Source organism: Plesiomonas sp., from assembly GCF_051652165.1.
In the GTDB taxonomy this organism is placed as follows: Bacteria; Pseudomonadota; Gammaproteobacteria; order Enterobacterales; family CAMTGL01; genus Plesiomonas.
In genome coordinates this window covers 346,028-403,698 of the sequence record NZ_JBOFTR010000004.1, presented here as the reverse complement: position 1 = coordinate 403,698, position 57,671 = coordinate 346,028, and the positions used below count along the sequence as shown (strand labels likewise).

General features: G+C 41.8%; 51 protein-coding genes, 1 pseudogene and 2 riboswitches (2 of these 54 running past the window's edge). Of the genes and pseudogenes, 33 read left to right on the top strand and 19 right to left on the bottom strand.

Annotated elements, in window-relative coordinates:
* Positions 1-982, top strand: partial view of a ribosomal protein uL16 3-hydroxylase gene (locus tag ACRC53_RS04260; RefSeq protein WP_438642314.1) — the 3' portion only. It extends 197 nt beyond the left edge of the window; 982 of the gene's 1,179 nt are visible here — the last part of the coding sequence; the start codon falls outside the window, past its left edge; it ends in the stop codon at positions 980-982.
* Positions 983-1,244: 262 nt separating this feature from the next.
* Here ACRC53_RS04260 and ppiC read toward each other — a convergent pair whose 3' ends face one another.
* A complete protein-coding gene (gene ppiC / locus ACRC53_RS04255; protein ID WP_438642313.1) occupies positions 1,245-1,526 on the bottom strand; it encodes a peptidylprolyl isomerase PpiC in 282 nt (93 codons plus the stop codon).
* A 343-nt stretch (positions 1,527-1,869) separates the two neighbouring features.
* Here ppiC and pfkB point away from each other — a divergent pair, with 343 nt between their 5' ends.
* Positions 1,870-2,805, top strand: a complete 936-nt coding sequence (gene pfkB / locus ACRC53_RS04250; protein ID WP_438642312.1) for a 1-phosphofructokinase — start codon at positions 1,870-1,872, stop codon at positions 2,803-2,805.
* 115 nt (positions 2,806-2,920) lie between these two features.
* On the opposite strand, the gene ACRC53_RS04245 is transcribed toward pfkB, so the two are convergent.
* Entirely contained in the window at positions 2,921-4,933 is a 2,013-nt protein-coding gene (locus ACRC53_RS04245) for a DUF2813 domain-containing protein (protein WP_438642311.1), read from the bottom strand.
* A 220-nt stretch (positions 4,934-5,153) separates the two neighbouring features.
* Here ACRC53_RS04245 and ACRC53_RS04240 point away from each other — a divergent pair, with 220 nt between their 5' ends.
* The 3 genes from ACRC53_RS04240 (at position 5,154) to hcr (ending at position 9,043) form a co-directional block, all read left to right on the top strand.
* Positions 5,154-6,053, top strand: coding sequence for a lysine exporter LysO family protein (locus ACRC53_RS04240; protein ID WP_438642492.1), 900 nt, complete (start codon positions 5,154-5,156; stop codon positions 6,051-6,053).
* A gap of 119 nt (positions 6,054-6,172) precedes the next feature.
* A complete protein-coding gene (gene hcp / locus ACRC53_RS04235) occupies positions 6,173-7,828 on the top strand; it encodes a hydroxylamine reductase (RefSeq protein WP_438642310.1) in 1,656 nt (551 codons plus the stop codon).
* 138 nt (positions 7,829-7,966) lie between these two features.
* Positions 7,967-9,043, top strand: a complete 1,077-nt coding sequence (gene hcr / locus ACRC53_RS04230; protein WP_438642309.1) for an NADH oxidoreductase — start codon at positions 7,967-7,969, stop codon at positions 9,041-9,043.
* Positions 9,044-9,156: 113 nt separating this feature from the next.
* Here hcr and kch read toward each other — a convergent pair whose 3' ends face one another.
* Entirely contained in the window at positions 9,157-10,512 is a 1,356-nt protein-coding gene (gene kch / locus ACRC53_RS04225) for a voltage-gated potassium channel protein (RefSeq protein ID WP_438642308.1), read from the bottom strand.
* 572 nt (positions 10,513-11,084) lie between these two features.
* Here kch and ACRC53_RS04220 point away from each other — a divergent pair.
* The 5 genes and pseudogenes from ACRC53_RS04220 to ACRC53_RS04200 all read left to right on the top strand — a co-directional run.
* The gene (locus tag ACRC53_RS04220) at positions 11,085-11,429 is read left to right on the top strand and encodes an antibiotic biosynthesis monooxygenase family protein (RefSeq protein WP_438642307.1); all 345 of its coding nucleotides are present in this window, start codon (positions 11,085-11,087) and stop codon (positions 11,427-11,429) included.
* Positions 11,430-12,186: 757 nt separating this feature from the next.
* On the top strand, positions 12,187-12,387 hold the full coding sequence (locus ACRC53_RS04215; protein ID WP_438642306.1) for a hypothetical protein: 201 nt from the start codon (positions 12,187-12,189) through the stop codon (positions 12,385-12,387).
* 194 nt (positions 12,388-12,581) lie between these two features.
* Positions 12,582-13,085 (top strand): YbhB/YbcL family Raf kinase inhibitor-like protein, encoded by a 504-nt coding sequence (locus tag ACRC53_RS04210; protein WP_438642305.1) that lies wholly within the window; start codon positions 12,582-12,584, stop codon positions 13,083-13,085.
* A gap of 49 nt (positions 13,086-13,134) precedes the next feature.
* Positions 13,135-13,416, top strand: a complete 282-nt coding sequence (locus ACRC53_RS04205; protein ID WP_438642304.1) for a hypothetical protein — start codon at positions 13,135-13,137, stop codon at positions 13,414-13,416.
* A gap of 204 nt (positions 13,417-13,620) precedes the next feature.
* Positions 13,621-14,223, top strand: a pseudogene (locus tag ACRC53_RS04200) (YfdX family protein); the annotation flags it as partial.
* Positions 14,224-14,489: 266 nt separating this feature from the next.
* Here the strand turns inward: ACRC53_RS04200 and nadA are convergent.
* Complete coding sequence (nadA, locus tag ACRC53_RS04195; protein ID WP_438642303.1) at positions 14,490-15,530, bottom strand: quinolinate synthase NadA; 1,041 nt, start codon at positions 15,528-15,530, stop codon at positions 14,490-14,492.
* Between the two features lie 212 nt (positions 15,531-15,742).
* On the bottom strand, positions 15,743-16,966 hold the full coding sequence (locus ACRC53_RS04190; RefSeq protein ID WP_438642302.1) for a pentapeptide repeat-containing protein: 1,224 nt from the start codon (positions 16,964-16,966) through the stop codon (positions 15,743-15,745).
* A gap of 830 nt (positions 16,967-17,796) precedes the next feature.
* On the opposite strand from ACRC53_RS04190, the gene sbcB reads away from it, so the two are divergent.
* Together sbcB and rarD are read left to right on the top strand one after the other, a co-directional pair.
* The gene (sbcB, locus tag ACRC53_RS04185; RefSeq protein ID WP_438642301.1) at positions 17,797-19,221 is read left to right on the top strand and encodes an exodeoxyribonuclease I; all 1,425 of its coding nucleotides are present in this window, start codon (positions 17,797-17,799) and stop codon (positions 19,219-19,221) included.
* A 102-nt stretch (positions 19,222-19,323) separates the two neighbouring features.
* Positions 19,324-20,256, top strand: coding sequence for an EamA family transporter RarD (rarD, locus tag ACRC53_RS04180; RefSeq protein WP_438642300.1), 933 nt, complete (start codon positions 19,324-19,326; stop codon positions 20,254-20,256).
* 273 nt (positions 20,257-20,529) lie between these two features.
* Here the strand turns inward: rarD and phoA are convergent, their stop codons facing one another.
* Together phoA and ACRC53_RS04170 are read right to left on the bottom strand one after the other, a co-directional pair.
* Complete coding sequence (gene phoA / locus ACRC53_RS04175) at positions 20,530-21,984, bottom strand: alkaline phosphatase (protein WP_438642299.1); 1,455 nt, start codon at positions 21,982-21,984, stop codon at positions 20,530-20,532.
* A 324-nt stretch (positions 21,985-22,308) separates the two neighbouring features.
* Positions 22,309-23,673: an alanine/glycine:cation symporter family protein gene (locus ACRC53_RS04170; protein ID WP_438642298.1), complete on the bottom strand. Its 1,365-nt coding sequence runs from the start codon at positions 23,671-23,673 to the stop codon at positions 22,309-22,311.
* Between the two features lie 126 nt (positions 23,674-23,799).
* A riboswitch (glycine riboswitch) is annotated at positions 23,800-23,895 on the bottom strand.
* Between the two features lie 446 nt (positions 23,896-24,341).
* On the opposite strand from ACRC53_RS04170, the gene ACRC53_RS04165 reads away from it, so the two are divergent.
* The 13 genes from ACRC53_RS04165 to ACRC53_RS04105 all read left to right on the top strand — a co-directional run bounded on the left by ACRC53_RS04165 (position 24,342) and on the right by ACRC53_RS04105 (position 36,137).
* The gene (locus ACRC53_RS04165; protein WP_438642297.1) at positions 24,342-24,761 is read left to right on the top strand and encodes a CidA/LrgA family protein; all 420 of its coding nucleotides are present in this window, start codon (positions 24,342-24,344) and stop codon (positions 24,759-24,761) included.
* On the top strand, positions 24,758-25,444 hold the full coding sequence (locus tag ACRC53_RS04160) for a CidB/LrgB family autolysis modulator (RefSeq protein ID WP_438642296.1): 687 nt from the start codon (positions 24,758-24,760) through the stop codon (positions 25,442-25,444). The genes ACRC53_RS04165 and ACRC53_RS04160 overlap by 4 nt, the downstream gene beginning before the upstream one ends.
* Positions 25,445-25,957: 513 nt before the next feature.
* On the top strand, positions 25,958-26,854 hold the full coding sequence (gene cdd, locus ACRC53_RS04155; protein ID WP_438642295.1) for a cytidine deaminase: 897 nt from the start codon (positions 25,958-25,960) through the stop codon (positions 26,852-26,854).
* Between the two features lie 231 nt (positions 26,855-27,085).
* The gene (locus tag ACRC53_RS04150; protein WP_438642294.1) at positions 27,086-27,964 is read left to right on the top strand and encodes a DMT family transporter; all 879 of its coding nucleotides are present in this window, start codon (positions 27,086-27,088) and stop codon (positions 27,962-27,964) included.
* Between the two features lie 324 nt (positions 27,965-28,288).
* Entirely contained in the window at positions 28,289-28,930 is a 642-nt protein-coding gene (gene csgD / locus ACRC53_RS04145) for a biofilm master transcriptional regulator CsgD (protein ID WP_438642293.1), read from the top strand.
* A gap of 5 nt (positions 28,931-28,935) precedes the next feature.
* On the top strand, positions 28,936-29,367 hold the full coding sequence (locus ACRC53_RS04140) for a curli production assembly/transport protein CsgE (RefSeq protein WP_438642292.1): 432 nt from the start codon (positions 28,936-28,938) through the stop codon (positions 29,365-29,367).
* A 10-nt stretch (positions 29,368-29,377) separates the two neighbouring features.
* Entirely contained in the window at positions 29,378-29,779 is a 402-nt protein-coding gene (locus tag ACRC53_RS04135; RefSeq protein ID WP_438642291.1) for a curli assembly protein CsgF, read from the top strand.
* An 18-nt stretch (positions 29,780-29,797) separates the two neighbouring features.
* On the top strand, positions 29,798-30,634 hold the full coding sequence (locus ACRC53_RS04130) for a CsgG/HfaB family protein (RefSeq protein WP_438642290.1): 837 nt from the start codon (positions 29,798-29,800) through the stop codon (positions 30,632-30,634).
* 424 nt (positions 30,635-31,058) lie between these two features.
* On the top strand, positions 31,059-31,550 hold the full coding sequence (locus ACRC53_RS04125; protein ID WP_438642289.1) for a hypothetical protein: 492 nt from the start codon (positions 31,059-31,061) through the stop codon (positions 31,548-31,550).
* Positions 31,551-31,597: 47 nt separating this feature from the next.
* On the top strand, positions 31,598-32,524 hold the full coding sequence (locus ACRC53_RS04120; RefSeq protein WP_438642288.1) for a hypothetical protein: 927 nt from the start codon (positions 31,598-31,600) through the stop codon (positions 32,522-32,524).
* Between the two features lie 157 nt (positions 32,525-32,681).
* Positions 32,682-33,008, top strand: a complete 327-nt coding sequence (gene csgH / locus ACRC53_RS04115; protein ID WP_438642287.1) for a curli-like amyloid fiber formation chaperone CsgH — start codon at positions 32,682-32,684, stop codon at positions 33,006-33,008.
* Between the two features lie 165 nt (positions 33,009-33,173).
* A complete protein-coding gene (locus ACRC53_RS04110) occupies positions 33,174-34,877 on the top strand; it encodes an NAD-dependent malic enzyme (RefSeq protein ID WP_438642286.1) in 1,704 nt (567 codons plus the stop codon).
* Positions 34,878-35,264: 387 nt separating this feature from the next.
* Complete coding sequence (locus tag ACRC53_RS04105; protein WP_438642285.1) at positions 35,265-36,137, top strand: SanA/YdcF family protein; 873 nt, start codon at positions 35,265-35,267, stop codon at positions 36,135-36,137.
* A gap of 34 nt (positions 36,138-36,171) precedes the next feature.
* On the opposite strand, the gene yeiB is transcribed toward ACRC53_RS04105, so the two are convergent.
* Together yeiB and folE are read right to left on the bottom strand one after the other, a co-directional pair.
* A complete protein-coding gene (yeiB, locus tag ACRC53_RS04100) occupies positions 36,172-37,332 on the bottom strand; it encodes a DUF418 domain-containing protein YeiB (RefSeq protein ID WP_438642284.1) in 1,161 nt (386 codons plus the stop codon).
* A gap of 168 nt (positions 37,333-37,500) precedes the next feature.
* The gene (folE, locus tag ACRC53_RS04095; RefSeq protein ID WP_438642283.1) at positions 37,501-38,157 is read right to left on the bottom strand and encodes a GTP cyclohydrolase I FolE; all 657 of its coding nucleotides are present in this window, start codon (positions 38,155-38,157) and stop codon (positions 37,501-37,503) included.
* Positions 38,158-38,669: 512 nt separating this feature from the next.
* Between folE and moeA the strand changes: the two genes are divergently transcribed.
* Both moeA and moeB read left to right on the top strand, forming a co-directional pair.
* Complete coding sequence (moeA, locus tag ACRC53_RS04090) at positions 38,670-39,923, top strand: molybdopterin molybdotransferase MoeA (protein WP_438642282.1); 1,254 nt, start codon at positions 38,670-38,672, stop codon at positions 39,921-39,923.
* Between the two features lie 2 nt (positions 39,924-39,925).
* Positions 39,926-40,693: a molybdopterin-synthase adenylyltransferase MoeB gene (gene moeB / locus ACRC53_RS04085; protein ID WP_438642281.1), complete on the top strand. Its 768-nt coding sequence runs from the start codon at positions 39,926-39,928 to the stop codon at positions 40,691-40,693.
* A 603-nt stretch (positions 40,694-41,296) separates the two neighbouring features.
* Here moeB and ACRC53_RS04080 read toward each other — a convergent pair.
* From ACRC53_RS04080 to moaA, 9 genes are all read right to left on the bottom strand, one after another.
* The gene (locus ACRC53_RS04080) at positions 41,297-41,956 is read right to left on the bottom strand and encodes an ion channel (protein ID WP_438642280.1); all 660 of its coding nucleotides are present in this window, start codon (positions 41,954-41,956) and stop codon (positions 41,297-41,299) included.
* A 156-nt stretch (positions 41,957-42,112) separates the two neighbouring features.
* A complete protein-coding gene (gene modC / locus ACRC53_RS04075; protein WP_438642279.1) occupies positions 42,113-43,297 on the bottom strand; it encodes a molybdenum ABC transporter ATP-binding protein in 1,185 nt (394 codons plus the stop codon).
* A gap of 12 nt (positions 43,298-43,309) precedes the next feature.
* Complete coding sequence (gene modB, locus ACRC53_RS04070) at positions 43,310-43,987, bottom strand: molybdate ABC transporter permease subunit (RefSeq protein ID WP_438642278.1); 678 nt, start codon at positions 43,985-43,987, stop codon at positions 43,310-43,312.
* A 90-nt stretch (positions 43,988-44,077) separates the two neighbouring features.
* On the bottom strand, positions 44,078-44,872 hold the full coding sequence (modA, locus tag ACRC53_RS04065) for a molybdate ABC transporter substrate-binding protein (protein WP_438642277.1): 795 nt from the start codon (positions 44,870-44,872) through the stop codon (positions 44,078-44,080).
* Positions 44,848-45,333, bottom strand: coding sequence for a molybdopterin synthase catalytic subunit MoaE (gene moaE / locus ACRC53_RS04060; protein ID WP_438629031.1), 486 nt, complete (start codon positions 45,331-45,333; stop codon positions 44,848-44,850). Before moaE ends, modA begins: the two co-directional genes overlap by 25 nt.
* Before the next feature lie 2 nt (positions 45,334-45,335).
* The gene (gene moaD / locus ACRC53_RS04055; protein WP_438629025.1) at positions 45,336-45,581 is read right to left on the bottom strand and encodes a molybdopterin synthase sulfur carrier subunit; all 246 of its coding nucleotides are present in this window, start codon (positions 45,579-45,581) and stop codon (positions 45,336-45,338) included.
* Positions 45,578-46,057: a cyclic pyranopterin monophosphate synthase MoaC gene (gene moaC / locus ACRC53_RS04050; RefSeq protein WP_438642276.1), complete on the bottom strand. Its 480-nt coding sequence runs from the start codon at positions 46,055-46,057 to the stop codon at positions 45,578-45,580. The genes moaD and moaC overlap by 4 nt, the downstream gene beginning before the upstream one ends.
* A gap of 13 nt (positions 46,058-46,070) precedes the next feature.
* Positions 46,071-46,583, bottom strand: a complete 513-nt coding sequence (moaB, locus tag ACRC53_RS04045; protein ID WP_438642275.1) for a molybdenum cofactor biosynthesis protein B — start codon at positions 46,581-46,583, stop codon at positions 46,071-46,073.
* A gap of 42 nt (positions 46,584-46,625) precedes the next feature.
* Positions 46,626-47,606: a GTP 3',8-cyclase MoaA gene (gene moaA, locus ACRC53_RS04040; protein ID WP_438642274.1), complete on the bottom strand. Its 981-nt coding sequence runs from the start codon at positions 47,604-47,606 to the stop codon at positions 46,626-46,628.
* Positions 47,598-47,748: riboswitch (molybdenum cofactor riboswitch) on the bottom strand. It overlaps the preceding gene by 9 nt.
* Positions 47,749-48,076: 328 nt before the next feature.
* On the opposite strand from moaA, the gene ACRC53_RS04035 reads away from it, so the two are divergent.
* Together ACRC53_RS04035 and yvcK are read left to right on the top strand one after the other, a co-directional pair.
* Complete coding sequence (locus ACRC53_RS04035) at positions 48,077-48,283, top strand: hypothetical protein (RefSeq protein WP_438624031.1); 207 nt, start codon at positions 48,077-48,079, stop codon at positions 48,281-48,283.
* 118 nt (positions 48,284-48,401) lie between these two features.
* Positions 48,402-49,301 carry a uridine diphosphate-N-acetylglucosamine-binding protein YvcK gene (yvcK, locus tag ACRC53_RS04030; RefSeq protein ID WP_438642491.1) on the top strand — a complete coding sequence of 300 codons (900 nt, stop codon included), beginning with the start codon at positions 48,402-48,404 and terminating at the stop codon, positions 49,299-49,301.
* Positions 49,302-49,343: 42 nt separating this feature from the next.
* Here the strand turns inward: yvcK and uvrB are convergent, their stop codons facing one another.
* Positions 49,344-51,362 carry an excinuclease ABC subunit UvrB gene (gene uvrB, locus ACRC53_RS04025; RefSeq protein WP_438642273.1) on the bottom strand — a complete coding sequence of 673 codons (2,019 nt, stop codon included), beginning with the start codon at positions 51,360-51,362 and terminating at the stop codon, positions 49,344-49,346.
* 1,417 nt (positions 51,363-52,779) lie between these two features.
* Here uvrB and ACRC53_RS04020 point away from each other — a divergent pair.
* The 4 genes from ACRC53_RS04020 to rsxC form a co-directional block, all read left to right on the top strand.
* On the top strand, positions 52,780-54,339 hold the full coding sequence (locus ACRC53_RS04020; protein ID WP_438642272.1) for an EAL domain-containing protein: 1,560 nt from the start codon (positions 52,780-52,782) through the stop codon (positions 54,337-54,339).
* Between the two features lie 176 nt (positions 54,340-54,515).
* Complete coding sequence (gene rsxA / locus ACRC53_RS04015) at positions 54,516-55,094, top strand: electron transport complex subunit RsxA (RefSeq protein WP_438642271.1); 579 nt, start codon at positions 54,516-54,518, stop codon at positions 55,092-55,094.
* A gap of 2 nt (positions 55,095-55,096) precedes the next feature.
* Entirely contained in the window at positions 55,097-55,657 is a 561-nt protein-coding gene (gene rsxB, locus ACRC53_RS04010) for an electron transport complex subunit RsxB (protein ID WP_438642270.1), read from the top strand.
* Between the two features lie 3 nt (positions 55,658-55,660).
* On the top strand, positions 55,661-57,671 hold the 5' portion of the coding sequence (rsxC, locus tag ACRC53_RS04005; protein ID WP_438642269.1) for an electron transport complex subunit RsxC. 506 nt of this gene lie beyond the right edge of the window; only the first 2,011 of its 2,517 coding nucleotides appear in the window; the start codon lies at positions 55,661-55,663; the stop codon falls past the right edge of the window.

Genomic DNA, 57,671 nt, shown 5'->3' with positions numbered 1-57,671 from the left:
CCCATTCGAGAGCTATGATCACCTTGGGGAAACGCACTGGTCACTGTTGGTACAGTCGGTTAACCATTGGCATCCGCTGGCTGCAAAACTGATCACTCCGTTTCGGGTGCTACCAAACTGGCGTCTTGATGACTTAATGGTCTCCTTCTCTACCCCGCACGGTGGCGTTGGCCCGCATATTGATCAGTATGGCGTGTTTATCATTCAAGGTTCAGGCTTGCGCCGCTGGCGTGTTGGCGATAAATTGCCATTGCAAGAGCACTGCCCACACCCAAGTCTACTGCATGTTGAACAGTTTAAACCCATTATTGATGAAGAACTAAACCCAGGCGATATTTTATACATTCCACCAGGTTTCCCACACGATGGTGAATCGATTGAAACCTCCATGAGTTTTTCAGTTGGATACCGAGCCCCCGATCAGCGCGATCTAATCAGCAGCTTTGCAGACCATGTATTGGCACACGATCTGGGTAACCACCGTTATGATGATCCTGATCTGGCGCTAACCAGCACGCCGGGTGAAATTACCGTTGCCGAAACGGATAAAATCCACCGTATGATGCTCGATTTACTCAGTGATAAAACCCACTTCAACAACTGGTTTGGTAGCTTTATTAGCCAGTCTCGCCACGAGCTTGATTTAGTTGAAGCTGAACCGGAATTTACGCCCGAAGATCTGTATGAAATGTTGCACAGTGGTCTAACGCTGCAACGCTTGGGCGGCCTACGTGCATTTTATCTGGGTGAGCGTTGTTTTATTAATGGTGAAGAGTTACTGCTCCCTAACGGCAGTGAAGAGCTTCGTTTGCTCTTGTGCGACCTTGAAGCATTCAGTGCTGAAGAGCTCGGTGAGCTTCTCAATAATACTGCCGTAATGACGCTACTCACTGAGCTAGTCAATACCGGTTATTGGTATTTTGAGGATATTTCTGGAGAAGAGTTTGATGACAGCGATTTTGATGATAATAACGCAAAATAATGTCTGATAATGAGATTACTATACTGATAACCTAGCAATATAATACTCACATAGAGGGCATAGTTGATTGACTATGCCCTCTATGTCTTTTGGTCTTTTGGTCTTTTGCTTGATACTGACTAATTGCAGTGATATTTGTTTATTATTTTCCATGTTTATCATTATTAATTGCATGAATATCCATTTGACAAAGGCCTATTGGAATACTCATGAATATAAATAAAGATCTATACATAAAAAGGAGTATACAAACGTCAATATATTAATTTCGATATAATACTTTTATCAGATGAAACCCAAATTGGGTTTTTACCGGCCCCATTACTTCAAGCAAGGGCGCAGAGAAAACCACCTGATCAAACGCTCGCACCATTTGCCCTTTACTAAACTCCCCTAAATCACCACCCTGTTTTCCTGAAGGGCACGTTGAAAACTGGCGCGCCAGCTTGCCAAAATCAGCACCAGCAGCCAATTTCTGTTTAAGTACAATACACTCTTTTTCAGTTTTTACTAAAATATGTACTGCTGCGGCTTTATTTGCCATATCTATCTTACCTACTCTGTTTTCTTAATCTAGAAATGATAATCACTTTGGTATGTGAATACCTGTTTTAATACATCTAAAAGTACACTTTTCTCATGAAAATTATTCCAATAATACATAACAAATCTGCTATGATCCGCTCACTTTATTATTTTAGTTATCTTCTGTGTTGAAATACGCTGCATCTTGAGAATAATCAGCTAGTGCTGATTCGCTTCAGCTTGTACAATCATCACATATAAACGATTAACGGCATTATATTGAGCTGAGTGATTGATTGTTGATGATCCACAGCAGTCTTCTCGTCGTTGTTACTGATTTTTATTTTTAGGAGTCATCGCTGATGCAGCGTGTGATTGCAGTAACCTTGAATCCAGCGATTGATTTAACCGGTAACATTGATGAACTACATCCGGGTGAACTCAATCTGGTCAATGATTTTAGCCGCCATTGCGCGGGTAAAGGGATTAACGTTGCCAGCATTTTAGCTGATTTAGGGGCTGATGTTACCGTAAGCGGTTTTATGGGTGATAACAATCAAATGGGTTTTGAAAATCTATTTGAGCAAAAAGGCCTCAAAGATCAATTCTTACGTGTTAATGGCCGCACACGGGTGAATATTAAACTTGCAGAGGCACATGCCCGCATGACTGAAATTAATTTCCCCGGATTTCACGTTGATACAGCCCTGCAACAACGCTTATTTGATCAGCTGCGCCATCAAGCCACGCCAGAGACACTGTTTATTCTCAGTGGCAGTTTGCCGCGCGGTGTTGAGCCTTGGTTTTATGCTGAGTTAATCCGCGCGTTACGGGCAAAAGGGGCGACTGTCTATTTTGACTCTAGCTCTACTGCGCTGGCCGAAGGCATTAAAGCGGGGCCACACTTAATTAAACCCAATTTGCACGAGTTATCGCACTGGTGTGGAGAGGAGATCACCACGCTCGAACAGGCTCTGCCTTATGCATACCGTTTACTTGAGCTTGGAGTTGAAACTGTTGTCGTTTCAGCCAGTTCACAAGGGGCAATTGCGGTACAACAACATAATGGGTTCCGTAGCATTCCCCCTGAAATTAATGTGGTTTCTGAAGTAGGTGCAGGTGATACCTTAGTGGCAGGGTTAGCATGGTCGGCCATTAAAGGCTGGGATATGGCCGAAGGGTTACGTTTTGCTACTGCACTGGCCAGTTGGACAGTGGCTGATCACGGTGTACATGTGCCCTCAATGGAAGCTCTTGATTATATGCTCAATAGCACACATGTCATGCCATTATCTTAATATTTTCCAGCCGTTTTGACCGTATTTCTGGCAACATTTCCTGCACGATTACACGGTCAAATATAGCCGGATATTGAGTGCCCCATCGGGCACTCAATAATGCAAATAACCCTATCTACCCTGCCCGCCCACGAGCTAGCCACACCACCTTTGAAAACATTTGACGCAGTAACTTCGGTATAGATTCGGTTCCCATCCGTTCGGCCTCTTCGACTATTGCCAATGCCATATCCGGTTTGGATGTGCGATGAATAGCTTTATCAATTACCCGCCGCGGCGAGAGTGGGATATTTTCAGGCAACCGTGCCACTTGATAATAGACATGCGCAAAACCGGCATGGAACAGATACAACTCCATATCAGCAACCGGTAAAAATGTCAGATTTTCACGCTCTGAACTGGTCAGGCTTTCATTTTTACTCTTTTTATCGCTATTGAACTCATGGTTATTTGCCGGATAAGAGGTAAACGGATTACGTGATGACGATGTTCGCAAAAAACCGCGTACAGTCGCGGCATATTTCTTACCGGCATCATCACCGTCGGTCAGTACATGCCACTCAATGCCCATGGCATTGGCAAACTTGATCAGCGGTTTAAGGCCGCACTGTGCAAACTCAATAATTTTGATACCTTCCGATTGCAGATGATAACCGGCTAGCCGCGCCAGCTCTGTCAGCAACCAGACTTCCGTCTCGCCTTCAACCAGTAACCAGCAACGCGCAAAAAGTGATGATGCTCGGTTTAAACGGATGTGAAACGCAATCCGACGACTGTCTTCACGGCTAAGCATTGAGGGCAAAATACGGTAGGCAGAGACTCGACTCGAATGGCGGACCAAACGGCAGACGCGGTCTACCGGCACGTACGACAACAATTCACCTGAGTTGGTGGTTGTCAGCCGCTGTAGCGGTAATTCCGAGAGCAGCCCCCATGCCACCGAGAGCATAATCGGGTGCAGACGGGTTTCTGGGTCTTCTACAATCAAGAGCGGTTTGGCGTTTGGATCGAGTGATTCAATGCCTTTAGCATGCAAAATGCTCGCAAACATCCCCAAAAGTAACAGGCGGATGGTGCGGTTCTCAGGGCGCTGTGCCAATCCCCGTAAAATATCAAGTGATTGCCATGAGTTGTGCAGCGTCAAGTCAGGGCTTCTTCGACGCCTTGCCACTGTGGGTGATGTACTGTGTTCGGTAAAGTAGTGCTCAAGAAGCTGGCGGGCAGCATCCAACCCTTCACGGATCTCTTTATTGGTAATACGCTGTGGGTTATCTTGCAGGTTGTGGGTCAGTTTATCTGACAGCGTTTTATAAATATGCTGTGAGAGTTCACCCGAGATATCAAAGGGGTGTGCGGCGTGCTCTGCATCCCCCATAAAGTGGTTTGCTTGCTGACCTGTTTGATGATCAGTGTGATACGCTGAGATGGCAGCATTTTCATTTTTATTTGCGTTTTCCCCCTCAGGCGGCACGGTTTTAGACTCAATAAAATCAGTGTGTATCTGCCGCGATCGCCGCTGTAAAAGATAGCGGCGCGCCCTATCGTAGCGCGACAGAGGTCGAGTTCTCTGCCTGTCAGTATGCTTCTGCATATTGGGTGACGTAGGCTCAGACTTGGCTTTTTGGTTACGTACCAACCGCGCATCACGCAAGCGCAATACCGGATGCAACCGGATCAGCTGGTGGATTAACGGTTCAATATTGTCAAGGTGTAACGGCTTGCCCTGCTCATCAATAAAGTTACGCCATGTGGATACCGAGCCATCATCACACCACTCACCCTCTAGCCGAAAATGCAGCCGCTGTAATTTATCATTACGCGGGCTCACCCATGCCGCTTGAAAAGGTGCATAGTGCGCTTGCTGCCAGTGTCCTGATGTCAACTCGCGAAAGGTGAAAACAATATGCAGGTGCCGCTCTTTTGCCTGCTCTTCACCGGGAGGATGATAAAAATCACTCGCTTTAAAACGATACAAGGTATCTGCTGGGGCGAGCAGCAAACTTAACGCATCCAGCAGGCTTGATTTTCCCCAGGCATTTTCACCGATTAAAACGGTGTTCTCATCCAGCAAAAGTGACAGTCGGTTAATACCACGAAATCCAACAATTTCAATGCGTTCGAGAAACATTTCTCATCCTCGTGAAGGCGTTATCTTGTAAGAGAGTTACCCCCGCAGCGGTATGTGGTCAAGTGATTTACATCGGCGGTTGGTTTTACTTCACAATGTTAACAATCTCTTTTTTTATTTTATGGATACGTTATCTCAGACACATTTCTTTACAGCCTTCTGGCTTTGCGCTAGCGTGTGAATATCCCCCCTGTCGCTCTGCTGGTTTTAAGGAAAAATGATGTACTCCGGCCTGTTAATTGTGATTGTTCCTCTGCTTATTGGTTATCTGTTTCCGCTTCGCCAACCGGCACTAACGCCATGGATAGGTAAATTATGTGGCTGGATGGTCTATGTTATTTTAGGGTTAATGGGTATCACCCTCTCTTATTTAGATAACCTTTCTGCAAATTTGCAACACATCGTGCTGAATGCACTGGTCTTTTTCGGCTGTATTAATCTGCTAAACCTTATTGCTTTATATGTGGTGGATAAATGCTGGCCGTGGCAGGTTACGTTACATCAACAGGTATTGCCTTCACGCCTGAAAATGGCTGCCGACTCACTGCAATTGCTGGGCGTTGTATTTGTTGGGTTTGCTGTAGGTTGGGTAACACAACCTTGGTCAGCACATGCAGGTAAAGCCAGTGAATACGCGCTGATTTTTTTACTGTGGTTAATTGGTATTCAGTTGCGTAATAGCAATATGCCGTTGCGACAAATTTTGCTCAACCGCCGTGGAATGCTGATTGCCGTGGTTGTACTGATCAGTTCCCTGCTTGGCGGGCTGATTGCAGCATTACTGTTGGGGCTGCCTCTCAATAAAGGGTTGGCCATTGCGTCAGGGTTCGGCTGGTATTCACTTTCTGGCATTATGCTAACCGATGCACTTGGGCCAATACTGGGCAGTGCAGCATTTTTCAATGACTTACTCCGTGAGCTGATCGCCATTATGATTATTCCGCTGCTGGTACGCCGCTACAGTATGTCAGCAGTAGGTATTGGTGGTGCAACGGCAATGGATTTTACTCTGCCGGTGATCCAAAAGTCAGGCAGTGTACAGCTTGTACCCGCAGCCATTGTCAGTGGCTTTATTCTTAGCCTCAGCGCACCGGTCTTTATGGCGCTGTTTGCACTCTGATTATTGATCTGCATCAAGACAGAATGAAATCGCATTAAGTTGCATTTGAAATGCTTGTTTATGAGTTCTATGATGACTCTATAACAAGCATATAAAATATAACTTAATGCGAGGCTTCAATGTATTGTGTTCAATGTGAGCAAACTATTCGTACTTCTGTCGGTAACGGCTGTTCTTACGCGCAAGGTATGTGTGGCAAAACCTCAGAAACCTCTGACTTGCAAGATTTGCTGGTTGCAGTGCTTGAAGGGTTGTCGGCATGGGCAGTAACGGCGCGTAGCTATGGCATTATTGACGCTGATGTCGATGCGTTTGTGCCAAAAGCGTTTTTTGCAACACTGACCAATGTTAACTTTGATTCAGCCCGCATTGTTGAGTATACCCAACAGGCTATTACGCTGCGTGAAGCACTGGCCACACAGTGTAGACTACACAATGCCGAGGCTCATGTTGCCCTTCCGGTTGCTCATATCCAACTGTCTGATTTGGCCATTCCTGCATTAACCCTGCAAGCGGCTGAATATGCGCTGAACAAAGATAAAGCTGAAGTGGGTGATGATATTCATGGCCTGCGTATGCTTTGTCTGTATGGCTTGAAAGGTGCAGCTGCGTATTTAGAGCATGCCCGCGTTTTAGAGCAGCAACGTGCTGATGTGTATGCAACATTCCACGGTTTTATGGCATGGCTGGGTACTAACCCAAGTGATATGCAAACCCTGCTCGACAATGCAATGGCTATCGGCCTGATGAACTTTGATGTTATGGCGATGCTTGATACGGGTGAAACCGGTTTATACGGCAACCCTGTGCCAACAAGTGTCAATATACGAGCTGTCAAGGGTAAAGCGATTTTAATTTCCGGACATGATCTTAAAGACCTCAAAGCACTGTTAGAGCAAACCGAAGGTACGGGTATTAATATCTATACTAACGGGGAGATGCTGCCTGCTCACGGTTATCCTGAACTAAAAAAATACCCGCATCTGGTCGGTAACTACGGCAGTGCATGGCAAAACCAGCAAGAGGAATTTGCACGCTTCCCAGGGCCTGTCGTGATGACATCTAACTGCATCATTGACCCGAATGTTGGCAATTATGCTGACCGGATCTGGACACGCAGCATTGTTGGCTGGCCAAATGTTAAACATCTTGAAGGTGAAGATTTCTCTGCAGTGATTGCCCAAGCGCAGGAGATGGCTGGCTTCCCGCATACTGAAATCGATGAGATGATCACGGTAGGTTTTGGCCGTGAAACTCTGCTCGGTGCAGCGGATACAGTGATTGATATGGTAGCAAACAAACAACTGCGCCACGTATTTTTAGTGGGTGGGTGTGATGGCAGCCGTGGTGAGCGCCACTATTTCACCGATTTTGCCCGTGAGATCCCTGAAGATTGCTTAATCATGACGCTGGCCTGTGGTAAATATCGTTTTAATAAATTTGATTTTGGTACAATTGGTGCATTACCACGCTTGCTTGATGTTGGTCAGTGTAATGATGCTTATTCAGCCATTATGTTGGCAGTTAATTTAGCGGAAAAGCTCAATTGTGGCATTAATGATTTACCGTTAACGCTGGTGCTTTCTTGGTTTGAACAAAAAGCCATTGTTATTTTATTAACATTGCTGGCTCTTGGCGTAAAAGATATTTATACCGGCCCTACTGCACCTGCATTTTTAACTGATAATGTGCTCGCAATATTAAATGAAAAGTTTGGTATGCGATCTATTACTACTGTAGCTGAAGATATGAAGTCTATTCTATCTCCTGCATAACTTCTCACCATCTGTAATAAATATAGGCACATGTTTTTGCATGTGCTTATTCATTTCATATTATTGCTATTATTTATTCAGTCTAATTATTCAGATTCATTATTCAGATTCATTATTCAGCTTACAGTGAGTATCACTATGATGACTTCCGCCACGCTTTGCCACAATGCAATGTATGTTCATGCTTTACATCAAGAAACGGCGGATGTTTTTACGCTGATATTACGCCCAGCCAAGCCTTATTCTTATTTGGCTGGCCAGTATGCCTTTGTGAATATCGGTAATAATCAGCCAGAAAACAAGCCGGGCAATCTCCCCGTTGTACGTGCATATACAATATCTTCATCACCCAATGTGAGTGAATATATCAGTATTACTGTACGGCAAATTCCCAATGGCGTTGGTTCTCAGTGGTTAACAACTCAGGTTAAGGTTGGCGATACATTGTGGTTAAGTGATGCTCAAGGGGATTTTACTTGTGCTACACATGCTGATAATAAACAATATCTGATGCTTGCTGCCGGTTGTGGGATAACCCCCATTATGTCTATGACACGCTGGTTAATGCATCAGCGTAAAAATACGCATGTCACTGTTATTTATAATGCACACAGTGTTGACGATGTTATCTTCGCCCAAGAGTGGCAACAACTTGCAGCATCGCACCCGAAAACATTATCGTTACATATTATGGCGAAACAACCTCACCACCCTGCACCACTTAATGGCCGATTATCATTTGATATGTTAAAGCAACTTGTGCCTGATGCAGAAAAATATACGGTGATGAGTTGCGGACCAGAATCTTATATGGCGTTATCCAAAACAGTGACAGAACAATTGGGCGTCAAACAAGGTGAGTTTTATCAAGAGTCATTTTTCAATGCTAAAGACAATAATCTTACAACAGAAAAAAGTGCGGTAATAGAAAATACTGCAACGGGCTCTGTTAATACAATGGCGAAGTTACATATTCGCGGGCTACAACGCGATATCCATGTTCCAGTAGGTACAACATTACTGGCAGCACTAGAGCAACATGATGTCCCCGTTTTTGCCGCCTGCCGTGCCGGTGTATGTGGCTCATGCAAAGTGCAGGTTATCAGTGGTGATACCGAATCATCTAGCCAGATGACGCTAAGTGCAGACGAGATTGCTTCTGGTTATGTGTTAGCATGTAGCTGTACTATTAATAGTGATTTAGAATTAGCTTAATTATTATCGAAACTGATTTTTAATAGAAATAAAATAGCGTAACTAACATATAAGTCATATGCTAGTTACGCTTTATGGATAAACACTTTTATACCAATAGAGTCAATATTAATTTATTTATCCGAGTTTTCAGTGCTCTTATTATCACTCTCTTCGACAAAAGGCTCACTGTTTTTATTTTGATCATCACTGACTGTACTCGCTGATGCTTCACCCTCTGCATTGCCATTATTCTCTTGTAATAAATCAGATTTTACTGTGTTATTTTCGCTAATGATGCCGTGTGCAGAATTTAATAACATTGAGATTAGCAAACTGCTGTCTACTTGCTCACCATTTAAAATTCTTGCTAATATTTCACTGCCAAATAATTGTGGTGATAAAATAACATCAGGTTGAACTTTTTTCACTTTATTAATGTTTTTACTATCACATACAGCAAGTACTGTTTTAACATCTTTATTTAAATCTTTTGCAGATAAAATTACAAACGCATTATCAGCATCATTGTCGCTCAAGGCTAAAATCGCCTTACAGTCATCTAACCCCGCTTTTTTCAATACTGCACTGTCATTACTATCACCTGAAACGATATCAAACTTGCCTTCTAAACGTTGCTCAAATTGAGCAAGCTCATCTTCTGGATGACTTGTAATAATAGTGACATCAAGCCCTCTCTGGTGAAGTTGCTGAATGGTATTAATGGCTAATATAGAGTGGCCACAAACAATAAAGTGATCTTTTCTTTTCATTTTCTTATGATTCCCTTTAATTAAATTATTAATACCACCACTGATCAATGGACCAAATATTGTCGTCATTGATGTTGCAAACACGGTAATCCCAGAAATAATCACTGAGATTGTAAATAATCGAGCAGATTCAGAAACAGGAACGATATCGCCATAACCTACAGTTGTCATCGTTTCAATAGAAAAGTAAAACGATGTCATTAAGTTATGTATTTTTGGGTTAAATCCTTCACCGAAATATAATGCACCATACGTTGAGTAAAAAAGTAAAGATGCAAAACTTATTAAGGCAAAAATCCCCCCTGCTGTTGAACTGCTACTTTCGAAATCTTTTTTTAGTAAAATAAGAATGAGCATTGAAATTGCACAAAAACAGATGCTAAATTTCAAATAAGGATAAAAGTGTATGGTATAAACAAGTGTAATAAGTAACAGAACAATACTCATTGCCCATGCTAAACGAGCTCTGAATAATAAGCCAAAAAAGTTTAATACCAGAAAGATACCTAGCATAAACCACGGGGCATTAGCAAGCAATGAAAAGTCTATGCCTGAAACACTATTGATTTTAAAAATATCAAATAAACTGATTGGCAATTTATAGATGGTTTTAAAAATTAATAGCCCGTTTAGCAAAACAGCGATAGCAGCAATACCATGTCTGGCACGTAACCATATCTTAACTGTTTTTTGTTTAAAACCTGAAAAATAACTCAAGTGATCACCTTTTAGCGTTCAATGTATCAGAGCCTCTTCTTAATAGAGGATAATAACGTCAAAAACAAGAATATTCCATTTTTTCATATACAGATTAGAATGAAAATCAACCAAAAGTTAAGGCACTCAAAACATTACATTTCATTTAACTCTTTATAACTCAACAGATCTAACATATAAACACTCACTTAAAACATGACATGCTTTCACCTGCAATAAGTAGCACGCTATTTAAATATATTTAAAGTAACATTGCTATGTGTCGTGTTTTCTCTTTTATTGTTCATATTCATAATAGCACTTATCAATGCCACTCTTTCTTCCTTTATTCAATAGATATAAGCTCAGATTTTTTATCTGGTCTGTATTAAAATGATATGCAATACAGTTATTTGATTACTTGGTCATTTTAACATTAAGCTAATTGATTACCTCGTTACGCTCAATTACGCCACTTACGGGAAATTAACAATACTGACGGAGTTATACACAATAATACAATTTATTACACACAAAGCCTTTTTATTTCTATATTATATATTCAAATTATATAAGTGTTGAGTGCTACTATCATGCAAGATATTTATTCAGCTACCTTTATCTTCCAAAAAAAAGAGTATGATGATGAGTTTTATACTCTTGATAATATGATTGCTGAAATTGCAAAAAAAACAGCCGGCTACTTAGGTGACGAAAGTTATGTTCACCCTGAGTCAGGCCAACTGATTAATATCTATTACTGGGAAGGTAAAGAAGGGTTGGATGCGTTAATTCATAATGATACGCATAAAGAAGCAAAACAAAAACATGCTAAATGGCTAAGTGGTTATCAGGTTGTTATAGCAAAAATTGAAGCCGCCTATAATGATGGGAAAATTGAGCACCCATTAAAAGATAAGCTGATAAAAAAAGCATAAAATAAATAAATTAGTGTATAAAAAGCGTTATTGATAAAATAACGCTTTAGCTTTAATAAAAGCATAATAAAATAAAAACCCTCGCTATTTTATACTCTCTTCTATCAAATCTAAACAGTACTGTGATAATTCTTATATTATAGGTGAGAATATATTAGAGTATACTATTTTTCTGTATTTTTACTTTAGTCATGTATTATTAGCCGCATCAACAATAACACTCTATTTTCTTAAGTGCTCTGCTAAAAAAACATATACATTGATCATTGCCACACACCTACCTATTGCTATATGATTCAAAGTGAAACAACATACATACATTGAATCACATAATACAGTAACAAACTGTTCATTATAGGTTAAGGCCACTATGTTATATAAAAATAAAGGTACAGTAACACTTTCAACAATTGCACTTATTTGGGTATTATTTCTTGGTGCAGCACTATCAACCAATTTAACCTCAAACAATCATCGCCCAATCTGGGTGACATTTGCCTTTCTTGGTAATGTAATCGCCACATCGCTCCTAGCATCGTGGTCAAGAGAAGATTAATTACACATTTTCTCACTAAACTCTACTATCTCTTGCTGATAATAGCGTTTAGTTATTCAATTTGTTTGCACTCACCTCTTTAAATCTTCAATTTTTATTTTTCCTCTTTTCAATACACCATATTCATGGCATAACACACTCTATTATTAAATAAGATAATGCTTATGCATTTTAATAATCTTAACACATAGAGATAACGACATGAATAATCATAAAAAAAATAGCATAGAAATCAATACAAAAGTGGGTAGCTCTATGATAGCCCTACTTTGGATCCTCTTTATTGGTTCTGCACTCACTCACAATTTAACGATTAGCTCGCGCCCAGAGTGGCTATCATGGTTTTATCTTGGCAATGTTGTGGTGACTGCTGTATTGGCACTTTTTATGCGAAAAGACTAAATTTATCACTATGCAACTATGCAATAGGTATAGACACATCGTAAAAAGTAGTTACTTTTATAGTGATTTACACACAACATCTTTATCGATCTGTTTAATATCTTGAGTTAGCCTACACCTAGCCAATACCTTTATTTTAGTTATATTTTTATTGATAAATTAGCATAATAAGAAGAGCACACAGAGGTAATACTATGTCTAACTTGCAGAGTCATTTTACACTCTCTAGTTCTGAATTAAATGATGGTGATTTTCTTTTAAAACGCCATGCATTTAATGGTTTTGGTCATCAAGGTCAAAACTTATCACCTGCATTGCAGTGGAAAAATGCACCTGCCGGTACAAAAAGTTTTGCATTAACTATTCATGATAGTGATGCACCAACAGGAAGTGGTTGGTGGCATTGGGTTGTATTTAATATTCCTGCAAATACGCACGCATTGCCTGCTGGAGTTACACCTGAAGGCCTTGGTTTACCCACTGGCGCAGTACAAAGCTTAACTGACTTTGGTTTTTCTAGTTTTGGTGGCCCTTGCCCACCAGAAGGCCATGGCATTCACCATTATACATTTACACTTTATGCATTAAGTGTTGAATCATTAGACTTAACAGCAAATACAATGCCTGCTATGGTAGGTTTTATGCTTAATGCAAATATGTTAGCTAAAACAAGCTTTACTGCATTATATCAGTATTAAATAGCCATGACTGCATACTTTAAAGTATGACTTTGTTGTAGGACTTAGCATGCACTCAACCAATGTGGTTAAAACCACTTGTAACTCTGTTCAAAAACTTGAACGTATTAAATACATAAAATATGTAAAGCAAATTAAACAGATGCTATCTACCCCTGATATAACAGAACAGGAAAAAGCGTCACTTATTCAAGAAGCCTGTACTAAGTTAAAATGTTGGCAGAAATTTGACTTAAGTATGCTATTTTCTGATAACCCTGAACTTATGAAAATTGTAGAAAAGATTCGTCAATGTCAATCTTCCTTACAATCAAATAAAAGTAATATATAGTTAAGATATTCTTTCATATTAAAAGCAATTACATTGTTAATTGCTTTTAATATAAAAACTGTAGCATAAAAGTAGAAACAACAAAACATTTAGTAACAAACTATCCTATTTTTTAGTATCTAAAAAAAAACAATTTAGTATTATCTGATATTAGTTATATCAATATGATTTACGTGATTATCAATTGTTATGTAGGGAATTAAAATGAAGAAAATTTTATCTGCGGTTGCATTGTCTGTTGCTATTTTCTCTACTGGCGCAATGGCTGCTGAACAACCTGCTGTGCCTGCTGTTTCTCAGCAACAACAAAAAGATGCATTGCAAGTTGCCCAACAAGGTTTCTCTGCAATGATGAACGTACAGCGTGCGCGTGCAGCACTGTTTAATGGTCAGCCAACAGACGCCCAAAAGTTAGTGTTAAAAGCAAAAACTGAACTTGCGACCGATAGCATTGATTGGACTAAATTTATTAAAGTTGGTAAAACTGCACCATTAGCAGGTGATAATTATGTCATTATTAATGCATCAATGTCTGTCTCAGAAGATTTCTCGCCAACGCCAACTAAACAAAAAGCAATTAGCACTGCAAATGAAAAAATTAAAGCGGGTGATCGTAAAGGCGCTCTTGATACATTGCGTTTAGCAGGTATTGGTATTGTTGAAAATCAAGCATTAATGCCACTAAAACAGACTCAGCAACATGTCAATAAAGCAATTACACTAATAAAAGAAAATAAATACTATGAAGCTAACTTAGCATTAAAAGCAGCTGAAGATGGTATTATTATTGATTCAGAAAGCCTGATTGGTACACCTACACCAGCTACACCAGCTACACCAGCTACACCAGCTACACCAGCTACACCAGCTACACCAGCTACACCAGCTACACCAGCTACACCAGCTACACCAGCTACACCAGCTACACCAGCTACACCAGCGCATTCTACTCCTGAATCCGCTAATACAAGCACTACCGCAACAACAAAATAATTGAAATTTGATATTTTCGTTGTTCTCTCATGGTCTATTGACAATATTATAGACCATGAGATATTTAATGACTTTTAACACTATTTTAATGATGCAGCAAATTCAAGCATACGGTTTAACGGTAGTAATGCTTTTTGTCGAATAATCTCATCAACATAAATTTCATGTGGCACAGGATCATCTGCCAACGCCGAATAAATAGCCTGTAACCCATTCATTGCCATCCACGGACAATGTGCACAACTTTTACAAGTAGCCCCCTCACCTGCGGTTGGTGCGGCAAATATTTGCTTATTAGGGCAAGCTTGCTGCATTTTATAAAAAATCCCTCTATCCGTCGCCACAATTAATGTTGATTGTGGCAATGTTTGAGCTGCTTTAATCAATTGGCTGGTTGACCCTACTGCATCTGCCAATGCAATAACTGATGCCGGTGATTCAGGATGAACCAAAACTGCCGCATTAGGATACAATGCCTTCATCTGCTTTAAAGCTTGTGCTTTAAACTCATCATGAACAATACACTCACCTTGCCAGCACAATACATCAGCACCTGTTTGTTTTTGCACATAATGGCCAAGATGACGATCAGGTGCCCAAATAATTTTTTCACCTAAAGAATCAAGATGATCAATGAGTTCTACTGCAATACTTGATGTGACTACCCAATCAGCTCGTGCTTTAACTGCCGCAGATGTGTTTGCATACACCACAACGGTTCGATCTGGATGAGCATCACAAAATGCGATAAATTCAGCTTCAGGGCATCTTAAATCTAATGAGCACTCTGCTTCAAGTGTTGGCATTAGCACGTGTTTTTCAGGGCTTAAAATTTTTGCAGATTCGCCCATAAAGCGCACGCCTGCAACAATTAGTGTTGATGCTGAATGTGCGCGGCCAAATTTTGCCATCTCTAAAGAGTCAGCTACACACCCACCGGTTTCTTCGGCAAGAGCCTGAATTTCAGGATCAGTGTAATAATGAGCCACTAGAACAGCATTTTTTTCTTTTAATAAATGGTGTATTTGCTTACGGTAAAACCGTTTTTGTTGATCCGTTAGCGGTTCAGGTTTTGCGGGAAAGGGGTAAGCCGATAGATTAGTATCGAAAATCTGACTCATGGTGCAACGCCTCTACACTCTAAGAGATACCTGTAGAGGCATTTTGCTATATTTGGTTACATATGTACATCTCTTACCCTTTGTTTATACGTATAAACAAAACTAAGCGAATAATAATTATTCGCTTAGTTATAAAGAGTTTATATTAAATAATATATCTCTTTTACCATAAATTTACTCACTGTAAATAATAAGAGATATTCTGTTGTCACTTATTTCTTTTCAGGAAAATTTATTGTACGATTAAGAGCATTTAACACAGGATTATGATTATATTCTTGTTTCTTTTTTTCCTCCCGCTCCTTTTCGACTTGTTCAGATACTTTCCTTAGATTTTTTCCCATTTTAACAAGATCTTCTTCTGTAGGTGCAAACCGAATCGGTACATTATTTAATACTTGTAGTTCAGGCATTTTTGGCGGCTTAGGAGGCTTTTTTAGCTCTTCAGGAGGCCTTTTTAGCTCTTCAGGAGGTCTTTTTAGAGTTTTAACGCTCTCATCTTCTGACGATGACGATGACGATGACGATGACGATGACGATGACGAGCTTCCTAAATTTACACTCCGCAGTCTTCTAAATTTCTCCTCAGGACTTAACGACATCGTTATATCATTGCGACTTGGAGGATTTTTATACTTAGGTCGGAATTTTAGATTATCATCATAGCAAGAGGTAGAATACATCAATACTGAATTTGGCTTTTTTTTATTGATAAAAATAGCATCACCCAATAGGCAGCTATGCATATATACTGATCTTGCATCTGCAGTGGAAAAGTCAACATTAGAAACATTAGATCTGTATATTCCAACACCATCCACCCTAGCCCCTTCTATATTAATTGAATTTAATATAGAGTCAAAAATATTAACACCAGTCATATCTGAGTTCTGAAAATTACTCCCTGAAAAATCGACTCCATTAAATATGGTATATTCAAGATTATGATCAGAGAAATCCAAGTTCTGTAAATTAACATAACCATTTTTATTAAACACATTTGTAGAGAATCCAGCACCGGCCAAATGTCGCATTCTAAAAAAGTTCACAGCCCGCTGGAAGTTCTCAGCAGGTAAATCCTTATTTTCACACAACTTACCATCAGGTGACGTTACTTGTAGAGAAATAGAGCCTTCATTTGAAGAGAAAGTAATCTTGCAGCCTTCAAAATCACACTCTAACTCACCTGAAAAATCATCTGAAGCATCCATTTTACTCATCGATAAGACTATTTTTTCAGAAAAATCGCGCACTAATTGATCATATTGCTTACCTAAATTTCGGCTTACCTGACCAAAAGTGAAAAAGTTAATAAGAAACTCAACAATACCCTTTGGGGTACTTGCTAATTTTCTTGCACTAGTGGAATCGATACCACTCACTGAAGCTTCAATCGCATAACTAATCCGTGTAGGTGAGCCACTAATACTATCCATGTCTTTACCTCTGCTTTGTTTTCGTCTATTTATTTTAGAAAATTAAAATTTATATTTCTAAATAATCAATTAAACACTTAACCTAGTTAAACCAGATTCATTATCGTTTTTTAAACCATCTATTAACTTCTTTCTTCACTTTACTTTTGGCACGATCAGCTTCTTTCAACTTCTTTTGCTAACTTCTCAACCACGCTTGACGATGCCTGCTTTAATCTATTTTCTAGTGTAGTAGATTTAGATGCATCAGCGTTTTGTGGTTCTATTGTTAGCGTTTTGTGGTTCTATTGTTGATGATCCGCTTTCTATACTACAAGAAGGAGAAGATGATTCAATATCCATAATGTATCCCCAAAAAATAATAACTAACCAACAGGAAAAGAAAGCAATCTATTTCAGCAAATAAAGTACTCTACCCTACCCGATTGTTTATTTTCATTCACTCCTCTATGTTCATCCCTTTTCTATTTTTCTCTACAACGCAACTTTCTTTAAAATACAATGAAAGTATTACTTATCTGACAGTCATCACTCCATCATGTTAATACTGTATTTAAATGCAGGTAAAAAACCCGAATTAAATCATGAGTAAAAATTATAATAACAGTGAGAACGCCGTATTTATTCACACATTTTTTAGGTGTATTTAAGCACTAATTAAAAATGAAAAATGAAAAATTACTTTACACTCAATATGGTTTTATTATTTTATTCCACCAATAGGCACTGTTTTTTGCTAACATACAGCACATATTAACCGTAGCCTTGATATAATCGGGTTTAACACTGACTAAGGCTGCTCTAAAGCACTAATAAAATCCGGTATTCTAATGGCATCTTCAACTGAAAATACATTTTACTTTTATGATTTTGAAACATGGGGCACTCACCCAGCACTTGATCGTCCTTCACAGTTTGCCGGTATACGAACAGACAGTGATTTTAATGTGATAGATGAGCCTTTGGTGATCTATTGCCAGCCAACAGATGACTATCTGCCACAACCTGAAGCGGTCATGATCACTGGAATTACACCGCAACTTGCGGCAAAAAAAGGGGTATGTGAGGCCGAATTTGCCCACCAAATCCACCAGCAATTTAGTGTGTCGAATACCTGTATTGTGGGTTATAACAATATCCGGTTTGATGATGAAGTTACCCGAAATATTTTTTACCGGAACTTCATTGATCCCTATGCTTATAGTTGGCAAAACCATAATTCGCGCTGGGATCTGCTTGATGTTGTACGTGCCTGTTATGCACTACGCCCAGACGGTATCGAGTGGCCAGAAGGTGATGATGGCTTACCTAGTTTTAAACTTGAACGCTTAACGCATGCTAACGGTATTGAACATACACAAGCACACGATGCAATGTCTGATGTATATGCCACTATTGCTATGGCAAAACGCGTAAAACAGGCACAGCCTAAACTGTTTGACTATTTTTTGACTCATCGTCATAAGCGCAAAATATCTGCGCTACTCGATTTGGTCAATATGTCACCGTTGGTGCATGTTTCCGGTATGTTCGGCGCATGGCGTGGCAATACCAGTTGGATAGCCCCAATAGCATGGCATCCACATAACCAAAATGCAGTCATTGTGGTTGATCTGGCCGGAGATATTACCCCCTTGCTCACTGAAAGTGCTAATATTTTGCGTGAAAAACTGTATACCCCCACCACAGAGCTGGCTGACGGTGAAAGCCGCCTTCCACTCAAACTGGTTCATATCAACAAATGCCCAATTTTAGCGCCGGCAAAAACATTATTACCTGAAAATGCTGAACGCTTAGGCATTAACCGCGAAGCCTGTTTAGCTCATTTACAGCACCTACGTGAAACCCCCGAATTACGCGAAAAACTGGTTGCCATATTTGCACAAGAAAAAGAGTATCCTGCACAAAACAATGTAGATGCACAATTATATGATGGCTTTTTCTCTGATGCTGATAAAGCCGCTATGAAGATTATTCAACAAACCAAGCCTGAACAACGTGGTGAATTAGACCTACAATTTACCGATAAACGTATTGCCCCTTTACTCTTTCGCCATCGCGCACGCAACTATCCCCATACATTAACTCAGGCTGAACAGCAGCAATGGCTAACTCATCGCCATGAAACACTAACAGCTCAAGCACCCGCGTTTACTCGAAGTTTAGAAGATTTAGCCAACTTTTATGATGATAATCCAGAAAAGTTAGCACTATTAAAAGCTCTATATGAATATGGGCAGCGATTAATGTCATAAATAACCATTTTTAACAAAAATCTTGTTTAAAAACAGATTAAACACTGATAAAAATTCTTATTTTATACAGGTGCGGTATTGCACAACAATACCGTAATATATATGCCTCTACTGTTTTCTGGCCCTTTTATTGCTGCCGCGGCATTTATTTTATGGGGGATAACCCCAATATTTTATCGGATTATTCCTAATGCCAATGCGCTTGAACTGCTTTCACAACGGTTAATTTGGTCATTGCCACTGTTATTACTTGCTCGTTGTTTTGTGCAAAATAAAACAACCTTTCAACAAGTCTGGCAGGATAAAAAATCACTGTTAGGGTGTTTATTGGGTAGTTTGGTGATGTGCATATCCTGGACAGCCTTCACCTATGCAATTACCCATGATCAAGTGCTTTCAGCAAGTCTTGGGTATTTTATCAACCCATTGTGCTCTATTGCGCTAGGTGTGATATTTCTTAATGATAAATTAACACGCTATCAACGCTGGGCCGTGATATTTGCTATTATAGGTGTGGCCTATCAAGTTTGGCATTATGGGCAGCTACCGTGGTTAGCCATCTTGATGGGGTCAGCTTTCGCTATTTATGGATTAATTCGTAAATATGTTCATTATGATTCAATTACTGCGCTGAGTGTAGAAACACTGTGTCTTTTTCCTTTTGCGCTGTTATACGCAAGTTGGTTGCTGTTCAGTGGTCACAGTGTATTGCTTCATGCCGATACCCTTACCCGCGCAGGTTATATTCTCAGTGCACCTGTCACGCTATTACCGTTATTACTGTTTGCTCTGGCAGTGAAACGAACCTCACTCACGCTTATTGGTCTGATTCAATATATTGAACCTTCTTTACAATTTTTATTGGCTGTGCTGATTTTTGATGAACCGTTTGATCGTATAAAAGGTATTAGTTTTAGTTTCATCTGGCTGGGGTTAATACTGTGCGTTGGAGAGATGATATATCAACAATATACGCAAAAACAGCGATTAAAGAACCATAATAAAAAGGCCGATTTTACCAAAATTTCGCACTGATTATATTTCTAATACTAAAAATAAAAAGCAAAGCAAAGCAAAATACTCAAACAACGTCATTCACTGAGTAAACTAAAAGCATACACTCTAAAACATATAGCAAAAAATAGTGGGGATAAGAAAACATCTATCCCCGCTATCACTTAAAACCGATCTCTTACTTTGTGATGAAATTACAGCAAGCTACAATCACTGCATTTATGTATGCATTTATGTATGCATTTATGTATGCCGTTAATTTTAAACTGTATTCATCATATTTGAAATATGAGTCTACTGCTTAATATTCATTGCATCACGTAGCGTAAAGAACAGATCGGTTTGATCAGTCAACCCAACAACGTTCGCCGCTCGTGGGCCGTATGCTGCAATGCGTAATTGTGAACCGGTGTGCTCCTGAGAGCCCTCTTCCGCTGTACCATAGCTAATGGCCATGATTGCGCCCTCTTTGGTCATCAAAGCCTGAGTCAGACCTGGGGCTTTCGTATCAGGCGCAACTATTTGACTAGAGTGCGCATGATCTGCGGTTACAACCACCAGCGTGTTTCCCTCTTTACCTGCAAACTCCAACGCTTTTTGTACAGCTTCATCCAGATCTACCGTTTCACCAAACTGACCGCACGGGTTAGCCGCATGATCTTGTTTATCGATAGAAGCACCTTCAACCTGCAAGAAAAAGCCCTTTTTATTATCTTTAAGCAAGTGAATCGCTTTTTCTGTCATCTCTGCCAATGTGGGTACTGCCGCTGTACGAGCCGGATTATTGGTGCAAGTCACCGCAGGCTGTGTCAGATTACCGTGTAAACTGGCTTTCGGCCCCTGCCAGCGAACCGGCATATTGCCATCAGAAAACAGCCCTAACAGCGGTGCTTTCTGATTAGCGCGGGCAATTTTGCCCAAATCATCTCTGTTTTCAACAATCACATACCCTTGTGCCAGTGCTTGCTCACGCAATGTTTTCCCCTGCCATTGCCCCGCTTTAGAGACTTCAGCAAACGTTTTCATACCACCTCCCAGTGACACATCGGGGCGGGTTTTCAACATTTGCTCTGTTACTGATCCTTTACCACCATTTTCAAGCGCATTACTCGGGCAAAGCAGTGTGGTGGTATCAGGGCCATAACATTTGCGTGCAGTAACATGCGCAACCTGCGCGGCAGGTGTAGCATCTTGTAGTTCTGCGGTAGAGACGTTACCGGTCGATTTTCCGGCTAATTTAGCCAATTCCAGTAATGTTGTGTGTGATGTTTCTGTGATATCAACACTCAGTGCACCGTTGTAGGTTTTAACGCCTGTACTCCACGCCGTGGCTGATGCGGCAGAGTCGGTCACATAATCGGGCTTTCCGGTTTTCTTATCCAGCGCATAGTGTGTGTACTGGCCGGTTAACGGTAAGGCATCAATCCCCTTAAAATAACCACCTGCACCTTCGGCATAGTTACGCGCACTGGTGATCTCTGAATCCCCCATGCCATCGCCAATCAGTAAAATCACGTTCTTCACGTGCTTGCCAGATAATGAGGCGCGCAGTGCAGCGGTCTGCTCGGCAATCACGCGGCGAGCACCACCAAACTGTGTGATATCGCCTTGTGCTGCGCGTGAACTTAGCGGTGGCGTACCGGCAGATTTATCTGCTTTGCTGCCAACGTCCTGATGGTCAGCGGCCTGAACCCCCAAAGAGATCATTATTGCCGTGGTGATAAGCGCAAAAGAAAAACGTGTTGTCATTGTGATTATATCTCCCTATAAAACAGTATCCTGTCGACGATTGTCGTTTCACGTGGGGAAATATAGGCACTCACAATGACACCTTAGTGACAAAGATAAAACACTATAATGACACCTTGTTATTATATTTACTGAACTACATCTACAATATTGCAACATCAATACAACAAACACATTACCCCGTTATCTGAAAGAAAAACGGGTTACAGTGGCTTTTTTAGAAGGTCCAACACGTTATATTGCGGTTGCCACACAACACGATAATTACCGTACTGGTGTGGCAATTTATAAGAAGTGGATGAAAAAACAGACAGAAATAATCGATTACACAGCCTCAGCCGTGGCAGTTATTGCCTTCATTCTGGTGAAATAATCACGCGTTTCCGCAATCACCACGTGGCGTAATCCAAGCAGAGCTATCAGGTTGGGGATCGCCATCAGGCCATTAACAATATCAGCTAAAATCCAGATCGTATCGAGTTTCAAAAATGCACCCGAAGCTACCAGTGCAATAAAAATCCAGCGATAAAGGTTGATGCCTTTTGTGCCCCATAAATAGGTAACACAACGCTCACCGTAGTAGTTCCAGCCTAAAATCGTGGTAAACGCGAAAAACATCAGACCAATGGTAACAATCCACTCACCAATCCCGTTTAAGCCACTCGAAAAGGCCGCATTGGTCATCGCCGCACCGCTTAATGGGCCATTCCAGACGCCGGTCACTACCAGTGCCAATCCGGTCATCGTACAAATCACCAACGTATCAATGAATGTACCGGTCATTGAGATCAATCCCTGACGCACTGGCTCATTGGTACGGGCTGCAGCAGCAGCAATCGGTGCACTTCCCAAGCCAGATTCGTTAGAGAATACCCCGCGTGCGATACCTGATTTCATCACCTGCTGAATAGTCAGGCCAATTGCCCCGCCCACTGCAGCATCAGGATTAAATGCAGAGGTAATAATGAGCATAATCGCATCAGGCACTTTGTGGTAATTCACCGCCAGCAACATGACCGATCCGGCCACATAAAATAGTGCCATAAAGGGAACAGTAAATTGTGCGATGGCTGAGATACGCTTTATTCCACCCAGTGTTACAGCAGCCACTGTGCAGGTCAACACTAAGGCGGTGAGCCAAATAGGAAAACCAAACGTAGCATTGAGTGATTCAGTAATCGCATTCACTTGCGGGAAAGTACCGATACCAAAAAATGCGACCCCGACACCAAACAGTGCAAACAGTGAGGCCAACCACTTCACCCCCAACCCCTGTTCGATATAGTACATCGGGCCACCGGCCATTTGGCCATTGGCATCTTTGACGCGAAATTTAACCGCCAGCAGACACTCGGCATATTTGGTGGCCATACCGAAAAATGCCGCAATCCACATCCAAAATAGTGCACCGGGGCCGCCCGCTTTAATGGCCGTAGCCACACCAACAATATTTCCCGTACCGATAGTGGCTGACAGTGCCGTGCACAATGCTGCAAATGCACTGACATCACCGGCAGATTGTCCAGGTTCTGAACGGAACATATAGGAAAATGCCCGAGGCAGGCAGATAATTTGAATAAGCTTAAGCCGCAGGGTTAGGTAAACACCGGTGCCGACTAAAAGTGTCAGCAAAGGCGCGCCCCAAACCAGATTATCAACGCTTTGCAATACCGATTGCAGATCAAACACAATATTCCTCCTGTAAGGTAATAAATCTAACCATTTAGGAGGAGAAACAGATATGTGGACGTATGAAGCTCACCAAAACACTCATAGCACAACGCAGACTGCCCCTGCTGGGTCAATCTTCCGCACATCTCTTCCCCTGTCCTTTTGCCTGAGCGTTTGAGTAGCGGGAGCTACCTTGCGCCTTCGGCGTCCAATTCAATGGCTCTCTCCAAGGGCTCGTCCAGTAACAGTCTTTGCTGTTGAAAACAGCGCCTGAAAGATTTACTTCTTCGGCGTAGGGTCGATTCCCTACTCTCCTGATACCTTCATCCGAACTTTTAGGTCTATAACAACCACTTATTGCTTGCTATATACTTTTTTAGTCTACCAATCTGGTTTTAGCTTTGTCTAGTACCTCTAGGGAGTGATTTAGCTTAAACATCCCCTCTTTATTACTAATATATCTCTTAAAATTAATATGTTGTTCATTATTTAAACTTATTGTCATGACTAATAAATGTATGTATTGCAAACCCATACCGCATTATTATGCAATAATAGTTCTTGATCAGAACTGAGTGTGATAATGTCTGACATATTCATGCACACATTATGTAGTGCGTGGGTGTAGCTCATTCACAAAAATAATTGTATGATAATTTCAGTTTATTAAGCGTTGTCTATTTTCTATGTCACAATTTACTCTCTCTATATGGGGCTATGCCCGCGCATTTGCATTAATTTTTATCTGCTTATGGATAGGTAATGCACTGTCTGAATGGCTACACCTGAATATTCCTGGCAGTATTATCGGTATGTTGGTGCTATTTGCGCTGCTGTGCACACGAATTATCCGCCCTGATTGGGTCAGGTCAGGTTGTTCTCTTTTTATCCGTTATATGGCTGTATTATTTATTCCTATTGGGGTTGGTTTAATTAATCATTACAACCAATTATCCAGTGAATTAGGTGCGTTTTTAGCATCCACAACTGTGAGTACTATTATTGTGATGACAACGGTTGCCGTTGTTTATCAACGTATCCACAAAACAAGCTCAGATTCAAAAAGCCCTCCAAGTGCAGATTCAAATGTGGAGAAACAGTCATGATATGGTGGCCTTTACCGCTGACATTAGGGGTGTTTTTTGCTTCCCGTTGGTTAGCAACAAAAATAAAATCACCGCTGATGAATCCATTACTGATTTCGATGTTGGTATTAATCGCATTTTTGGTTTATACCGGTATTCCGTATAGTGAGTACTTTTCAGGCAGTAAATTATTAAATCAACTGCTACAACCTGCTGTAGTTGCATTGGCATTTCCACTGTATGAACAGCTACATCAAATTCGAGCTCGCTGGAAATCCATTATTGGGATTTGCTTTATTGGCTCTTTCTTTGCCATTGTGAGCGGCACAGCCATTGCATTATTAATGGGGGCTTCACCTGAAATGGCCGCCTCTATTGCACCAAAATCAGTAACAACCCCTATTGCGATGGCGGTTGCGCAAAATATTGGTGGTATTCCTGCCATTACTGCAGTAGCTGTTATTTATGTGGGTTTGCTTGGTGCTGTATTTGGCCATATTTATATGCGCTGGCTAAAAATAAACCACCCTTCTGCGCGTGGTTTGGCTATGGGTAATGCTTCACATGCGTTAGGAACGGCACGCTGTGCAGAAGAAGATTATGTTGAAGGTGCATTTAGTTCATTAGCACTGGTTATTTGTGGGATTATCACTTCTTTGATTGCCCCGTTTATTTTCCCTGTGTTATTGCATATTTTACACTAATAATGGCTGTTTCCACCTCTTTAGGTTCTACTTAACAAGAGGTTTCCTGTTCAATATATAAAGACATATTATACGGTAATAGCCAGTAAATTTAAGGTACTAAATTAAGGTATTTAAACAAATCTAACTTACATCTGTGCCCGATTATTCATGTTAAATATACATAATAAAGGGCACTGAGTGAGCATAAATTTAATAAACCTTAGTTAGTATAAAATAGAAGATAAGTAGGATAGATCCGCAGACTAGCCAACTGCGCAATCCTGCTCCACATTAATAGCATAATCCGCTCAACACCTATCAACCGCCTTTTGATTGCGCTGGTTGGTTATTATGTCAGCCCTCATCTTCCTAAAACGTGCTTATCTCCCTATCTGCATAGGGGGATATCTCTCACAACAATCAATGTAAGTGTGATTTATTGCATAATAAAGTGACATGAGTCACATAAATCAGCGTGCGTGCTCTCTAGAATTGTTGATCCTATAATTGAAAATAAAAGGGATTACGCGCATGCACGAGAAAATTCAACACGCACTCACTCACCTTCCTGCTCATGTGGCTGCAGCAATAACACCTTATGTATCTCGTGCTGATTTTGCCGGATGGCTTTCGCATGATGAGGTGGTCACATTGCAAACAGTCTGTAACATGACAAGCGAAGACATAATGCTTGCACTGCTCCCTTTAGCTGCTGCATATTCAATTACACCTATTTCAGCTTTTCATGTGGGCGCGATAGCAAAAGGTGTCAGCGGTAATCTCTATTTCGGTGCCAATATGGAGTTTGCAGGTGCAGCCATACAACAAACTGTACATGCAGAACAGAGTGCAATTACCCATGCATGGATACGGGGTGAAAAGGCATTGAGTGATATCACCATCAATTACTCGCCTTGCGGACATTGTCGCCAGTTTATGAATGAACTCAATGCTGCTGCAACACTCAATATTCATCTGCCACAGCGTACAGCCAGTAAACTACACGATTATTTACCTGAATCTTTTGGCCCACGCGATCTTAATATCACCACATTATTGATGGATAGCGAAGCTCATGAATTATCGCTTCCTGTGCACAGTCAAACTGAAGATGCAGTGGTATTACGTGCATTAGCTGCCGCTAATGCCAGCCATGCGCCTTATAGCCAGAGTTACTCAGGCGTAGCGTTGCAGACAACATCCGGCCATATTTATCATGGAATGTATGCTGAAAATGCCGCTTTTAACCCAAGCCTTCCTCCGTTACAAGCCGCATTAATTAATCTAAATCTTTCTGGTGAGAATATTAGCCAGATTACCCGTACAGTATTAGTACAAAGTCATACACAAACAATCAATCAGCAACCTGCAACAGATACAATGCTACATGCATTAGGTCTATCGGCTTGCGAGTCCGTGACAGTGTAACAAAATGGGTGTTCTCTACAATAAAAGCACTCACTGTAACCATACTAATCTTACTACCGCGTTATAGCTGATGCACTTTTGAGGTAATACACATTAACGCCTGCTTTATAACAGGCGTTATTTTGCTCATATCCTGTATTTATGTTCAGTTTTGCTATGTTACTGGCAGGAAATCAGTACACTACCCACTTTACTTAGTGACTGACTGCCTGAAACGTTAAGTAGCCCCACATGACAAGACACACTCACCGCCCTTTGCTAGGCGCTAGTTGGATGATCCTAGCTGGGTTGGCTTTTGCCTGTATCAATACACTAACACAATACATTAGCATTCGTACTCATATACCTTCTACATCCGTAGCTTTATATCAGTATCTTGTTGCGCTCATCGCTATGCTACCTTGGTTATTCAAAACCGGTTTACGCCGCGCTATACATACTCAGCATTTTGGCCAGCATGTATTTCGTATTTTTTTATCGGTTATTGGTATTCAATGCTGGTTATGGGCACTAGCCTACCCGATTCCCATTTGGCAAGGCATTGCTTTATTGATGACATCCCCTTTATTTGCCACTCTTGGTTCGGGGCTCTTATTAGGGGAAAAAGTAGGTACAGCACGTTGGTGTGCAACGTTAGCTGGGTTTATTGGCGCAATGATTATCCTTGAACCTTGGAGTGATGAGTTTAAACTCGTGACTTTACTACCATTAGCGGCTGCCTTTTTCTGGGCAAGTTACTCGTTAATGGTTAAAAAACTCTCTCAGCATGACTCCCCCACAACCATGGTAGTTTACTTATTACTGCTCATTACCCCTTTTAATCTCGTGTTGGCAATTCCTGATTTTACACTGCCCACATTATATACGGGTGCTGTGTTATTGATTGTCGGATTACTCACTGCATTTGCGCAAACAGCTATTGCAAAAGCATATGCCAGTGCTGATGCCTCTTTTGTTCAACCTTTTGATAATGTTAAATTACCTATTAATATTGCTGCCGGTTGGATTGTATTTGGCTGGGCCCCACCTGGCCGCTTATGGCTTGGTGCTGCAATTATTATTGCAGCTACCGCATTTATTACACATCGTGAACACCAAAAGCCAACTTAAATATGCAAAATTACAGTGTATACGCTCACCATTAATATCTGAAAAGTGTTAATTCAATACACCCTGTAATCTCTCTATAGCCTGCTTAATTCAGCAGGCTATTTTTTTATTATTGACTATGCTTATTGTATATTGCCTGATTTAATAGAACGTTTTCTTATAAAGTAATTAAACATTTTGACTCTAGTCACAACTAACCATTTGTTATATCAACAATGAAACACAATGTAATATTAAAAGTAAAGCGGAAAGAATAAGATTCATCCGCTACGCTTTTGTACTAATTATAAAGTACATACTCCCGTATAGCTGATGAGGTTTACCATGGAAAAACAAGCGCACTTGCTGCTTATTACTAAACCATCACTACAAGTTAGCGCATTAAGTCGAACTTTACGGGAAAAAACAGCACTGTCTGTTAACATTCACAATTTACACAATATATTAGAAGATATCCCTTCTGCGATCACCGTGATGCTATTTGACATGGCTGAGATTGATCACAAAGAGATTAAACTCTGGCAATATCAAATATTTAAATATCGTAACAACATTAAAACCCTGCTATTTAATATGCCAGATCACTATTTACAAGAAGAGGTACTTTCATGGCCCTCTATTTGCGGATTATTTAAAACTGATGAAAGCGAAGATGTTTTAGTCAAAGGTATTAAGTCTGTTATTCAAGGTGAATATTGGTTACCACGCAGTATAACCAGTTTATTGATAGAGCATTTACGTGTACATCAGCGTGGTACAGCTAACTACCCGCAATTGACATTGCGTGAAAAAGAGATCTTAGAAAAACTGCGCTCAGGGGCATCAAATATGGAGATCGCTAGCACTCTATTTGTCAGTGAACACACTATTAAATCACATTTATATAATTTATTTAGAAAAATAAATGTGAGGAATCGTACCCAAGCTATTTATTGGGCTGAAGAAAATGTCAAACAGCAGCCATAATAACCATGAATAATATCAATGTTAATGCCACTATCTGCCAAAAATACATATCCTCCTTAGTCTCTATGATAATAATCGTATTAATGGCGCTATATCCTTTACAGCCATATGCTGTGGAACTAGAGATTGCTGGATTAATCACTAACCGAACCATTACCCCTGTTGGCCATGATTTTTATCGATTATTCAGCGAAAAGTGGCAAGCCAGTGATCATATCAATTTAACTATTTATGAGAAACCCAGTGCACGTTGGGGAAGTATTATTACCATTAAAAATGAACAAAACACCCTCTTTAGAACAGTGCTTTTCCCAAGTAAAAAAAGCTTAGATAAGAGTGTTAATCAAGCCGTTAATATTACCGCTGATAATCTGGCAAAAATTATGTTTGATAAAGCACTCCTAAACACTGATGAATTAGCCCCTGATGAGTTTTAATGGAGACCCTATGAAAAAAAGTAGATTGATTATCGCTCCAATGCTCACACTCAGCTTTTTAGCACAGGCCAGCCCATTAATTTACCAACCTGTAAATCCTAATTTTGGAGGGAACCCTAATAACGGCGGCTATTTAATGTCTGGTGCTCAAGCTCAAAATAGTTATCGTGATCCCTCATTGGAATCTGCACTTACAACGCCATCAGCATTAGATAATTTAACTGAATTATTACAGTCTAACTTGGTGAGTGACTTACTCAGTAACCCAACAGCCGGACAATCAATCTCTACTAATGATTTTTCTGTCAATGTACAACAAGGTAATAATACTGGCCAACTTGTCGTTTTAATTACAGATAAAAAAACAGGGCAAACCTCTACCATTGAAGTCAGTGGCCGCTCAATAAATTAAGAGATAAGGGTTACAGCTATGCGAGCAATCATTTTAACAACAGTATTATTACTGGGGGGATGCGCGGTTACTGATATACCAAAGGAGAGCGCCAAACCTACCTTAATGCCGCGACCGAGCACTTATAAAGATCTTATTAATTTGCCAAAACCAAATGGAAAAATTATTGTTTCTGTTTATGCCGTTCAAGATGAAACTGGGCAATTTAAACCGTTGCCGGCCAGTAACTTCTCTACTGCTGTGCCACAAAGTGGTAATGCAATGTTAACTTCAGCATTAAAAGATTCAGGTTGGTTTGTCCCCTTAGAGCGTGAAGGGCTACAGAACTTACTCAATGAGCGTAAAATTATTCGTGCAGCACAAGAAAGTGGTACCGTTGCTGCTAATAACCAAATGCCCCTTCCCTCACTGTTATCAGCTAATGTATTAATTGAAGGAGCAATTATTGGTTATGATACCGACATTAAAACTGGCGGTGCGGGTGCTCGATATTTTGGTATTGGTGCATCAGGAAAATACCGTGTTGATCAGGTCGCCGTAAATTTACGGGCTGTTGATGTTAGAACTGGAGAAATACTTCTATCCGTCAATACCAGTAAAACCATACTTTCGAATGAATTTTCAGCCGGTGTATTTAGGTTCATTGAATTTCAACGTCTTTTAGAAATAGAAGCCGGATTTACAACCAATGAGCCCGTAATACTCTGCATGATGGCCGCTCTCGAATCAGGTGTTGCACATCTTATTGTTGAGGGATTAAAACAGAATCTATGGGGATTACAAAACCCTGCTGAAATAAATAATCCAATTATTCAACGTTATATGAAAGAAGAAGTACCTGCAAATACAAATTAATATATCACTCATACCCTCTGTTGTTCCATTTCTATATTATATCATAAAGACCGCACTGGCGGTCTTTCTCTTTCTCTTTCTCTTTCTCTTTCTCTTTCTCTTTCTCTTTCTCTTTCTCTTTCTCTTTAAAGTAAAACCACAATATTTAAAAATATCCAATTAGATGAACCATAAAAATAAAATAACACAAAACACAAAACACAAAACACAAAACACAAAACACAAAACACAAAACACAAAACACAAAACACAAAACACATTCAATCATATTTATATGCATTTGATATAGAACTATAAAAAATAAAGCATTAATACTTTCCTCTATCATACACTGCACAAATAAGAATATAGTTTTATTTATATTTATTTACATAACATGAATAATTAAACAGCTTTAAACACTTTAAATAAAGCTGAGAACACCATGCAGCAAAAGTACTTTTGGCTACCTATGCTTATGTCTCTGCCATTAAGCCTAGCTACTTATGCAGCAGAAGACCTAGCGCCAGATGAACTACATTTTAATACTGTTGATATTTATCAAGCAGGCTTCCACAACAGTACTGATATATTTCAACATGGTATATTTAATGATTCATCATTAAGACAAACAGGAAAAAATAATGATTTTACTCTAACCCAATATGGTACGTACAATGCCATGCGAGCCGAACAATCAGGAGTCAATAACATTACAGATGTTTCACAATATGGTTCAGGGAACGAAGTGTATATTAATCAACGCGGTTATGATAATAACGCAGCGATTAATCAATATGGCTTTAATAATTACGCAGCAGTTATACAAATTGGCTCGAGCAATCAAGCCAATATTAATCAAAACGGCACAGGACTTAGTGCTGCCGTCGTGCAACATGGTGTAGGTTTGCCTATTACACTGTCGCAAAGTAATTAGCAAACTCATTAATTCATTCAGACAACGCAACACTGAGGGTTTATACAATGAAAATGCTGAATCTGTCTATCATCACTGTCGCTATTTTAGGCTCTGTTGCTGTTAATGCTGCTAATCAACAAACCACTATTTATCAATCAGGCAATGGTAACTTAGCAGATGCTCTACAAAGCGGTTCAAATGATGTACTTATTGATGTTACTCAATTAGGTACTGAAAACACCTCTGATTCAAAACAACTTAATGCCGCAATGAGTGATACTACTATTTACCAAAGTGGTTCATACAATAATGCCGTCACCGATCAAGGTGGCAATAAAAATGATATTAATATTGAACAACGCGGTAAACGTAATAATGCTGACGCACTACAAACTGGTTACAAAAACGATACTAATATAGACCAACGCGGCAGAAAAAATGATGCCACAGTCGATCAAAGTGGTAAACGTAATGACATTACCATTGATCAATTTGGCCGTAAAAATAGTGCCGATGTTGCACAAAAAGGACAACTCAATAAAACCGATATTGATCAACATGGCAATAAAAACAGTGCTGATGTTACTCAACGTGGTCAAAAAAATGATATTGATGTAGACCAAAGTGGCACAGCAAACAGCGCACACGTGACACAATCAGGCCGTCGTAACGACACTACCGTTGATCAATCAGGCTCTTACAACGATGCTCTTGTAAAACAACGTGGCCGCTTTAACGATATTGATGTCAGTCAAACAGGCCAAAAGAATACCGCACAAGTCAAACAACGTGGCATTCACAACGATGTTGATGCTGTACAAATTGGTCGACGTAACGATGCCGATATCAAACAATCAGGTGGGATGAATACATCTGATACTTACCAAAATGGCCACCATAACAGCGTCACTGTTGATCAAAGTGCCTTCGGTGATTTAGCAACTGTCACACAATACGGTGGTCATAATAGCGCAAATGTGACTCAAAATTAGCTAAACCTCGTTGGCGTTTTATTCAAAAAAGCTCTACATGATACTGTATTATCTGATAAAGAAGCGGAGCTAACACTTGCCGCTTCTTTATTTTATAGCTTACACCGCGGTTAGTTGCTCTTTTCCTCATCATTTGCTAAACCAATAAGGCATTACTATGCTCTCTTTACTGTTAGCCGGTGCATTGCAATCACAACTTTGGTTTAATATAAAAACGCAAGGAGCAGAGTCAACCGTACAAGCATACGCGCAAACAACACAAAATTGCCTGTGCAACTATAAAATTCGTATTGCAAAAATGGGAAAATCAGGCCGCAATACTACATCACAACAGCAAGAGAGTCATTTTCGAGCCAATCAACCTGAAGTTCTTTCTTCTATGCGCTTTACACTTTTACCAACAGATAAAGTGACTATCTCTGTTGAGCTTTATTCAGACAATTTGTTGCTATCTCGTACATCAACAACACTTCCTCAGCAATAAATGGTGCTGCATACTCTATGACATCATAGATTATCTGCGTTTCTGGCACACTAAATTCCCATAACTTGCGCGCTCGCACATTTATGAGTAATACCAATTTACTTTCTACCGCATCGTCTTAGGATCAACCTCGCCTTTCCTACAAACCTATTTACATTAAAGACTATGACAACTGAAAATAATCAGGACACCAAGCGCCCCCTTTATATTCCTTATGCCGGTGCAGCACTGCTAGAAACCCCTTTATTGAATAAAGGCAATGCGTTTACAGAAGACGAGCGTCAGTTTTTTAATCTAGAAGGCCTATTGCCAGAGGCTATTGAAACGATAGAAGAACAAGCTAACCGCGCCTACAAACAGTTCACCAGCTTCCACAGTGAAATTAATCAGCACATTTTCCTCCGTAACATTCAAGATACCAACGAAACACTGTTTTATCGTTTAGTTGAAGATCACATTGAAGAGATGATGCCAGTCATTTATACCCCGACCGTAGGCCAAGCTTGTGAGCAATTTTCTGATATCTACCGTCGGGCACGCGGCTTGTTCATCTCGTATCCAAATCGAGATCGCATTGATGATATGCTGCAAAATGCGACCAAGCAGAATGTTAAAGTCATCGTTGTCACTGATGGCGAGCGAATTTTAGGCTTAGGTGATCAAGGTATCGGTGGAATGGGCATTCCTATCGGTAAACTTTCATTGTATACCGCTTGTGGTGGTATTAGCCCAGCATATACTTTGCCTGTTGTTCTTGACGTAGGCACAAATAACCCACAACGCCTTAATGATCCTATGTATATGGGTTGGCGACATCCACGAATCACCGGCGAAGAGTACGACGCTTTTGTCGATGAATTTATTCAAGCTGTTAAACGCCGCTGGCCAAATGTTTTACTGCAATTTGAGGATTTTGCTCAGAAAAATGCTATGCCACTGCTTAATCGTTATCGCGATGACTTATGCTGCTTTAATGATGATATTCAAGGCACTGCAGCAGTCACTCTCGGTTGTTTAATTGCAGCAAGCCGTGCAGCAGGTAGCCAACTGCGCGATCAGCGCATTACCTTTCTAGGTGCTGGCTCTGCTGGTTGTGGTATTGCAGAACAAATTATTGCGCAAATGAAAGCCGAAGGCTTAAGTGATGCAGAGGCCCGTTCACAGGTATTCATGGTTGACCGTTTTGGCTTATTGACCGATCAGATGCCAACACTGCTTGAGTTCCAGACCAAGCTGGTACAAAAAATTGATCGTTTACAAAGCTGGGATCTCTCTTCTGACACCATCTCACTGATGGATGTTGTACGTAACGCCAAACCAACGGTATTAATTGGTGTATCTGGTCAACCGGGGTTATTTACCGAAGAGATTATTCGTGAAATGCATACCCACTGTGCCCGCCCGATTGTCATGCCCCTATCAAACCCGACTTCACGAGTAGAAGCGCGTCCTGAAGATGTGATTCGTTGGACAGATGGCGCAGCACTTGTTGCTTCAGGTAGCCCATTTGCACCGGTATTACATGCAGGCACAACTTATGCGATAGCCCAATGCAACAACTCATATATTTTCCCAGGTATTGGCTTGGGGGTTATTGCATCAGGCGCACGTCGGGTTACGGATAATATGCTGATGGCTGCAAGCCGAGCACTGGCCGACTGCTCACCATTAGCAAATAATGGCGAAGGCTCACTGTTGCCATGTTTGTCTGAAATTCAAAAACTCAGCAAATATATTGCGTTAAAAGTGGCAAAAGCCGCGCAATTTGATGGTGTTGCAGTACAAACGCCTGATGAAGCTCTAGAGCACAGTATTGAGCAGAATTTTTGGAATGCACAATATCGACAATATAAACGAACCTCATTCTAACTGTCGGTAAAATATTGTTGATAAATACAACATAAACAATATGTTACTACCTGATATGTAAATGTCACCTTTAATCATCAGAGAGTACACTCTCTGATGATTTTACCGACGACAACATGATTTTTCCTTCATATCAGTTTTCTATAAACACGCTCTTTTACCGAAACTCACGATAAACCATCAACTTTACGTATTTCAAACCAATAATAATAGAAACTCATACATCCACAATTGAGATAAACGTTTGTTTTTGCAAAAATAGTATTCGATAAGATCAGATCTTACAGCGCAATATGTAAGCATTCCCTGTTCTTATCTTTGTCTCGTGCTTTCAATGAGATAGTGCGGTAAAGTAAAAAAGATATGGGTAAAGGTAGAACACTTGCCATGTGGCATAAAAGCTTACAATACTTATTGTTTCTTTCATTACTAGCAGTATTAACACTGCTACTGCTTGATCGTTGGGTTAGCTGGCGTTTTTCGCCATACATTTATGAAGATATCACTTTAGTGCCCGACTCCCCTGTCGGTTTAGTGCTAGGCACAGCAAAATATGTCAGCCGAGGAAAACTCAATACTTTTTATACCTACCGCATTGATGGCGCAGCGGCCTTGTACCATGAAGGGAAAATTAAACGTGTGCTTGTTAGCGGAGACAATGCACAACTTAGTTATAATGAACCACGCAATATGCGGCGAGACTTAATCAAAGCTGGTGTTCCTCCGCAAGCTATCGTGCTCGACTTTGCAGGGTTTCGTACTCTCGATTCGATTGTTCGTGCTAAAAAAGTGTTCGATACAGAAAAGTTTATCATCATCACACAACGCTTTCATTGTGAACGCGCATTGATGATTGCACACCACTACAACATTAATGCGGTTTGCTTTGCCGTTTCTATGCCAGATAGTTATCTAAAAACCCGAACACGTGAAATATTTGCTCGTCTTGCGGCAGTATCTGATCTCTACCTACTTGGCAGCCAGCCACGCTTTTTAGGGCCCAAAGAGCCTATTCCTCAGGGTGATGTCATATTTCCAGCACCAAAGTTTACTCAAGAGTCAGCCTATTTTTCCGTTTTTGAGCTTGCACTGACTAATCCCTCGAAAGCAACACTCCCGCAACAATTACTGTCTTTTTTTGTGCGGATCACCGCCTCAACAAATACAACTCAAATACCGTATTTACGCGCTGATTTACATCGCCCTAAAAAAACACCACTTGCTATTTTTCCACCATGGGCACATTTACCTTCAGCATAAATAGTATCATTTGATACAACTAACAATCTCAATATTATAGTGCGTTATGATGAGAAACACTGATTAATACCAACTTTCGCCATAACCACTCTAATGGGCCTTGAGAAAAATAGCGCAACCAAAACACTGAAAATAGAATATTAATCAACCAAACAACAGGAACAAACATCAGCAAATGCAACCTATCAAGTTGATTAAACCAACTAAAATGGTAAAAAATCAGGCTACACAATAGTGTTTGCAAAATATAGTTACTCAGTGCCATTCGCCCAACAGAAACCATTGCCTGTGCAAAGCGCGAATACTGAATAGAAGGAAAAATCGCATACCATAGTGCTAAATAGCCCATAGCCTGAATCGGTGCAGCAATTTCACGCGGGATCTGTCCAAAATAGGCACTCCAGTGAAAATCCCACTTCACCGCAATATTAAGCCAAATACCTGGGCTTTGAATCAGTAAACCAAGCGAAATCAGCACAATTGCTTTACGCCAATATTGATGAGGTAATCGGCTACCTTGTAACCAACCGTTACGAATAAGCCCTGCTCCTGCCACCATTAGCCCTGCAAGTTGCCAACCATACTGCAACATCACCACTAATAACATTGAGATCATTTGGTGAAAACGATATGTTACAGCGCCCCAGCCACCATTGAGTTTCGTGCTAATTTCACTATCAAGAGCAACCCAATCAGGCTGCCAAAATGTGCTTGGTGCAGCATTTAAGCTTAACCATCCTAAAATAAACAGTAACAATAACCCTAAACTGTATAACACCAACCCAAAACGCAATAAACTGCGTGGGCTTTGTGCATCACGAATGAGTCGCCAGCACATTAGCCCAACAAGTCCGTAAGAGAGTAAAATATCACCATCCCACAAAAAAAGAGTATGAAATAAGCCAAATAGCAGTAACCACGACAGGCGAGATTTCATAAACTCGTTACCCTTTCCCCGTCGTAATTGTAGTTGCACTCCAGCGCCAAACAGCAGTGCGAAAATCGTCAGAAATTTTTGTTCTGCTAATAAATTCTGTGCGGCCCATACCCATGTATCACCAACAGAAGGTAGCCCTGCAAATGCCGGATTTAAGTACGCAGCTTGAGGTAAACCAAAACTGATAATATTGAGCAATAAAATACCCAATATCGCCACACCTCTAGCACCATCTAGCACCGCTAAACGTTCTTGCATGCAACCTCTCGCTATTATTATATTTACTTGCACTTATTGACTCATATTTTCCTACTTTAACAACACCTTTAAATCTAAACAAAATAAAAACAAAAAAGGATGCCTTTCAGCACCCTTCTTCTAAAATGTAATAAGCCTAATCTAAAGATAATGGCAGAGCAGAATAGACTAACTGCGCACCACACTCAAAAACTCTTGGCGAGTGCTCTGGTTAGATTTAAATATTCCCCCTAACGCCGTTGTCACTGTTGAGCTTCCTGCATCACGAATACCGCGCGCCTTAACACAATAATGCACTGCATTTAAAGAAACAGCAACATTATCGGTATCTAATAACGTTTGCAGTGCAACTAAAATTTGCTGTGTTAACCGCTCTTGAACCTGCGGGCGTTGGGCAAAAAAGAGCACAATACGGTTTAATTTAGATAAACCGATCACTTTATCACGTGGGATATAAGCAATATTGGCTACCCCATCAATAGTCACAAAATGGTGCTCACATGTACTGTTTAAATGAATGCCGCGAACAGTCACCATTTCATCAACATGCATTTTATTTTCAATGACCGTAATTTTCGGAAATGTACTGTAATCTAATCCAGAAAAAACCTCATCGATATACATTTTAGCAATACGGCGTGGCGTTTCTGCCAAACTATCATCATCAAGATCTAAATTCAGTAAACGCATCACCTCAGTCATATGCTGCTGAATCTGTTCCCGGCGCGTATTTTTATCTAATCCTGATGATTTCATCGGTGTTTCAAGGCCATGAGCCTCAAGTGCAGCACGAACTTTACTAGCGTCTTCTGTAAGCGATGGCATTATGTTCTCCACATAAATCGAATTGTGCTATTACCCCGATACTAAATATTATTTTACAGGGTGCTAGGGGCACAGTGCATTGTCTTAATAAACAGTAGAGCACCGTCTAAACATGACAGACGATAACGCTCTGTTTTTTAGAAGCATAACCCTTACGAAAAAAAAATCTACCTTGATGTTAATCAGGTTATTTCATTTTATTGCATCAGAATAAAGCAACTATACATTTAAAAGTGAAAACACCCATTAATTTCACCATGAAAATCACATTATTGAAAATAAAATGCTACATAGAGATCACATGCCATATCATTGAAAACAGCACAATTGCATTGATACCTTCTTGAAAGGGAAATCAATGCGATTCTCTTATTAAAGGCTTTATACTAAGCAACGCGATGCCAAAAGATGGTTTCTAATCAGAAAGGTCTGTTTTATTTTTCTTAACAAATAACAGCCTTTATAACATGAAAATAAACAATAAATTCCCAAAGAGTTAAGAGGAGTATCACATGGATTGCTGTGCCACTACGGGTTTGCAAACACTCGATCACGCATTATCTACCCTGTTAAAGCACGTTTCTTGCTGCTGCACAACGGAAACTGTTGCACTGGATCACGCCTTTGGGCGGATTACTGCAACTGCACTGCAATCCCCGATTAACGTACCGCCTTTTGCGAACTCGGCAATGGATGGTTACGCTGTGAGACTCGCTGATCTTTCCACGCCACATTGTTTACCGGTTGCCGGAAAAGCCTTTGCAGGTGCACCGTTCAATGGTAAATGGCCAACAGGCACCTGTATTCGGATTATGACTGGCGCAGTCATTCCAGACGGCTGTGATGCCGTGATCATGCAAGAACAGGCCGAGGTAACGGCAAAAGGCGTTACCTTCACCCACCCAGTACGTGCAATGCAGAATATTCGTCTGGCAGGTGAAGATGTACAGCGTGGCAGTGACATACTGCCTGCGGGCACAAAACTCAGTACTGCCCATTTACCGATGATAGCCTCGCTCGGCATTACGCAATTAAGCGTCTACCGTCGCCTAAAAGTGGCTCTTTTTTCGACCGGTGATGAACTGCGTGAACCAGGTCAACCTCTGGCCGACGGACAAATTTATGACAGTAACCGGCTGGCCGTTCGTTTAATGCTGGAAAAGCTTGACTGCGAGATCATTGATCTGGGCATTATCCCCGATGATCTTGACGCTTTTCGCCGTGCTTTTGAACAGGCCGATGCCGCAGCCGATCTGGTGATAAGTTCAGGCGGTGTTTCCGTGGGTGAAGCCGATTACACCAAGCAAATTTTAGATGAAATGGGTGAAGTTGCCTTCTGGAAACTGGCCATTAAACCGGGCAAACCGTTTGCCTTTGGCCGCTTGCAGCACAGTTGGTTCTGCGGATTACCGGGTAATCCGGTTTCTGCGGCGGTCACCTTTTATCAGTTAGTACAGCCGCTGATTGCCGCACTGTCTGGCCACAGTACATGGAAAATGCCCCTGCGTTTTCAGGTTCGCTGTAATGATCGCCTGAAAAAATCACAAGGCCGAATCGACTTTCAGCGCGGTGTATTGCACAGCACGCTTGATCCACAAACCGGCACGATGACCTTAAGTGTCAGCTCAACCGGTCATCAGGGGTCACATGTCTTCAGCTCATTTATGCAGGGAAACTGTTTTATTGTGCTGGAACAAGATCGCGGACATGTGGATGCCGGAGAGATGGTGACGGTCGAGCCGTTTAATACCCTACTCGGAGCATAAAAATGCAGACCGAACTCAGTGATGCTGAAACCTTGCGCTACAACCGCCAGATTGTGCTGCGTGAATGTGACTTTGATGGGCAGGAAAAGCTAAAAGCAGCATCAGTGCTGATTGTCGGGCTTGGCGGATTGGGCTGCGCGGCGGCGCAGTATTTGGCCGCTGCCGGTGTAGGGTCATTGACACTGCTCGATTTTGATACCGTATCACTCTCAAACCTACAAAGGCAGGTTCTGCATCGTGATACGCGTATTGGTATGCCAAAAGTCGAGTCGGCGGCCACAGAGTTGCGGGCTATCAATCCGCATATCCGCGTAGAACCGTTGAACGGAAAGCTTAAGGATGATGACTTATTTACACTCATCACCCAGCACGATCTGGTGCTTGATTGCACCGATAATGTCGACACCCGTAATCAGCTCAATCAGCTCTGTTTTAACAGTAAAACTCCGTTAATTTCGGGGGCTGCAATCCGTTTTGAAGGTCAGCTCTCCGTCTTTACCTATGCTGAAGGCCAACCGTGCTACCGCTGCCTAAGCCACTTATTTGGTGATAATGCGCTCTCTTGTGTTGAGGCTGGCGTTATTGCCCCTATTGTTGGTATTGTTGGCAATTTGCAAGCATTAGAGGCGATCAAATATATTACGCAAATAGGTTGTGTACTTGCAGGGAAATTGCTGTTAATTGATGGGCGCACTCTACAATTTAGGGAGATGGCATTGCTGCGTTTTGCTGATTGTGATGTCTGCTCTGAGCATACGAATAGCCTATAGTTTACTGTTCACACATAAATAAAACATGTCAAAACACAGTACAACTTGATAACAGAATACAAACGAATAAGACTTGCTAAATTAGCGAGTCTTATTCATTAATTTCCTATCTGTAATTATGAATAACGGCTTATTTACATGAAACTCAATGCTTTTGTTTTTTACTTTATAAATATTCATTGCTCTTCATTTAATCACTTACCTAAACATTTACTTATTTAGCCAAGGCTCTTGTAGATTACATGCTTAGTTACTATTTTTAGACTCTGCTTTTTACGTACTTTTTTCAAAATACTGTCTTTTTTATACATTGTTAAACTCTTACTTTTCCATTAAAAATGTAGAGTGTCACTTTAAAGTGCGCTATATATTTTATCACTGATACAAAAACAGTATAAATCTATTATACCAAAGAAATATTCTCTATAAATTCAATCATCAATTTAGCACTTAGCACTAAAAAAACAAAAAACAAAAAACAAAAAACAAAAAACAAAAAACAAAGGGAGCAAAGCCCCCCATTGAGATAAACAAAAACAGTTTATACTGATACACCCCTTCAGGAACACGAATAAAAAATGATTTAAAATCAATGAAATAAAATCATTTATCCTCTGGGCGAAGTTGAACAGAACTGACAAGTGTTGATACCACAACTGCCATATAAAACAAACCCGTAACCCCTTCAATAGCCACTATTATTTTAGCCATTGATGACAAAGGTAATACATCCCCAAACCCTACCGATGTAAGGCTTATAAAGCTAAAATATATCGCATTCACAAACATAGCTGTATTATCTTCTGCTTGCAGCCCTGAAAATGAGTTTGGCGCAACAGACTCACAAAATAGGTAAATGATCGCCCACTGAATACCTATTATTAAAAATAATGACAAAGATCCCAAGATTCTGTTTACTGTGCTCTCTTTTGAGAAAAAGATTTGTGATGAAACCTCAATGAAAATAATACACATGAAAACAAGCATCGCAACTAATCTAAGTGATTGCGCTGCATTAGTGATATGATTTCCAATTACATCAGCAAGAATAAAAAAAACAAAACAAAATAATAACCGTTTAAATGATAATGGGCTTAATCTAAGACTAACCAATGATAATACTAATAATAGCCAAAATGAGAAAGACTCAATAAGTTTTGCTTCCTCAAACTGAGCTATAGGAATTAAACCCAACATCAAAAGAAACACCACAATGGATATTGTGAATAAAACAAAATTATTTTCAAATCTATTAATAATCACACAAAACCTACAGTTTTTAAGTTATACCCTATCAAATAAGCTGATTGCTCATCACTCACATATTTATTTATCGGCTTATTTGTAGCACCGTTATTACTACTACACAATAATATTACGGTATGATGCACTTAGCGACTAGAAATATTCTTATTGTGACTAACTCACCAATCCTACCGCTTTAATGTAGGCAAAAACCCACTCATCGTTTCGCAACGCCATCTGATTTAATGCCCGACATGAAATACGAGCGAGCAATGGCTGCAAACCACAATATAATTGCACCATCACCATGCCATTGTGTGGCTCACCGATTTGAGTTATCCGACACCACAGTCTGTTTTGCACGCTGCAAGGCGGCAACTCACTGCGTGACAATAACACCTCTCGTGCCAGCACCCGCAAACGCCATGGTTGCGGGGTAATGTCATCACCCGGAATACGCAGCTGTTGCCCTTCGCAATCAGCGATAATCTGCTGATTTTCAGCATCATATCCGGTGATTTGAGTATTCAGCAGAACTGCGGCCTCAGGGTGCTGTGCCAGTGATAAATCAGTACGTGAGAACAGATCGGTCGGTTCGCCCTGCGCCTCTACCTCACCGGCTCGCAGCACCACAATCTGCTCGCACAGCGTGACAACCTCTTCCATTGCATGGCTGACATATAACATCGGTAAATCCAGCTCTTTCGCTAACCGGGCGATCTCAGCGGTCAGTAAGCGACGCGCATGGCTATCAAGTGCCGATAATGGCTCATCAAGCAGCAACAGAGCCGGTGTTGCCATCAGCGCACGGGCAATGGCCACCCGCTGGCGCTGGCCACCAGAGAGCTTGTGTGCCGCTAGATCCAGTAGTGGCGTAAACCCAAGCCGCTCGGCCAGTTGCACAATATCTGGCGGCGTTTTAGGGGCGTAACGCGCGGCCAGTGTTAAATTTTGCCGAACCGTCAGCCAGTTGAAAAGTCGGCTATCTTGAAAGACCACACCTACAGATCTTTTTTCTGGTGGGATAGAAGAGCCTAAAGCGCATTGCCACTGCACGCCGGAAAAACGGATATGGGCATGATCTACGGGCATTAGCCCAGCAATAATTTGCAGCAAGGTGGTTTTCCCCGCCCCACTGTGGCCAAATATTCCGTGGATCCCGCGCGCAGGCAAGCAGATATCTACATTCAGAGTGAAATCAGACAGCGCTGTATGCACCTGTATCTGCAAGGTTTGATCGTCTGTAGCCTGATTTTGGTTTTGGTTTTGGTTTTGGAAAAGAGCATCTGTCGTACATGCTATTTGAGCAGAACTGTTGTTCGGGGTACGCCCTTTTAATTTACGCTGGAAAAATCCCATTCAGATACTCCGCTACCTAATTAACAGCCGACGCTGACGGCGCTGTAACACACCATAAACCAACGTCAGCATTGCTATGGAAAATAGCAATAATCCGGCAGAGAGAGCGTGGGCATTTTGATAATCCATCGCTTCGACATGATCAAACAGCGCAATTGACAACACCTGCGTTTGTCCGGGGATATTACCGCCAATCATCAATACCACGCCAAACTCGCCAATGGTATGAGCAAAACTTAGCGCGGCAGCAATAATAAAGCTGGGGAATGACATCGGCAGCACAATATACCGGAAACGAGCAATGCCGTTGAATCCAAGTGTTCGAGCAGCATTGAGCTCTTTATCCCCCATATTCACAAACGCACTTTGCAAGGGTTGTACGGCAAACGGCAGTGAATAGAGTACTGAGGCAATAACCAGACCAGAAAATGAGAAAGCCAGTGTCTGGCCGGTAAGCTGCTGCCAATATGAGCCTGGTAAGCTTTGCGGAGAAAATGCCAGTAATAGGTAAAACCCCAGCACAGTCGGCGGTAACACCAACGGCAATGACACCAGAGATTCAATCAGTGGGCGAATACGGCTCTGGCTACGTGCTAGCCACCATGCCAGCCACGGAGAGAACAGCATCAGCACACAAGTTGTAGAGGCGGCCAGTTTCAGTGTCAGCCAGACCGCTTGCCAATCAGCCACAGACACGGCTCTGCCCTATTCCATAACAAGGAGAGATCCCATAGCAAAAAAAGATCGCACCAAAACAAAAAATAGCTGATAAGGGAGTACTCAAGGCAGCAAATACCCCTGTTCGCGGATCAGCTTTTTGGCCGGTTCGCTGCGTAAAAATGCGCTAAATTGCTTGGCCGCAGCTAAATGAGAGCTAGATGATAAAATCACGGCCTGTTGCGCAATAGCCGGATAACTCTCTGCCGGTAACAGCAATATCTGCCCTTTGGGTTGACTAACCAACACATTCGGATACGCCACCAACCCCATGTTGGCATTGCCAGTATCAACAAACTGATACGTCTGTGAAATATTTGCACCGGTAATTAACGTTAATGTAGGCGATTGCCAGGCATTATGTTGCTCTAGCCATGCTTTTGCTGCACTGCCATACGGTGCAGTACGTGGGTTGGCAATTGCCAAACGGCCGCGCCATGCTTTTGGGTCAGCCAGTGAAACCGGCTCTCCGATATTCCACAAGGCCAGTTGCCCTTGTGCATAGGTAAAACGCGAACCGGCCACCGTGCGCTGCTCTTGTTCAAGTTTCTCCGGTCGCTCGGTATCTGCCGACAAGAGAACATCAAACGGCGCACCGTTGATAATCTGGGTATACAACACGCCGCTAGAGGCCGAGGTTATGCGCAACTGATGCCCTGACTGGCGCACAAATAACGGGGCAAGCGCATCGAGCGTCGGTTTAAAATTGGCAGCAACTGCAATATTGAGCGTATCCGCCTGCACTGCAGGGCTACTGATCAGCGCAGTACACACACTGATCACCACGGCCGCAAAATGCACTTTCCTAACCGCGTTATTGGCGCAGTGTGCACTCAGCTTGCTGAACAATCTGACCATCGCGCTGCCGCCTCTTTATCGCTATGTTTGGCCTCAACCCAGCGAGAACCCTCAGGGGTTTGCTCTTTTTTCCAAAACGGCGCACGCATTTTTAGGTAATCCATAATAAATGTGTTAGCTGCAAATGCGGCATCACGGTGCGCGCTGCTGACACCGACAAACACAATTTGCTCACCACAATGCAGATCACCCACCCGATGAATCACACAAATGCGGTGCAACGGCCAGCGGCTGCGAGCTTCAGAGACAATATCCGCCAACGCTTTTTCTGTCATCGCAGGATAGTGCTCTAAACGCAGCGCGACAACATCATCACCCTGATTATGATTGCGTACTTTTCCGACAAACGTGACAACTGCCCCGCTCTCATCATCGCACGATAACCAGTTGTGCTCTTCATCAATACTAAACGGCGCTTCGCTAACCCGAATACGCGTCAGTGCTGGCGGTATTGTGTTCATCATCAGCCTCCGGTTACTGGCGGGAAAAAAGCCACTTCATCGCCATCGTGTAGCGGACTGTCTAACGGCGTTAACGTTTGATTTACTGCCACCAGCAGTTTCTCTTTCTCTAGCGCCAATGCCCATTTATCACTACGCGCAGAGAGTTCAAGCCGCAACGCTTCTACCGTGGCAAATTCCGCGTTCAGTGTCAGCATATCTTCGCCCACCAGCTCACGCACCTGCGCAAAAAAAAGCACCCGAATCATTCGCTCACCTTAAACTCGCCCGATTTACCGCCACTTTTTTCCAGTAACCGCACCTGACTGATGATCATGTCTTTTTGCACCGCTTTACACATATCATAAATGGTCAGCGCCGCAACCGAAGCTGCCGTTAATGCTTCCATCTCAACCCCGGTTTTACCGCTCAAACGGCATACACTTTCAATGCGTACCCGCTGTTTTTCCGGTTCAGCCACAATGCTGACATCCACCTTAGACAGCAATAACGGGTGACACAGTGGGATCAGCTCCCACGTACGCTTTGCCGCCATAATTCCAGCAATACGTGCGGTGGCAAACACATCACCTTTATGGTGCTGCCCACCGATAATCATTGCCAGTGTAGTAGCGGCCATGTCAACAAATGCTTCTGCTCGCGCTTCTCGCACTGTTTCATCTTTGGCTGAAACATCAACCATATTGGCTTCGCCACGGGTATTGATATGGGTAAACTCAGTCATACGCTTCCCGATATTACGCTTTCAGATGAGGCATAAAGTTGCACGGGCGATAGCTGGCATTGAGCTGATCGCAGATGATCTTTTCCCACGCAGTGCGGCATGCACCGGTTGAGCCTGGCATAGCAAAAATCACCGTATGGTTAGCAAAACCGGCAATCGCGCGCGACTGGATAGTTGATGTACCAATCTCTTCATATGACACCATGCGGAACAACTCACCAAAACCTTCAACTTCTTTATCAAACAACACACGTACAGCTTCAGGTGTCGTATCACGCGAAGTAAAACCGGTTCCACCGGTGATCAAAATGCCCTGAACCTGTGGGTTGGCAATCCATGCAGAAACAATGGCGCGGATCTGATACACATCATCAGGCACAATACTTTTTGCTACAACCTGATGCCCTGCCTCTGTCGCGGCATTCACCAGAAACTGGCCTGAAGTATCATTCTCTTCAGTACGGGTATCTGATACGGTCAGTACCGCCAGCATTGCAGGTTGAAAATCAGCAATTGCGTGTCCCATGGTGTCACTCCTTCCTATCATTATAGTAATCTTGGTTTTTTATTATCCGCCCAGCGATGCCAGATGCGGTGTGCTGCCAGAATTACCGGCATGCAAGAAATGGGTCTGTTTTTTACTCAGTAACGCCTGCTGTAAACGCTGTTGCAACAACGGAAGTTGCTGATCTTCGGTCAGTAAATCCCGCAGGTTAATGCCCTCATCCCCGAACAGGCACAAGTGCAATTTACCGGTTGCCGAGACCCGTAAGCGGTTACAACTTTGGCAAAAATCTTTTTCATACGGCATGATAAGACCAACTTCACCACAATAGTCTTCATGGCGAAAAACCTGTGCCGGCCCCGCATTGCGTTGTTTTTCCACCGGTTGCCAACCCTGTTGCAGCAGAATATCGCGGATTACGCCCCCTGAAAGGTGGTGCTTTGCAAACAACTCGCCCATTTCACCGGTCTGCATCAGCTCAATAAAGCGTAATTGAATCGGGCGCTCTTTAATCCAGCCTAAAAAATCATTCAGGCCACGATCATTTAACCCCTTCATCAGCACCGTATTCACTTTGACTTTGTCATATCCAGCGGTAAACGCAGCATCAATACCGGCCATGACTTCCCGTAATTTGTTTTCACCGGTAATCGAATGAAACAGACGCGGATCTAGGCTGTCGACACTCACATTAAGTGCATTAACACCAGCAGCCCTCCAGCGGGCAACATCTTTGGCCATGCGGTAGCCGTTGGTGGTAAGCGCCAAGGTCCGTAACCCAGCAATAGTGCTGATACCTTCGGCAATTTCAAGAAAGTCACGACGCAATGTTGGTTCACCGCCGGTTAGCCGAATTTTATCGGTGCCTGAGGCAATAAAGGCGTGCGCAATCCGGCGAGTTTCATTCGGAGATAAAAACGCCGTTTTAGAGGTCTGTTTATAACCGTCAGGCAAACAATAGGTACACCGAAAGTTACACACATCAGTAATTGATAGCCGCAAGTAATAAAACTCGCGGTTAAACGTATCTTTAAGTTGCTGCACCTTAAAACACCTTTCCAAATGTCGGGAGGCTAAAGCATTTCTGCTCTAACCCGGTGGTTCGTTGAACCACGGCCATCTTTCCCTATCCAACCTCAAAAAAGTGTTGCACTTAGGTAAAATGGCTTCGGAGTTTTTGGCGGCAAGGTTCACTGCATCGAGTGAAATTGACGACATAACTATAAATAGATGTAAAGCGTATCGCTATTTTATGTATCTGTGTAGCAAAATTACAATCATCATCACGGGGTATTAGGTAAAAATTCTAACTAGATCAAGCTTCGCAGGCTGCCCAGCCTATTTTTTCGCTTCAGTTTATCTTCCCATAAATAATTGCTGTTTTTGTTTTCAGAGCAAGAGCAAAGCGCCGAAAAACGTTTTAAGGGAAGGAAAAAGAGACGTAACCACACGCCAATATAATGAAAACCGTCTACGCTTCATAACAGACACGCACAATTTGTATAGAGGTAGATATGAGCAATATTACTGAATCAGTGGGCATTACTGAGTTGGCAAAATATCTCAAACGTATGCACGGTTATGATGATGAGACAGCACTAACCGAAGCACACACTGTATTAGCCGGTTTTCAAGACATGTCAGCGCACCATATTATCAAAGGCTGGTACTTTGATACGGAAGGCCATTTGGTGCTATTGCCCGATGAACGGATTAAATAAGCAGCAAACACATAGCATAACGTGCGGTCAGTCAACATTATTGATTGAGTTTGATAAGATTATTTCTTATGGTCAGCTCTCTTCTTGTATCTTACCGTTATCTGATACTGACTTTATTATGCGTACCTCCATGCTTGCAGATTTAAATCATGTTGTTGCTATAGGTGGTGGACACGGATTAGGCCGTGTTCTCTCTTCATTAGGTTCATTAGGTCACCGCTTAACCGGTATTGTCACCACCACCGATAACGGTGGGTCAACCGGCCGTATTCGTATGGCGGAAGGCGGTATAGCTTGGGGAGATACCCGTAACTGCATTAATCAGTTGATCTCTGAACCAACCGTAGCATCAGCCATGTTTGAGTATCGCTTTACTGGTGAAGGCGATTTAGCAGGGCATAATTTAGGCAATTTAATGCTCAAAGCACTTGATGATCTGAGCGTTCGGCCGTTAGATGCCATTAATCTGGTGCGGCGATTATTAAAAGTAGATGCTCATATCATTCCAATGTCAGAGCATCCGGTTGATTTGGCCGCCGTATGCGCTGATGGCATGTCGGTATTTGGTGAGGTTAATATTGATGCCCTGACCGAGCTACCGCGGTCTTTAGAGTTAGTGCCCCCCGTTCCGGCGACACGCGAAGCAGTAACGGCAATTGAGCGTGCTGATTTAATTTTAATCGGACCGGGCAGTTTTATGACTAGCCTGCTGCCCCCTCTGCTAAACAGCGAAATTGCCGAGGCAATTCGCCACGCAAATGCTGCACATGTGGTTTATATCGGCAATTTAGCCAAAGAGCACAGCCCTGCTGCAACGCTGAATATTAGTGAGAAACTCGATATTATCGAGCGGCACATTGGCCGGCGTTGCATCACAGGTGTTGTTGTTGGGCCACAAATTGATGTCAGTATGTTAGAGAACCGACGAATTGTTCAAACCATCCTCGACGCAGCCGATATTCCCTATCGTCATGATCGCCAATTGTTAAAACAGGCCATTGAACAGGCCTTATGCTAATATTATCTGCGTTATAGCGATATCTTGCTTGCTATAGTTTGTTTATGAGAGTTGTATAAATTCCTCTCTCAGCCGTTGCAGTTGATCACGTAGTGCTGCGGCCTCTTCGAACTCTAAGTTTTGTGCGTGTTGATACATTTTTTGCTCTAATGCCTGCAACTCATGCTCACGCTCTTTAGCTGACATAGCGTGATATGCAGGCGATGATTCAGCCACTTTTCGTCCTTTCGTTTTCCCCTTCGCTTTTGGTGGTACACGCGAACCTACATCGAGTACATCAGCTACCGCTTTGTTCAACCCTTGTGGCGTAATACCATGCTGCTGATTAAACAGTTGTTGTTTCTCACGCCGACGCTCAGTTTCACTGATCGCCTTAGCCATTGAAGGGGTAATTTTGTCACCGTACAAAATCGCTTTACCGTTCAGGTTCCGTGCCGCTCGACCAATGGTTTGAATTAATGAGCGTTCAGATCGCAAAAAGCCCTCTTTATCGGCATCTAAAATCGCCACCAGTGAGACCTCTGGCATATCCAACCCTTCGCGCAAAAGGTTGATCCCCACTAGCACATCAAACAACCCCAAACGTAAATCACGGATAATCTCCATACGCTCAACCGTATCAATATCCGAATGCAGATAACGCACGCGCACACCGTGCTCTTCAAGATATTCGGTAAGATCTTCCGACATCCGCTTAGTTAACGTAGTCACCAATACACGTTCATTAATGACTGTACGCAGATGAATTTCAGAAAGTAAGTCATCTACTTGTGTCGTTACCGGACGCACCTCAATGATAGGATCAAGCAACCCTGTTGGCCGCACTACTTGCTCAATAATGTCACTGCCCGAATGTTCAAGTTCATATTTTCCAGGTGTTGCTGAGACATAAATGGTTTGTGGAGCTAATGCAGCAAACTCCTCAAATTTTAGCGGGCGATTATCAAGTGCAGAAGGCAAGCGAAACCCATAATCCACTAGCGTCTCTTTGCGTGATCGATCACCTTTATACATAGCGCCAATTTGTGGCACAGTAACGTGTGATTCATCAATGATCAGTAAACCATCGTGCGGCAGATAATCAAACAGTGTCGGAGGTGGCTCTCCGGGGTTACGACCCGATAGATAACGCGAGTAGTTCTCTATCCCTGAGCAGTAACCTAGCTCATTCATCATCTCGATATCAAACTGCGTCCGCTGGCTGATCCGCTGCTCTTCCAGCAATTTATGGTGTTCTAGCAGCGTTGCCTTTCTCTCTACTAACTCTGTTTTAATCTGCTCAATCGCATCGAGGATCTTTTCACGCGGCGTCACATAGTGGGTTTTCGGGTAAACCGTGTAACGCACTACCTCCTGCTGAACTTGACCCGTCAGCGGATCGAACACTGATAGGCGATCGATCTCATCATCAAACAGCTCAACCCGAACGGCATGATCATCAGATTCAGCCGGATAAATATCAATCACATCACCACGCACACGAAATGTACCGCGCTGAAATGCCTGATCATTGCGCTTATATTGCAATTCAGAGAGTCGGTGCAGAATAAACCGCTGATCAAGCTTATCGCCACGCCGTAAATGCAGCATCATTTTCAGGTAGGAGTCAGGATCACCCAAACCATAAATTGCAGACACCGAGGCAACTACCACCACATCTCGGCGCTCCATCAAAGCTTTGGTTGCCGATAAACGCATTTGCTCTATGTGGTCATTAATTGCCGCATCTTTTTCGATAAAGGTATCCGTACTCGGCACATACGCTTCAGGCTGATAATAGTCGTAATATGAAACAAAGTACTCCACCGCATTGTGTGGAAAAAAGGCTTTCATCTCACCATATAACTGAGCAGCCAGTGTTTTATTCGGTGCTAGTATCATGGTTGGGCGTTTTAAGGTGGCAATCACATTTGCTACAGTAAACGTCTTTCCCGACCCCGTTACACCCAGCAATGTCTGGTGAGCCAACCCCGCGTCAATACCATCAATCAGCGCGTGTATAGCCTCCGGCTGATCACCGGCAGGCTGGAATGTTGATTCAAGTTCAAACGCGTTGCTCATGCTTACCCTACTGCAGTTTGTCTTGTTATCTCTCTATTATGCGCGGCTTTATAACGAAATTCGAGCTTGTTTAGCCATTACTGCTGCGATCATATTATAGTTTATGCTGTATAATATAAGCATATTGACATTTCCATTATACTCCTACTGTACAATAAACAAACTTTACATTTTATACTGATACGTTTATCTTATTGTATATTTAACGGATATACCCATATCACAATAATAACAATATACTGACATTAGCAAATCGCACACGATTAATATTTCAATCATATTAAATACAGAGAAAATTACGTTATTATTTTAGATTCATATCATACAACATCTAAATACTGTCAATCATCACCTTATAATATTTCTTTTTAAGAATTAAGATATAACCACAACATTAATCACTCACTTACTCAGTAAAACTCAAACCATAAATAATTTCGCTACTTAAAGCATGATTAAGGATATAAAAATAACAAAATAAAGAGTATTCATCGCTCTCTCTCGAGCATTAATATGCTCTCTTCATTTCAAAATCAGATTTAAAGTGCAGTAATTTTGCCACAAAAACAAACAATGTTGTTCAACAACCTTCCTAACAACTCACTATTCACTCTACAAAAACAGCGGTATCATATCTTGAACATCATCTCACATTGTTTAAGAATCTCTTCAATCTTCCTCTCTCTTGTTATACTTATCTGTGTTTAAAGATAAAACGCATCAGTTATACTAAAAAATCGATTAATTGGCCATGTAACTACTGTCAATATGTCTACTTTTCAACCACCCCATTATCATCTGTAAACATACTGTTATTGTGCGGTAAATCACATAAGCACAACCTTAATTAATCCCATACTACGCCAGCAAACAAACAAAATAGCTTACTTGCTACAAACCAAGAGAACTAAAGGCACTCACCAAACTGTCTTAATATAGCCCACACAGTTATCCACAGATTCAGTGGATAACTTTCGTGTTTCTAAAGAAAAAAGGAGAAGTCAACAATTTAAATGAGGATAAATATCAATGAGTTGTATAATGCAGCAAATAGAATAAACGCGATGAAATAGGCTTGACAAATCACCTAACAACAAAACAACACCATCTAGAAGCAAATCATTAACATCTCGTTATGAAAAACCCCATACTCTTGATGCATATTATATATTCACTCTCTTTTTCTTCTCCCTTTAATAACGGCTATTGGCATACACTTCCATTGTAAATCTGATAGATAGACTGTTCTAAATACAAAATATATGTAATACATCTCCAATCAACACCGTTCATTTCTGAAAATAAACATTTAATTATGGAATGTAAATCACATAATAATTATCGTTTTAAAATAACAAATACGAATAGACTGATATAATCAAATTATCTACATTTGCCTAAAGAGAATATTATCGCGATGAGTAGAAAAGTATCTTGGCTAACCTCTATTTGGCGGGTAATTATCTATTTTAGTGTTATTGCCACTCTGATTTACTTTCAATCAGCCTACTCATTATCTCTTGCTGTTACACTTGTTCTTTTATTAATGTTTTGTGCAAGTATGTTCAGTATAGAGTTGTTCAAAATTAAACAACTTGCAGCAGAACGTCTGAGTAAACTAGAACAAACACTGAGTGCTGCAGCAAGCCCTAATGATACAGCCGAAACAAAATTGGTTGCACAGTACGCACAAGGTTGGAGACAAGAAAAAGCGGAGTTACAACATCGGCTTGAGTTAATAGCAAAAGATGTTAATCGTGATTCATTAACAGGCTTGCCTAATCGAACTAATTTTATACGGCAACTTTCTCTTTTACCTGAAGATAATGCAAAACATTGGTTAGCATTAATTCATGTTGCTCCTGTTCATGAGCTAAACCAACGCGGTGGCAATAAATTAGGCGATCTTTTTATGCAAGAGATTGCCGAACAATTGACTATTCATGGTTTACCATTAGGTCAATTATATCGATTTGAAGGTGCAATGTTTGCTTGGGTTGCCTCTGCGCACCAAATAGATAACCCTGAGCGCCTTGCCGAGCGGTGTGCGCAATCACTTGAACAAATAGCACAACGTCATCATGTGAATCGTGCAGCCAATATTACATTTGTCAGCTTCTATGGAAATCAGTGGGGTGCAGCACTCAATCATGCAGAAGAGAGTTTACGCATTGTAGCTTCTCTGCCGCATCGCAGTTGGCAAGTTGAATACACTGAACAACCGCAAATTGACAATTGGCATTATGAGTTAGACCTACAAATTGCTAATGCCGATGTTGCATTTGATATCCAGTCTACTCTCAGTATCAGTGAGACAATGCCAAAGTATCACGAGCTGTTCTCACGCTTTACTTTTTCAAAAGGAGCAATGTCAACGGAAAAAGTCATCGCAATGGCAGAGTACCATGGTCGTATGGCACAACTTGATATGATGCTATTAACTAAAATTAAAGCTGTGCTTAACAGTTTTAAAGGTGAAGGTATACTTGCTGTCAATCTTGGTTTTCATACCGTCAACGATGTGGGCTTTTTACGTTGGCTTACCCATTATCTTGAGCAAGAAAGTACAATTGCCAAACTGCTGGTTATCGAAATTCCAACGGAGGCTGTGCAAACTTATCCAGAAAATGCGGGGCAATTAATTAATGTTCTTCATCAATACGGTGTACGTGTCTGTTTGTGTAATTTTGGTCAGCAACTCGATGGATTAGCCATTTTATCAAAATACAAGCCTTCATTTATCAAACTTGCTTCTCGGTATACTCGTGATATTGACGCAGACAAAAATACACAGCAAGTGATGCGTCTTTTTATTGACACCTTACACCGTTTAGGTACGCGTGTTATTGCAGAAAATGTTGAAAAACAAGAGGATAAATCAGCTCTTATTCACTTAAGAGTAGATGCAATTCAAGGTTATGTTGTTGCAAAACCAAAATCAGTACATCATTCAGAATTGTTAAAACTCGTTAGTTAAATCACAAAAATCGTATTTCATTGCTATTTTGTCGGCTCTTTACTCAAAAAGGCATCTCATTCTTAATAGAATGCTTTTTTTTAACACTAACTCGCATCTCACGGTCATTGGTAGGTTGTCGAAACAGACAGAATTGCTGATAATACGGCAGTTTTTTGTTATCTAAGGTAGCTCCCATGACCGAATATATTCTGCTGCTTATTGGCACAGTGCTTGTCAATAACTTCGTGTTGGTCAAATTTCTCGGATTATGCCCATTTATGGGGGTATCCAAAAAACTCGAAACCGCTATTGGTATGGGGTTAGCCACCACCTTTGTACTTACGCTTGCGTCAGTATGCTCTTACCTTGTTGATCACTTTATTTTACTTCCTTTAGGTATTGACTATTTACGTACATTGGCATTTATTTTAGTTATTGCCGTTGTTGTGCAGTTTACTGAAATGGTAGTACGCAAAACGAGCCCTGTACTTTACCGTTTATTGGGTATTTTCTTACCTCTTATCACTACAAACTGTGCCGTATTAGGTGTAGCTCTGCTTAATACCAACTCAGCACATAATTTTATTCAATCTGTAATCTACGGGTTTGGTGCTGCGGTTGGCTTTTCTGTTGTGCTGATTTTGTTTGCTGCTTTACGTGAACGTTTGGCATTAGCCGATATCCCTGCCCCTTTTAAAGGCTCTTCAATTGCACTGATTACAGCAGGTTTAATGTCATTAGCCTTTATGGGCTTTACCGGTCTGGTTAAATAAACATGTTTAGCATTGTGGTGGCTATTTTAGCGTTAGTGGTACTTGCACTTGTTTTTGGTGTGCTTTTAGGCTTTGCCTCTATCAAATTCAAAGTTGATGCTGATCCTATTGTTGATCAGCTAGACGCTATTTTACCACAAAGTCAGTGTGGACAGTGTGGTTATCCCGGTTGTAGGCCTTATGCTGAAGCAGTCAGTCAAGGGGAGCAAATCAATAAGTGCGCACCTGGCGGTGAAATTGTCATTATTAAAATAGCTGACTTGCTAGGTGTTGAGCCTCCGGCTATCAATGAAGAATTAGTAAATGCTGATTTACGGAAAAAAGTTGCTTTCATTCATGAAGATCAATGTATTGGCTGTACTAAATGTATTCAAGCTTGTCCAGTTGATGCCATTGTCGGTTCAACCAAATCACTGCATACGGTAATCAGTGATCTCTGCACTGGGTGTGATCTTTGTGTTGCGCCCTGTCCGACCGATTGTATCGAATTGATCCCTGTCGATATTACACCCGACACATGGAAATGGGATCTGAACACAATTCCTGTTAAGGTCATCAATTAAGTTATGTCCAGCGTTATCGAAGCTATTCAAAGCGGCCAGCTATGGGATTTCAACGGGGGTATTCATCCGCCCGAGATGAAATCTCAGTCAAATGCCACCCCTATCCGCCGGATTGATCTTGCGCCTTACTATGTTGTGCCGCTGCAACAACATGCTGGGCAGAGTGGTGATTTGCTGGTCTCTTGTGGTCAGAAAGTGCTAAAAGGCCAGCCACTGACCAATTATATCGGTGGTGGGCGTGTACTGCCGGTGCATGCACCCACATCAGGCACGATTACGGCTATAGAGCCAAGAACAACCGCGCACCCGTCCGGTTTACCTGATTTATGTGTTGTGATACAACCCGATGGTCATGACACTTGGTATGAACGGCAGATTATTGATGATTACCACCTCGCCACGCCGGAAGCCTTGATCGCACAAATCCGCAGTGCCGGTATTGCCGGTCTCGGTGGTGCAGGCTTCCCGACTGCCGCCAAATTACTCAGTGGCAGCCATTTGGTAAAACTGCTCATCATCAATGCAGCGGAATGTGAGCCCTACATCACCGCAGATGACCGCCTCATGCAGGATTATGCCGATGAGGTCATCGAAGGTGCGCGTATTTTACGGCATATTCTGCGCCCTGAGCAGGTGGTTATTGGCATTGAAGATAATAAATCTGCCGCCATCAACGCATTGAAAAATGCGCTCAGTGGGAGTGAAGATATTCAGTTGCGGATCATTCCCACAAAATACCCCTCTGGCGGTGCAAAACAGCTGATCAAAATTCTCACCGGCTGTGAAGTGCCCAAAGGAAAACACTCTTCAGCTATTGGTGTTTTAATGCAAAATGTGGGAACGGCATTTGCAATTAAACGCGCCATTGTTAACGGTGAACCGCTGATTGAACGCGTTGTAACTATGACGGGTGATGCCATTCATGACAAAGGCAATGTCTGGGCTCGCTTAGGTACGCCGGTACAGCATCTGCTCGATCATGCCAGCTTCCGCCCAACCCAAACGCCACAAGTCATTGTTGGTGGCCCTTTGATGGGCTTTAGCTTGCCGCATTTGGATGTTCCAGTCGTCAAAATAACCAACTGTATACTTGCACCTGGCTACACCGAATTTGGGCAACCACAGCCTGAGCAAGCCTGTATACGCTGTAGTTCATGTGCTGATGCTTGCCCAGTAAGCTTATTGCCACAACAGTTATACTGGTTCAGCCGCGGTCAGGATCATGACAAAGCCAGCCAATACAATATTATGGATTGTATTGAGTGTGGGGCCTGCGCCTATGTCTGCCCAAGTAATATTCCACTGGTGCAATACTACCGCCAAGAGAAATCTGCGCTGTGGGAAATTCGCCGTGATGAACGAAAAGCAGAAGTCGCTAAACAGCGTTTTGAGGCAAAACAACTGCGGTTACAGCGTGAAAAAGAAGAACGTGAACTGCGGGCTAGCCGTGCAGCAGAGGCTCGGCGCAGTACACAAAAATCGACTGACGGTGTAGATCCCGTACAGGCAGCTCTTGAGCGAATTAAAGCAAAAAAAGCACAAACTCAGGCGCAAGAAGGCTCTCACACTGATGTGCCGCAAATTACTCAAATACGTAATGAGTCAGCGACAGATCTGGCAGGCCGGACTATCGTAGAGCAAAATGCAGCCACTGCAGCCCGTGAAATGCGAAAACAGCAAGCCCGTGAACAAAAAGCACGTAAAGCTGCTCTAGAATCTCAGGAGTCAGCTGATACTGCCCCTGTCGTAAACGAGCCTGTTACTGCAACACCAGCAGCAGTGCAAGTTGAAGACGCTGATCCGCGAAAAGCCGCCGTTGCTGCCGCTATCGCGCGGGCAAAAGCGCGCAAAGCTGCACACGGCTCTCAAGAATCTGCTGATACCGCCCCTGTCGTAAACGAGCCTGTTACTGCAACACCCGCAGCAGTTCAAGTTGAAGACGCTGATCCGCGAAAAGCGGCCGTTGCTGCCGCTATCGCGCGAGCAAAAGCACGCAAAGCCGCACAGGGAACTA

What these genes read in the sequence shown, in the direction of transcription:
- yeiB (WP_438642284.1), bottom strand. Translation starts at nt 37,332, where the DNA reads ATGCAAGAACGTTTAGCGGTGCTAGATGGTGCTAGAGGTGTGGCGATA.
- ACRC53_RS04165 (WP_438642297.1), top strand. Translation starts at nt 24,342, where the DNA reads ATGTCACAATTTACTCTCTCTATATGGGGCTATGCCCGCGCATTTGCA.
- ACRC53_RS04245 (WP_438642311.1), bottom strand. Translation starts at nt 4,933, where the DNA reads ATGTTTCTCGAACGCATTGAAATTGTTGGATTTCGTGGTATTAACCGA.
- ACRC53_RS04020 (WP_438642272.1), top strand. Translation starts at nt 52,780, where the DNA reads ATGAGTAGAAAAGTATCTTGGCTAACCTCTATTTGGCGGGTAATTATC.
- ppiC (WP_438642313.1), bottom strand. Translation starts at nt 1,526, where the DNA reads ATGGCAAATAAAGCCGCAGCAGTACATATTTTAGTAAAAACTGAAAAA.
- rarD (WP_438642300.1), top strand. Translation starts at nt 19,324, where the DNA reads ATGCCTCTACTGTTTTCTGGCCCTTTTATTGCTGCCGCGGCATTTATT.
- ACRC53_RS04220 (WP_438642307.1), top strand. Translation starts at nt 11,085, where the DNA reads ATGCAAGATATTTATTCAGCTACCTTTATCTTCCAAAAAAAAGAGTAT.
- rsxB (WP_438642270.1), top strand. Translation starts at nt 55,097, where the DNA reads ATGTTTAGCATTGTGGTGGCTATTTTAGCGTTAGTGGTACTTGCACTT.
- ACRC53_RS04190 (WP_438642302.1), bottom strand. Translation starts at nt 16,966, where the DNA reads ATGGATAGTATTAGTGGCTCACCTACACGGATTAGTTATGCGATTGAA.
- ACRC53_RS04125 (WP_438642289.1), top strand. Translation starts at nt 31,059, where the DNA reads ATGCAGCAAAAGTACTTTTGGCTACCTATGCTTATGTCTCTGCCATTA.
- ACRC53_RS04120 (WP_438642288.1), top strand. Translation starts at nt 31,598, where the DNA reads ATGAAAATGCTGAATCTGTCTATCATCACTGTCGCTATTTTAGGCTCT.
- moeB (WP_438642281.1), top strand. Translation starts at nt 39,926, where the DNA reads ATGCAGACCGAACTCAGTGATGCTGAAACCTTGCGCTACAACCGCCAG.
- ACRC53_RS04240 (WP_438642492.1), top strand. Translation starts at nt 5,154, where the DNA reads ATGTACTCCGGCCTGTTAATTGTGATTGTTCCTCTGCTTATTGGTTAT.
- ACRC53_RS04110 (WP_438642286.1), top strand. Translation starts at nt 33,174, where the DNA reads ATGACAACTGAAAATAATCAGGACACCAAGCGCCCCCTTTATATTCCT.
- hcr (WP_438642309.1), top strand. Translation starts at nt 7,967, where the DNA reads ATGATGACTTCCGCCACGCTTTGCCACAATGCAATGTATGTTCATGCT.
- ACRC53_RS04210 (WP_438642305.1), top strand. Translation starts at nt 12,582, where the DNA reads ATGTCTAACTTGCAGAGTCATTTTACACTCTCTAGTTCTGAATTAAAT.
- ACRC53_RS04105 (WP_438642285.1), top strand. Translation starts at nt 35,265, where the DNA reads ATGTGGCATAAAAGCTTACAATACTTATTGTTTCTTTCATTACTAGCA.
- moaB (WP_438642275.1), bottom strand. Translation starts at nt 46,583, where the DNA reads ATGGGACACGCAATTGCTGATTTTCAACCTGCAATGCTGGCGGTACTG.
- moaD (WP_438629025.1), bottom strand. Translation starts at nt 45,581, where the DNA reads ATGATTCGGGTGCTTTTTTTTGCGCAGGTGCGTGAGCTGGTGGGCGAA.
- ACRC53_RS04215 (WP_438642306.1), top strand. Translation starts at nt 12,187, where the DNA reads ATGAATAATCATAAAAAAAATAGCATAGAAATCAATACAAAAGTGGGT.
- folE (WP_438642283.1), bottom strand. Translation starts at nt 38,157, where the DNA reads ATGCCATCGCTTACAGAAGACGCTAGTAAAGTTCGTGCTGCACTTGAG.
- ACRC53_RS04130 (WP_438642290.1), top strand. Translation starts at nt 29,798, where the DNA reads ATGCGAGCAATCATTTTAACAACAGTATTATTACTGGGGGGATGCGCG.
- phoA (WP_438642299.1), bottom strand. Translation starts at nt 21,984, where the DNA reads ATGACAACACGTTTTTCTTTTGCGCTTATCACCACGGCAATAATGATC.
- ACRC53_RS04035 (WP_438624031.1), top strand. Translation starts at nt 48,077, where the DNA reads ATGAGCAATATTACTGAATCAGTGGGCATTACTGAGTTGGCAAAATAT.
- ACRC53_RS04140 (WP_438642292.1), top strand. Translation starts at nt 28,936, where the DNA reads ATGAATAATATCAATGTTAATGCCACTATCTGCCAAAAATACATATCC.
- nadA (WP_438642303.1), bottom strand. Translation starts at nt 15,530, where the DNA reads ATGAGTCAGATTTTCGATACTAATCTATCGGCTTACCCCTTTCCCGCA.
- moaE (WP_438629031.1), bottom strand. Translation starts at nt 45,333, where the DNA reads ATGAACACAATACCGCCAGCACTGACGCGTATTCGGGTTAGCGAAGCG.
- ACRC53_RS04160 (WP_438642296.1), top strand. Translation starts at nt 24,758, where the DNA reads ATGATATGGTGGCCTTTACCGCTGACATTAGGGGTGTTTTTTGCTTCC.
- ACRC53_RS04205 (WP_438642304.1), top strand. Translation starts at nt 13,135, where the DNA reads ATGCACTCAACCAATGTGGTTAAAACCACTTGTAACTCTGTTCAAAAA.
- moaC (WP_438642276.1), bottom strand. Translation starts at nt 46,057, where the DNA reads ATGACTGAGTTTACCCATATCAATACCCGTGGCGAAGCCAATATGGTT.
- csgD (WP_438642293.1), top strand. Translation starts at nt 28,289, where the DNA reads ATGGAAAAACAAGCGCACTTGCTGCTTATTACTAAACCATCACTACAA.
- moeA (WP_438642282.1), top strand. Translation starts at nt 38,670, where the DNA reads ATGGATTGCTGTGCCACTACGGGTTTGCAAACACTCGATCACGCATTA.
- rsxA (WP_438642271.1), top strand. Translation starts at nt 54,516, where the DNA reads ATGACCGAATATATTCTGCTGCTTATTGGCACAGTGCTTGTCAATAAC.
- sbcB (WP_438642301.1), top strand. Translation starts at nt 17,797, where the DNA reads ATGGCATCTTCAACTGAAAATACATTTTACTTTTATGATTTTGAAACA.
- pfkB (WP_438642312.1), top strand. Translation starts at nt 1,870, where the DNA reads ATGCAGCGTGTGATTGCAGTAACCTTGAATCCAGCGATTGATTTAACC.
- modA (WP_438642277.1), bottom strand. Translation starts at nt 44,872, where the DNA reads ATGGTCAGATTGTTCAGCAAGCTGAGTGCACACTGCGCCAATAACGCG.
- ACRC53_RS04150 (WP_438642294.1), top strand. Translation starts at nt 27,086, where the DNA reads ATGACAAGACACACTCACCGCCCTTTGCTAGGCGCTAGTTGGATGATC.
- ACRC53_RS04135 (WP_438642291.1), top strand. Translation starts at nt 29,378, where the DNA reads ATGAAAAAAAGTAGATTGATTATCGCTCCAATGCTCACACTCAGCTTT.
- yvcK (WP_438642491.1), top strand. Translation starts at nt 48,402, where the DNA reads ATGCGTACCTCCATGCTTGCAGATTTAAATCATGTTGTTGCTATAGGT.
- uvrB (WP_438642273.1), bottom strand. Translation starts at nt 51,362, where the DNA reads ATGAGCAACGCGTTTGAACTTGAATCAACATTCCAGCCTGCCGGTGAT.
- hcp (WP_438642310.1), top strand. Translation starts at nt 6,173, where the DNA reads ATGTATTGTGTTCAATGTGAGCAAACTATTCGTACTTCTGTCGGTAAC.
- modC (WP_438642279.1), bottom strand. Translation starts at nt 43,297, where the DNA reads ATGGGATTTTTCCAGCGTAAATTAAAAGGGCGTACCCCGAACAACAGT.
- csgH (WP_438642287.1), top strand. Translation starts at nt 32,682, where the DNA reads ATGCTCTCTTTACTGTTAGCCGGTGCATTGCAATCACAACTTTGGTTT.
- cdd (WP_438642295.1), top strand. Translation starts at nt 25,958, where the DNA reads ATGCACGAGAAAATTCAACACGCACTCACTCACCTTCCTGCTCATGTG.